At 69.9% G+C, this 54,464-nt stretch carries 56 protein-coding genes and 1 tRNA gene (2 of these 57 cut by a window edge); 38 read left to right on the top strand and 19 right to left on the bottom strand.

What is annotated here, in order from left to right:
- Positions 1-1,005: the 3' portion of a serine hydrolase domain-containing protein gene (locus EAT51_RS17515; RefSeq protein ID WP_165421958.1), read on the top strand. 465 nt of this gene lie to the left of the window's left edge; the window shows 1,005 of its 1,470 coding nt (coding positions 466-1,470); its start codon lies beyond the left edge, outside the window; it ends in the stop codon at positions 1,003-1,005.
- A gap of 98 nt (positions 1,006-1,103) precedes the next feature.
- Here EAT51_RS17515 and EAT51_RS17510 read toward each other — a convergent pair whose 3' ends face one another.
- Positions 1,104-2,000: a TIGR01777 family oxidoreductase gene (locus EAT51_RS17510; protein ID WP_130516296.1), complete on the bottom strand. Its 897-nt coding sequence runs from the start codon at positions 1,998-2,000 to the stop codon at positions 1,104-1,106.
- 177 nt (positions 2,001-2,177) lie between these two features.
- Between EAT51_RS17510 and EAT51_RS17505 the strand changes: the two genes are divergently transcribed.
- The 4 genes from EAT51_RS17505 to EAT51_RS17490 all read left to right on the top strand — a co-directional run bounded on the left by EAT51_RS17505 (position 2,178) and on the right by EAT51_RS17490 (position 5,536).
- A complete protein-coding gene (locus EAT51_RS17505; protein WP_228257985.1) occupies positions 2,178-2,900 on the top strand; it encodes a DUF2242 domain-containing protein in 723 nt (240 codons plus the stop codon).
- Between the two features lie 233 nt (positions 2,901-3,133).
- Positions 3,134-3,337 carry a hypothetical protein gene (locus tag EAT51_RS17500; protein WP_130516298.1) on the top strand — a complete coding sequence of 68 codons (204 nt, stop codon included), beginning with the start codon at positions 3,134-3,136 and terminating at the stop codon, positions 3,335-3,337.
- Between the two features lie 213 nt (positions 3,338-3,550).
- Entirely contained in the window at positions 3,551-4,561 is a 1,011-nt protein-coding gene (gene gnd / locus EAT51_RS17495; RefSeq protein ID WP_425478229.1) for a phosphogluconate dehydrogenase (NAD(+)-dependent, decarboxylating), read from the top strand.
- Positions 4,562-4,726: 165 nt separating this feature from the next.
- On the top strand, positions 4,727-5,536 hold the full coding sequence (locus EAT51_RS17490) for a lytic transglycosylase domain-containing protein (RefSeq protein WP_130516302.1): 810 nt from the start codon (positions 4,727-4,729) through the stop codon (positions 5,534-5,536).
- On the opposite strand, the gene EAT51_RS17485 is transcribed toward EAT51_RS17490, so the two are convergent.
- Positions 5,520-6,665 (bottom strand): PQQ-dependent sugar dehydrogenase, encoded by a 1,146-nt coding sequence (locus EAT51_RS17485; RefSeq protein ID WP_130516304.1) that lies wholly within the window; start codon positions 6,663-6,665, stop codon positions 5,520-5,522. The genes EAT51_RS17490 and EAT51_RS17485 overlap by 17 nt on opposite strands.
- A gap of 207 nt (positions 6,666-6,872) precedes the next feature.
- On the opposite strand from EAT51_RS17485, the gene EAT51_RS17480 reads away from it, so the two are divergent.
- From EAT51_RS17480 to EAT51_RS17415, 14 genes are all read left to right on the top strand, one after another.
- Positions 6,873-7,412 (top strand): CcdC protein domain-containing protein, encoded by a 540-nt coding sequence (locus EAT51_RS17480; RefSeq protein ID WP_130516306.1) that lies wholly within the window; start codon positions 6,873-6,875, stop codon positions 7,410-7,412.
- 10 nt (positions 7,413-7,422) lie between these two features.
- Complete coding sequence (locus tag EAT51_RS17475; protein ID WP_130516308.1) at positions 7,423-7,611, top strand: CPXCG motif-containing cysteine-rich protein; 189 nt, start codon at positions 7,423-7,425, stop codon at positions 7,609-7,611.
- 54 nt (positions 7,612-7,665) lie between these two features.
- Complete coding sequence (locus EAT51_RS17470) at positions 7,666-8,037, top strand: hypothetical protein (protein ID WP_130516310.1); 372 nt, start codon at positions 7,666-7,668, stop codon at positions 8,035-8,037.
- Between the two features lie 228 nt (positions 8,038-8,265).
- Positions 8,266-8,598, top strand: coding sequence for an EF-hand domain-containing protein (locus EAT51_RS17465; protein WP_130516312.1), 333 nt, complete (start codon positions 8,266-8,268; stop codon positions 8,596-8,598).
- 199 nt (positions 8,599-8,797) lie between these two features.
- A complete protein-coding gene (locus tag EAT51_RS17460) occupies positions 8,798-9,058 on the top strand; it encodes a hypothetical protein (RefSeq protein ID WP_130516314.1) in 261 nt (86 codons plus the stop codon).
- A gap of 132 nt (positions 9,059-9,190) precedes the next feature.
- Positions 9,191-9,916, top strand: coding sequence for an HAD family hydrolase (locus EAT51_RS17455; RefSeq protein ID WP_130516316.1), 726 nt, complete (start codon positions 9,191-9,193; stop codon positions 9,914-9,916).
- Positions 9,913-10,374, top strand: a complete 462-nt coding sequence (locus EAT51_RS17450; protein ID WP_130516318.1) for a hypothetical protein — start codon at positions 9,913-9,915, stop codon at positions 10,372-10,374. Before EAT51_RS17455 ends, EAT51_RS17450 begins: the two co-directional genes overlap by 4 nt.
- 92 nt (positions 10,375-10,466) lie before the next feature.
- Positions 10,467-10,748, top strand: coding sequence for a type II toxin-antitoxin system RelE/ParE family toxin (locus EAT51_RS17445; protein WP_130516320.1), 282 nt, complete (start codon positions 10,467-10,469; stop codon positions 10,746-10,748).
- 11 nt (positions 10,749-10,759) lie between these two features.
- A complete protein-coding gene (locus tag EAT51_RS17440) occupies positions 10,760-11,056 on the top strand; it encodes a HigA family addiction module antitoxin (protein ID WP_130516322.1) in 297 nt (98 codons plus the stop codon).
- Positions 11,057-11,231: 175 nt separating this feature from the next.
- Complete coding sequence (gene dusA, locus EAT51_RS17435; RefSeq protein WP_130561856.1) at positions 11,232-12,239, top strand: tRNA dihydrouridine(20/20a) synthase DusA; 1,008 nt, start codon at positions 11,232-11,234, stop codon at positions 12,237-12,239.
- Between the two features lie 13 nt (positions 12,240-12,252).
- Positions 12,253-13,164, top strand: coding sequence for an arginine deiminase-related protein (locus EAT51_RS17430; protein WP_130516326.1), 912 nt, complete (start codon positions 12,253-12,255; stop codon positions 13,162-13,164).
- Positions 13,165-13,311: 147 nt separating this feature from the next.
- Complete coding sequence (locus EAT51_RS17425; protein ID WP_130516328.1) at positions 13,312-13,683, top strand: PepSY domain-containing protein; 372 nt, start codon at positions 13,312-13,314, stop codon at positions 13,681-13,683.
- 75 nt (positions 13,684-13,758) lie between these two features.
- Positions 13,759-14,442 (top strand): response regulator transcription factor, encoded by a 684-nt coding sequence (locus EAT51_RS17420; protein ID WP_130516330.1) that lies wholly within the window; start codon positions 13,759-13,761, stop codon positions 14,440-14,442.
- Positions 14,442-15,902, top strand: coding sequence for an ATP-binding protein (locus tag EAT51_RS17415; protein WP_130516332.1), 1,461 nt, complete (start codon positions 14,442-14,444; stop codon positions 15,900-15,902). Before EAT51_RS17420 ends, EAT51_RS17415 begins: the two co-directional genes overlap by 1 nt.
- Before the next feature lie 405 nt (positions 15,903-16,307).
- Here the strand turns inward: EAT51_RS17415 and EAT51_RS17410 are convergent, their stop codons facing one another.
- A complete protein-coding gene (locus tag EAT51_RS17410) occupies positions 16,308-17,093 on the bottom strand; it encodes a M90 family metallopeptidase (RefSeq protein ID WP_205953497.1) in 786 nt (261 codons plus the stop codon).
- The gene (locus EAT51_RS17405; protein WP_130516336.1) at positions 17,060-17,341 is read right to left on the bottom strand and encodes a hypothetical protein; all 282 of its coding nucleotides are present in this window, start codon (positions 17,339-17,341) and stop codon (positions 17,060-17,062) included. Before EAT51_RS17405 ends, EAT51_RS17410 begins: the two co-directional genes overlap by 34 nt.
- Positions 17,342-17,449: 108 nt before the next feature.
- On the opposite strand from EAT51_RS17405, the gene birA reads away from it, so the two are divergent.
- The 9 genes from birA to EAT51_RS17360 all read left to right on the top strand — a co-directional run bounded on the left by birA (position 17,450) and on the right by EAT51_RS17360 (position 23,766).
- Positions 17,450-18,451, top strand: coding sequence for a bifunctional biotin--[acetyl-CoA-carboxylase] ligase/biotin operon repressor BirA (birA, locus tag EAT51_RS17400; RefSeq protein WP_130516338.1), 1,002 nt, complete (start codon positions 17,450-17,452; stop codon positions 18,449-18,451).
- A gap of 11 nt (positions 18,452-18,462) precedes the next feature.
- A complete protein-coding gene (locus tag EAT51_RS17395) occupies positions 18,463-19,212 on the top strand; it encodes a type III pantothenate kinase (RefSeq protein ID WP_130517580.1) in 750 nt (249 codons plus the stop codon).
- Between the two features lie 11 nt (positions 19,213-19,223).
- Positions 19,224-20,021 (top strand): SPOR domain-containing protein, encoded by a 798-nt coding sequence (locus tag EAT51_RS17390; protein ID WP_130516340.1) that lies wholly within the window; start codon positions 19,224-19,226, stop codon positions 20,019-20,021.
- A gap of 21 nt (positions 20,022-20,042) precedes the next feature.
- A tRNA-Thr gene (locus tag EAT51_RS17385) sits at positions 20,043-20,118 on the top strand.
- Between the two features lie 147 nt (positions 20,119-20,265).
- Positions 20,266-20,421, top strand: a complete 156-nt coding sequence (locus EAT51_RS17380) for an entericidin A/B family lipoprotein (protein WP_130516342.1) — start codon at positions 20,266-20,268, stop codon at positions 20,419-20,421.
- Between the two features lie 197 nt (positions 20,422-20,618).
- Positions 20,619-20,828 (top strand): CsbD family protein, encoded by a 210-nt coding sequence (locus EAT51_RS17375; protein WP_130516345.1) that lies wholly within the window; start codon positions 20,619-20,621, stop codon positions 20,826-20,828.
- Positions 20,829-20,987: 159 nt separating this feature from the next.
- Complete coding sequence (locus tag EAT51_RS17370) at positions 20,988-22,286, top strand: tryptophan--tRNA ligase (protein ID WP_130516347.1); 1,299 nt, start codon at positions 20,988-20,990, stop codon at positions 22,284-22,286.
- Between the two features lie 96 nt (positions 22,287-22,382).
- Positions 22,383-23,324, top strand: coding sequence for an MBL fold metallo-hydrolase (locus tag EAT51_RS17365; RefSeq protein WP_130516349.1), 942 nt, complete (start codon positions 22,383-22,385; stop codon positions 23,322-23,324).
- Between the two features lie 85 nt (positions 23,325-23,409).
- Entirely contained in the window at positions 23,410-23,766 is a 357-nt protein-coding gene (locus EAT51_RS17360; protein WP_130516351.1) for a hypothetical protein, read from the top strand.
- A gap of 10 nt (positions 23,767-23,776) precedes the next feature.
- Here the strand turns inward: EAT51_RS17360 and EAT51_RS17355 are convergent, their stop codons facing one another.
- The gene (locus tag EAT51_RS17355; RefSeq protein ID WP_130554030.1) at positions 23,777-24,535 is read right to left on the bottom strand and encodes an SDR family NAD(P)-dependent oxidoreductase; all 759 of its coding nucleotides are present in this window, start codon (positions 24,533-24,535) and stop codon (positions 23,777-23,779) included.
- A gap of 135 nt (positions 24,536-24,670) precedes the next feature.
- On the opposite strand from EAT51_RS17355, the gene EAT51_RS17350 reads away from it, so the two are divergent.
- A complete protein-coding gene (locus tag EAT51_RS17350) occupies positions 24,671-25,015 on the top strand; it encodes a DUF6172 family protein (protein WP_130517582.1) in 345 nt (114 codons plus the stop codon).
- A 321-nt stretch (positions 25,016-25,336) separates the two neighbouring features.
- Here the strand turns inward: EAT51_RS17350 and EAT51_RS17345 are convergent, their stop codons facing one another.
- From EAT51_RS17345 to EAT51_RS17315, 7 genes are all read right to left on the bottom strand, one after another.
- Complete coding sequence (locus EAT51_RS17345) at positions 25,337-25,933, bottom strand: hypothetical protein (RefSeq protein WP_130516355.1); 597 nt, start codon at positions 25,931-25,933, stop codon at positions 25,337-25,339.
- 258 nt (positions 25,934-26,191) lie between these two features.
- Positions 26,192-26,632 (bottom strand): hypothetical protein, encoded by a 441-nt coding sequence (locus EAT51_RS17340; protein ID WP_130516357.1) that lies wholly within the window; start codon positions 26,630-26,632, stop codon positions 26,192-26,194.
- A gap of 180 nt (positions 26,633-26,812) precedes the next feature.
- Positions 26,813-28,216: a dihydrolipoamide acetyltransferase family protein gene (locus EAT51_RS17335; protein WP_130516359.1), complete on the bottom strand. Its 1,404-nt coding sequence runs from the start codon at positions 28,214-28,216 to the stop codon at positions 26,813-26,815.
- Between the two features lie 2 nt (positions 28,217-28,218).
- Complete coding sequence (locus EAT51_RS17330) at positions 28,219-28,566, bottom strand: SH3 domain-containing protein (RefSeq protein WP_130516361.1); 348 nt, start codon at positions 28,564-28,566, stop codon at positions 28,219-28,221.
- Between the two features lies 1 nt (position 28,567).
- The gene (locus tag EAT51_RS17325) at positions 28,568-29,572 is read right to left on the bottom strand and encodes an alpha-ketoacid dehydrogenase subunit beta (protein ID WP_130517586.1); all 1,005 of its coding nucleotides are present in this window, start codon (positions 29,570-29,572) and stop codon (positions 28,568-28,570) included.
- A gap of 46 nt (positions 29,573-29,618) precedes the next feature.
- On the bottom strand, positions 29,619-30,698 hold the full coding sequence (gene pdhA, locus EAT51_RS17320; protein ID WP_130517584.1) for a pyruvate dehydrogenase (acetyl-transferring) E1 component subunit alpha: 1,080 nt from the start codon (positions 30,696-30,698) through the stop codon (positions 29,619-29,621).
- Between the two features lie 176 nt (positions 30,699-30,874).
- The gene (locus tag EAT51_RS17315) at positions 30,875-34,411 is read right to left on the bottom strand and encodes a Calx-beta domain-containing protein (RefSeq protein WP_130516363.1); all 3,537 of its coding nucleotides are present in this window, start codon (positions 34,409-34,411) and stop codon (positions 30,875-30,877) included.
- Between the two features lie 179 nt (positions 34,412-34,590).
- On the opposite strand from EAT51_RS17315, the gene EAT51_RS17310 reads away from it, so the two are divergent.
- Positions 34,591-35,460: a tryptophan 2,3-dioxygenase gene (locus EAT51_RS17310; protein ID WP_130517588.1), complete on the top strand. Its 870-nt coding sequence runs from the start codon at positions 34,591-34,593 to the stop codon at positions 35,458-35,460.
- 113 nt (positions 35,461-35,573) lie between these two features.
- Positions 35,574-37,094 carry a peptide MFS transporter gene (locus EAT51_RS17305; RefSeq protein ID WP_130516365.1) on the top strand — a complete coding sequence of 507 codons (1,521 nt, stop codon included), beginning with the start codon at positions 35,574-35,576 and terminating at the stop codon, positions 37,092-37,094.
- 66 nt (positions 37,095-37,160) lie between these two features.
- Here EAT51_RS17305 and EAT51_RS17300 read toward each other — a convergent pair whose 3' ends face one another.
- Entirely contained in the window at positions 37,161-38,000 is an 840-nt protein-coding gene (locus tag EAT51_RS17300; RefSeq protein ID WP_130516367.1) for a helix-turn-helix domain-containing protein, read from the bottom strand.
- A gap of 120 nt (positions 38,001-38,120) precedes the next feature.
- Here EAT51_RS17300 and EAT51_RS17295 point away from each other — a divergent pair, with 120 nt between their 5' ends.
- Positions 38,121-38,552: a DUF6265 family protein gene (locus tag EAT51_RS17295; RefSeq protein ID WP_228257984.1), complete on the top strand. Its 432-nt coding sequence runs from the start codon at positions 38,121-38,123 to the stop codon at positions 38,550-38,552.
- Positions 38,553-38,646: 94 nt separating this feature from the next.
- Here EAT51_RS17295 and EAT51_RS17290 read toward each other — a convergent pair whose 3' ends face one another.
- Positions 38,647-39,186: a MarR family winged helix-turn-helix transcriptional regulator gene (locus tag EAT51_RS17290; RefSeq protein ID WP_130516372.1), complete on the bottom strand. Its 540-nt coding sequence runs from the start codon at positions 39,184-39,186 to the stop codon at positions 38,647-38,649.
- A 78-nt stretch (positions 39,187-39,264) separates the two neighbouring features.
- On the opposite strand from EAT51_RS17290, the gene hppD reads away from it, so the two are divergent.
- The 4 genes from hppD (at position 39,265) to EAT51_RS17265 (ending at position 43,574) form a co-directional block, all read left to right on the top strand.
- Positions 39,265-40,374: a 4-hydroxyphenylpyruvate dioxygenase gene (gene hppD, locus EAT51_RS17285; protein WP_130517590.1), complete on the top strand. Its 1,110-nt coding sequence runs from the start codon at positions 39,265-39,267 to the stop codon at positions 40,372-40,374.
- A 114-nt stretch (positions 40,375-40,488) separates the two neighbouring features.
- Positions 40,489-40,911 (top strand): endonuclease domain-containing protein, encoded by a 423-nt coding sequence (locus EAT51_RS17280; protein WP_205953498.1) that lies wholly within the window; start codon positions 40,489-40,491, stop codon positions 40,909-40,911.
- A 33-nt stretch (positions 40,912-40,944) separates the two neighbouring features.
- Positions 40,945-42,243 (top strand): homogentisate 1,2-dioxygenase, encoded by a 1,299-nt coding sequence (gene hmgA, locus EAT51_RS17275; protein ID WP_130516374.1) that lies wholly within the window; start codon positions 40,945-40,947, stop codon positions 42,241-42,243.
- A 719-nt stretch (positions 42,244-42,962) separates the two neighbouring features.
- Complete coding sequence (locus EAT51_RS17265; protein ID WP_130516376.1) at positions 42,963-43,574, top strand: lectin; 612 nt, start codon at positions 42,963-42,965, stop codon at positions 43,572-43,574.
- A gap of 199 nt (positions 43,575-43,773) precedes the next feature.
- On the opposite strand, the gene EAT51_RS17260 is transcribed toward EAT51_RS17265, so the two are convergent.
- From EAT51_RS17260 to EAT51_RS17240, 5 genes are all read right to left on the bottom strand, one after another.
- On the bottom strand, positions 43,774-45,072 hold the full coding sequence (locus tag EAT51_RS17260) for an APC family permease (RefSeq protein WP_130516377.1): 1,299 nt from the start codon (positions 45,070-45,072) through the stop codon (positions 43,774-43,776).
- Positions 45,069-45,851: a L,D-transpeptidase family protein gene (locus EAT51_RS17255; protein ID WP_130516379.1), complete on the bottom strand. Its 783-nt coding sequence runs from the start codon at positions 45,849-45,851 to the stop codon at positions 45,069-45,071. Before EAT51_RS17255 ends, EAT51_RS17260 begins: the two co-directional genes overlap by 4 nt.
- Before the next feature lie 21 nt (positions 45,852-45,872).
- Positions 45,873-46,724, bottom strand: a complete 852-nt coding sequence (locus tag EAT51_RS17250; protein ID WP_130516381.1) for a MurR/RpiR family transcriptional regulator — start codon at positions 46,722-46,724, stop codon at positions 45,873-45,875.
- Between the two features lie 859 nt (positions 46,725-47,583).
- A complete protein-coding gene (locus tag EAT51_RS17245; protein ID WP_130516383.1) occupies positions 47,584-48,681 on the bottom strand; it encodes a dipeptide epimerase in 1,098 nt (365 codons plus the stop codon).
- Entirely contained in the window at positions 48,678-50,120 is a 1,443-nt protein-coding gene (locus EAT51_RS17240) for a C40 family peptidase (RefSeq protein ID WP_130516385.1), read from the bottom strand. The genes EAT51_RS17245 and EAT51_RS17240 overlap by 4 nt, the downstream gene beginning before the upstream one ends.
- A gap of 251 nt (positions 50,121-50,371) precedes the next feature.
- On the opposite strand from EAT51_RS17240, the gene EAT51_RS17235 reads away from it, so the two are divergent.
- Both EAT51_RS17235 and EAT51_RS17230 read left to right on the top strand, forming a co-directional pair.
- Positions 50,372-51,751 carry a transglutaminase-like domain-containing protein gene (locus tag EAT51_RS17235; RefSeq protein ID WP_130517592.1) on the top strand — a complete coding sequence of 460 codons (1,380 nt, stop codon included), beginning with the start codon at positions 50,372-50,374 and terminating at the stop codon, positions 51,749-51,751.
- 45 nt (positions 51,752-51,796) lie between these two features.
- Positions 51,797-54,464 carry the 5' portion of a TonB-dependent receptor gene (locus EAT51_RS17230; RefSeq protein WP_130516387.1) on the top strand. It continues 326 nt past the right edge of the window, so 2,668 of the gene's 2,994 nt are visible here — the first part of the coding sequence; its start codon is at positions 51,797-51,799; its stop codon lies off the right edge, out of view.

Here is a 54,464-nt window from a genome sequence, read left to right as displayed (position 1 = left end):
ACGGCCGGGCTTGGAGTCCATGGATTCGGATCCGACTACCTGCCCGGTACGACGCCACTGCCCACCCCCGTCCAGATCCTGGACGGCGTGCCGCCCAGCCACAACGCGCCGGTGCGCAGCGTGTTGCCGGCGGGCGCGCAGTTCGAATACTCGGGCGGCGGCTATGTGGTGACGCAAGTCGCGCTTGCCGACGTGAGTGGCATCTCCTTCGCCGACCTCGCGCAACGTGAGGTGCTGGGGCCGCTCGGCATGACCCGCAGCGCCTTCGCGATGCCGCCGTCGAAGGCGATCCTGACCGACATGGCATTCGGCCATGTCAATGGCAAGCCGATTCCTGGCAACTACGTGGTTTACCCCGAGCTCGCACCCGCGGGCCTGTGGACGAGCGCCAGCGATCTGGCGCGTGTGTTGATCGACCTGCAAGCCTCGATCGCGGGCAAAAAGGGCCGCCGTCTCTCGCCCGGGATGGCGCGCGACATGATGAAGCCCGTGAAAGATAACTGGGGGCTTGGCTTTGCCTTGTACACGAACGGGGCCCCCCGTTTTGGCCACGACGGCCTGAATCAAGGATTTGAATCCTTCATGGTGGCTTACGAAGGCAAGGGCGACGGCATCGTGGCGCTGACCAACGGGGGCGATGGACGTCGGTTGATGGCGGACGTGGTCCGGGCCATCGCAACCGACTACGGTTGGCCCGACCTCGCGGTGCCGGCGAGCGAGGAGAAGAAGCTGTCGCCCGAAGAGCTCTCCAAGGCCGCCGGTCGCTATGTGGGGGGCGGGCTCGACGTCGTGCTCGAGGCGCGCCCGGAGGGCTTGTTCGCCAACGCAGGCGCTCCGGTCGCCGAGCGATTGATCACGTTGTCTCCGACCCGCTTCCGCTCCGAATCCATGGGGATCACGGTCGAGTTCGCGCCCGATTTCGCGAGCGGCACCATGATCGAGGGAGGTCCTCCGATGAGGTTGGTGCGCGTTGAAAACCCCTCCTCGCCTGCGAGTACGCACTGAGCGATCGCTCGGGCGTTGACCGCAGGTGTTGGCTTGAATCCCGCCGATGTCGAAGCTCGGCGTTGCGGGGGCGGCGATACAGGCGACCGGGATCGGCCTCAGGCCTCGTGTTCCAGACTCCGCGCCAAGGCGTCGTCCAGGGTGGGATAGAGGAACTGGAAGCCCTGACCCTGAGCGCGGGCCGGGATCACGCGCTGACCGTCGATCAGCATCTGGCCCATTTCGCCGAACGCCGCCTTCAGTGCGAAGCCGGGGGTCGGCAGCAGGGTGGGACGGTGCAGGGCGCGGCCCAGTGCGGCGGCGAAGTCGCGCTGCCGCACCGGTTCGGGCGAGGTGCCGTTGACCGGGCCCTCCAGCGTGTCCTGTTCGATCAGCCATACGATCAGGCGCACCAGGTCCTCGCGCTGGATCCAGCTGAACCATTGCTCGCCGCTGCCGATCGGCCCGCCCAGGCCCAGCCGGTACGGCGTCAGCAGCTGCTGCAGCGCGCCGCCGCCGCCGTCCAGGACCACGCCGGTGCGCAGGCAGACCGTGCGCACGCCGAGCTGCTGGGCCGGCCAGGCCGCCGCCTCCCAGTCGGCCGCCAGGTGCGCGCCGAAATCCTCGCCGGGCGGGTCGGTTTCGGTCAGCGGGGTGTCGTCGCGCGGCCCGTAGTAACCGATGGCCGAGCCGGAGACCAGCACCGCCGGGCGCACGGTCAGGCCCTGCATCCAGGCCAGCAGCGCCTCGGTGGTGCGCAGGCGCGATTCGCGCAGCTGCTGCTTGTAGCGCTCGGTCCAGCGCTGCCCGGCCAGCGGCGCGCCGGCCAGGTTGATCACCGCGTTGGCGCCGCCGGCGCCTTCGATGTCGGCCAGCAGGCGCACGCCCTGCGGCAGCACCTCGGCCGCCGCCTGCAGGTCGCGCGAGACCACGCTGACATGCCAGCCGCGGGCCAGCAACACCGGGCACAGGGCCTGGCCGATGAAGCCGCTGCCGCCGGTGATCAGCACCTGCATGGGGGATGCCTCCTGTCCAGATTTCCCGGCAGGGTAGGTGGCGTCTCGTGATGGCACCGTGCGACGCAAGCGCCCGGGCCGAACGCCGACTGAGCGGGTCGCAGGGACGGATGAAACCGATTTCGCGCGTCGGGGTTATCCTTCAAGGGTTTCCATCAGCACGTCCGGCCGGTCCCCATGCCCAATCGCCTGTTCTCCCTCTTCCCTCTGACCGCTGTCCTGCTGCTGGCCGGCTGCGGCCATATGCCGTTCGAGAAGAAGGGCGAGATGCTGGCCAAGGAGAACTTCGATTCGGACGGTACCTACTCGCGCACCTTCGACCGCTCGCCCGAGCAGGTCTGCGAGGCCTCGCGCCGCGCGCTGCTGAGCCAGGGTTACGTGGTCAGCCGCTCGGACGCCTCCACGGTGGAGGCCAACAAGAACTTCCAGCCCGAGCCGGAAGTGCACGAACAGGTCGCCATCCGCGTCTCGTGCGTGGCCCAGGCCTCGGGCGAGTCGTGGGTGTTCGCCAGCGCCACCCAGGACCGCTACAACCTGCGCAAGTCCAATACCTCGGCCAGCGTGGGCACCGCGCTGGGCTCGCTGTCGCTGCCCTTCGGCAGCACCGACGACTCGCTGGTGCGCGTGGCCAGCCTGACCGTGCAGCAGCCCACCTTCTACCGCTCGTTCTTCGCCCTGGTCGAGCGCTACCTGCCGCCCCCGCCGCCGAAGAAGCCCAAGACCGATGCCGCGGCCAAGCCGGCCGAGACCCCGCCGCCGGCCCCGCAGCCGCTGCAGCCGCAGCCGGTAGGCGAGTCCATCCCGGTCCCGGCCAGCGAGGCCAAGCCGGCCGACGGCACCCTGGTGCCGCAGTCGACGGCGCCGGCCACGACGCCCTCGCAGGCGCCCGACACGCTCTGACCGCGCCGGCTGCGCGGGTCGACCGGCCAGGCCGCCTTCGGGCGGCCTTTGTCGTTTCAGGCCGGGTCCTGTGGCGTCCGATTGGGGGAAGACGCTGAGTCGTCACGAGATTGTGGGCTTGGCGTCCCGGTTGCCCGGATCTCACTGCGCCGCACCTGGGTCATGCAGCCGATCTTCATCCGGGCGGGCCTAGGCTCGTGCCTCACATCGACAGCCTCGGGAGGGACGACACGATGGACACCCGCTATTTCGTCACGCAGGACAGCACCGGCGAGCGCCGCCGCGTGCGCATTCTCCCTGCGCCAGCCGGCGGCACCGACGCCGGCCATCCGCACGACCGTTACGCACTGGACGACGGCTCGCCGGTGCGGCGCGTGGACAACGAGACCTTCCAGGTCATCGGCAGCGGCGCCTACGTCACGCTGGTGCGCGACTGACATCAGGTCCGGGCGCTACCGAGGCTCCTCCCCTTTCGCGAAGCGAAGGGGGAGGTTGGGAGGGGGTGCTTTTGCCTTCCCCGCGAAGAGCGACCCCTCCCCCTCAGTCGCTAGCCGCGACTTCGAGCTCCCCTTGGCCTGCGGCCAAAGGGAGGGGGAAGAAGCGATGCCGCACACGCCACCCGACGCCACCTTCCGCCCGCCACTGCAACGATGCGGTGCGGGCCCTGCCATCGTCCGCATACCCGCCGCTCACGGAGGCGACCTATCCTTGTCGTCTTCGCGCATACGCGCCTGGCATCGAAAGAGGACACGCTGATGGAACTGGGTATGGTCGGACTGGGCAGGATGGGGGCCAACATGGCGCAGCGGCTGGCGCAGGGCGGCCATACGGTCAGCGGCTTCGATCCATCGCCCGAGGCGCGTCAGCGCGTCGCGGCCCAGGGCATCACCCCGGCTGACTCGCTGCAGGCCCTGGTCGCCGGTCTGTCCGCGCCGCGCGTGGTCTGGCTGATGGTGCCGGCCGGCAAGATCGTCGACGACACCCTGGACACGCTGCTGCCGCTGCTGGCCAAGGGCGACATCGTCATCGACGGCGGCAACTCGTTCTACCAGGACACCTTGCGCCGCGCCCAGCGCCTGCAGGAGGCCGGCCTGCACTACGTCGACTGCGGCACCAGCGGCGGCGTGTGGGGCCTGACCGAGGGCTACAGCATGATGGTCGGCGGCGCCGACGACGCGCTGGCCCTGCTCAAGCCGATCTTCGAAACCCTGGCGCCGTCGCCGACCACCGGCTGGGGCCATGTCGGCCCGACCGGCGCCGGCCACTTCACCAAGATGGTCCACAACGGCGTCGAGTACGGAATGATGCAGGCCTATGCCGAGGGCTTCGCCATCCTCGAGCGCAAGGCCGATTTCAAGCTCGATCTGCACCAGGTTGCGCAGATCTGGCAGACCGGCTCGGTGGTGCGCTCCTGGCTACTGGACCTGACCGCCGATGCGCTGAAGCAGAACCCGACCATGGCCGGCATCGCGCCCTACGTGGAGGACTCCGGCGAGGGCCGCTGGACCGCCAAGGAGGCGCTGGACCTGGACGTGTCCGCGCCGGTGATCACCCTGTCCCTACTCGAGCGCCTGCGCTCGCGCGAGAAGGACTCCTTCGCCGACAAGCTGCTGGCGGCGATGCGCAACGGCTTCGGCGGGCATCGCATCACCAAGGAGTAAGCGCGGTTCAAGCCCGGGGTTCCCGCTTTCCGCGGGAGCCTGGATGTGTCCCGAGAGAAGCCCCCCAAAGCGCTGCGTTCCCGCGCTCGCGGGAACGACGGCTGGGGCGGGCCGACGCTTCGGCCAACACGCACCGCTGACGCGCACTGGCCATACTCGCGCGCCATGCGCGCGCTCGCCCTGCTCCTGCTGTGCCTGATCGTTTCGCCGCCGGCGCTGGCGCGCACGGTCTATCGCTGCGTGCGCGAGGGCACGCTGAGCCTGTCCACCGCACCCGAGCCAGGCTCCAGGTGCGAGGCGGTGCAACTGGACGACAACGCCGTGCAGACGCCCGACCTGTGGGGACGCATGGGCGTCTTCAGCGGCACCCTGTACGAGCGCGAGCAGGACGGGGTCAAGGTCTACGGCACGCGCAAGCTGCCCGGTGCGGTGCCGTACCTGCGCTTCACCGTGGCCACGCCGCCGGGCGAGCCGGCGCACGCCGGCCTTGGCCAGGTCGGCACGCCCAGGCTGGATGCCTGGCCCAAGCTGTTCGCCGCCGCGGCCAGGCGCAATCAGGTCGAGGACGCGCTGCTGCGCGCCATCGCCCATGCCGAAAGCGGCTTCGATGCCGCCGCGGTGTCGCCCAAGGGCGCGCAGGGCGTGATGCAGCTGCTGCCGGGCACCCAGCGCGATTACGGCGTGGCCGATCCGTTCTCGCCCGCGCAGTCCATCGCCGCCGGCGCGCGCCACCTGCGCTGGCTGCTGCGCCGCTACGACGGCGACCGCACGCGCGCGCTGGCCGCCTACAACGCCGGCGTCGGCGCGGTGGAACGCTACGACGGCGTGCCGCCTTACGCGGAGACGCGCGCCTATGTCGACAAGGTCGAGGCGCTGCTGGCGCGTTACCGGCAGGCGCTGGGCACCGCGCCGCTGCGCCCGGCCGACGCGGTGCCGCGGCCCGCGCCTGCCACGGGGCTCACGCCTTCGGGGTGAGCTTGATCAGGTGTCCGGCGCCGGCGTCCTCGCCGTCTTCCAGCAGGTACAGGGCGCCGTCCGGCCCCTGCTCGATCTCACGGAGGCGCTGGCCCATGTCATAGCGCTCGGCCTCATGGGCCTGCGTGCCGTTGAATTCCACCCGCACCAGCGCCTGCGAGGAGAGCCCGCCGATGAAGCCGTCGCCCTTCCAGTCCGGGAACAGGCTGCCCGAATAGATCACGAAGCCCGCCGGCGAGATCACCGGCGTCCAGGTGATCTTGGGCGCGGCGAACTCCGGGCGCGTGGCATGGTCCGGGATCGGGCGCCCATCGTAGTGGTCGCCGTTGGAGACGATCGGATAGCCGTAGTTGGCGCCGCGCTCGACCAGGTTGAGCTCGTCGCCGCCCTTGGGGCCCATCTCATGTTCCCACAGCCGGCCCTGCGCGTCGAAGGCCAGACCCAGGATGTTGCGGTGGCCCAGCGACCAGACCTGCGCGGCCACGCCGCCCTGGGCGGCGAAGGGATTGTCCGGCGGCACGCTGCCGTCGTCGTTGAGCCGGATGATCTTGCCCAGGTTGCTGGCCATGTCCTGGGCCGGGTCGAACTTCTGCCGTTCGCTGGAGCTGATCCACAGCTTGCCGTCGCGGTCGAACGCCAGCCGATGCCCGTAATGCCCCTGGCCGCTGACCTTGGGCACCTGGCGCCAGATCACCTGCAGGTCCTGCAGCGCACCGCCGCCGGCCGCGTCCAGCACCAGCTTGGCGCGCGCGACCGCGCCGCCGCGGGTGTCGCCTTCGCCGGCCTCCGCATAACTCAGATACACCCAGTGGTTCTGCGCGAACTGCGGGTGCGGCAGCACGTCGCCGAACCCGCCCTGGCCGCCATAGGCGACCTCGGGCACGCCGGAAATCCGGGTGGCCTTGCCGGTCTTGAAGTCGAACAGCTGCAGCTGGCCGCGCTTCTCGGTCACCAGCAGGCGCCCATCCGGCAGGAAGGCCATCGCCCAGGGCTCGTCGAAGCGGTGCACCGGCGTAGCGGTGAAGGGCAGGGCGCCAGAGGCCGCCTCGGGCGCCACCGCGCCGCTGCAGGCGGCCACCGCCAGCAGGGTGGACAGCAGGGCCAGGCGCAGACGATGGGGAAGCGGCATGGCGCGAAGCTCTCGAAGTGCGCTGAGGCGCGGAATCGCGGTTGTAACCGCTGGCCGGCGCGCAGTTGTTCAGGCCGCGTCAGGCTGACCGGTTCGTCACCGGCGCCGTCGCGCCAGCCGCCCACGCGCAAGAAGTGACACTTGGCATCTTGCGCGGCAGGTCCCCGGGTTCCACGCTGCGTCCTGCCCTCGCCAGGAATCTCGCCCATGCCCGCCCACGCCGTGTCGCCGCTGACGCCGTACCTGCCCATGGTGGCGATCGCCTTCCTGTACTACCGGCGCATGCGCCGCAGCTTCGGGCGCCAGCCCTGGCGACCGGTGCGCGCGGGGATCCGCCTGGGGATGCTGGCGCTGGTCACGGTGCTGCTGATCGTGCTGGGTTTCCTGATTCCGCACGTGGCGCCGGGGCTGGTGCTGGGCGCCCTGGCCGGCGCCGGGCTGGGCCTGCTGGCGCTGCGGCATACGCACAGCGAATGGCGCGACGGGCAGGGCTGGTACACGCCCAACCCCTGGATCGGCGCGCTGCTGATGGTCCTGCTGCTGGGGCGGCTGGCGTTTCGCTGGGCCAGCGGCGCCTTCGCCGGCGGTGCCGCCATGGCCGGCTCGCAGGCCAGTCCGTTGACGCTGGGCATGGCCGCGGCGCTGGTGATGTACTCGCTGGTGCACGTGGGCGGGCTGTGGCTGCGCATGCGCACGCTGCGTGAGCATGCGCCGGTCGCCCCACCGCCGCCGCCCACCGTGTCCTGAGCCACGCCAGATGCTCGACTTCCAGCTGATCCACTGCCCGTACTGCGGCGAGCCCTTGGAGATCGCCGTGGACGCCTCGGCCGGCGATGCCGACTACATCGAGGACTGCCAGGTGTGCTGCCGCCCGATCGCCATCGCCCTGCGCCTGGACGAAGAAGGCGAGGCACAGATCGCCGCGCGCGCGGAGAACGACGCCTGACCGGCGGCCTGGCGCTGCTACAGTGACTCCAGTCCCGTATCGCGTCCCCACCCCATGAATCTGCCGCTGCATTTTGGCCTGCTTGGCGCCCTGGAAGCCGGTGCCATCGCCGTCGTCATCGGCCTGCTGGTGTACGCGGTCTGGCATGCCATCGCCGCGCGCACCGGGCTGCATCATTCTCACGCCATCGGCTGGAGCTGCGTGATCGCCGTGGCGATCGGCGCGGGCATCGACGCCTGGCATCTGTTCTCGCTGGGCGTGGTCAAGCTGGAATCCCCGGTGTACGCGCGCTTGGCCCTGCAGCGCATCCACGATCCCGACGCGCTGGGGACGCGTGTGGCCCTGGAGGCCATCGGGGCGGTGGTCGGCGTGGTGCTGTCGCGCCTGGGATTCAGCGCGCGTTCCTCGGCGCGCAACGCCGCTTGAGCCGCGTCGAGGCGCACAGCGCGCGGACTCGGTCACGCGATCAACGCCAGCCTGACGTTCTGCCCACGCGTCGCTAACGACGGGCCTAACGCTGATCGCGGTGTGGCGGGTTAACGGCGCGTTGGTCGTGGGTTCGTCGCACCGGTGGAGTTCATGCCGTCCCGCGCAGGGTGTGCGCCATGTGCCGTGCTACGGCGCATGTCTCCGATGCAAAAGAGGTGCCCATGCATGAAGCGTCTTCGATTCCACGCGTTCCCGCTGGTGCTGCTGTCCAGCAGCGTCCTGGTCGCGCCTGCATTGGCGCAGTCGCAGCAGCCCACACCGGCGCCGGCCGCCGCCGCATCTGCGGCACCCGACCAGCGCCAGCAGCGTTGGGACGATCTGGATGCCAACCACGATGGCTCCATCAGCAAGGCCGAGGCGGCTGGCAACGCCGGACTGTCGCAGGTGTTCGACCAGGTCGACGCCAATGCCGACGGCGCCGTGTCGCTGGACGAGTACAAGGCCTTCGTGACCCAGCACTACGGGCCCGGCGCCGGCGAACCGGCTCCCGGCCGATAAGCGGACCCATCGTCCAGGTTCTGCCGGGCGAGAATCCGCACGCCGTCGCGTTTTCCGCTTGACCGCGGCGTGAAGACGGCGTTTCATGCGCGAGAGGCGCCGCCTTCACGGGTGCCTGGTCGCACCTTACCTGTTCTGCCCACCCCCTCGCGTCCGCGCGGCATCCGCGCACGGCGTCCCGCACCCAAGGAGTTTTCTGATGAAGATCCGCAACACGCTGCTGGCCTCGGCCGCCCTGGCCGCCACCCTCGCCCTGACCGCCTGCGGCCCGAAGGCCGACGAAACCGCCCCGGCGGCCTCGACTCCGGTCGAATCCACCGCCCCGGCCGAGACCACCACCCCGCCGGTCGAGTCGACCGCCCCGGCCGAGACTTCGGCTCCGGCCGAGACCACCATGCCCGCCGAGACCACCGCCCCGGCCGAGACGACCACGCCGCCGGAGAGCAAGCCGGCTGCCTGATCCCAGGCGACCGCAAGTCCGGCCGGCATCTCGTCGGCCGGGCCCAGGCGAACAGAACGGGCGACCCTTGCGGGTCGCCCGTTTTGCTTGGGCATCGCTATCCTGTACAGCTCACGTCTCACAGGAGTGGCCATGCCACGGATCGACTGGGTCGGCTTCGACGGCGACGACACGCTGTGGAAGAGCGAGGACTACTACCGCGCGGCCGAGGCCGCGTTCGAGCAGATCATCGGCCACTACATCGACCTGGGCGACCGCCGTACCCAGCAGCATCTGCTGGCGGTCGAGCGGCGCAATCTGCGCGTGTTCGGCTACGGCGTCAAAGGCATGACCCTGTCGATGATCGAGGCGGCCATCGAGCTGACCGCACAGCGCATCAGCACCCAGCACGTGCAGGACATCATCGCCATCGGTCGGGCTACGCTGGATCATCCGGTGGAACTGATCGACGGCATCCGCCCGGCCGTGGAAGCCATCGCCGCGCGCCACCGCATCGTGCTGATCACCAAGGGCGACCTGTTCCATCAGGAAGCCAAGATCGTCAAGTGCGGGCTGTCGGATCTGTTCCACCGCATCGAGGTGGTGTCGGAGAAGGACACGCCCACCTACCAGCGCGTGCTCGACGAACTGGACGTGCGGCCCGAGCGTTTCGCCATGATCGGCAACTCGCTGCGCTCGGATATCGCGCCGGTGGTGGGCCTGGGCGGTTGGGGCATCCACATGCCGTATCACGTGACCTGGGCGCACGAGGCCGAGCACGACCTGGCCGAGAACACCCCGCGCCTGCTCCAGGTGCAGGACGCGCGCGAACTGCCCGGCGCGCTGGCCCGGATCGAGTCCGGCCTCGAAGCGCCATGAACTGGCGCGCGCTGGTCTGCGCGGCGGCCCTGCTGGCGGTGCCGGCCATGCCTGCGATCGCGCAGCAGGCCGCGCCCCCGTCGACGCCGGCCTACGCTCCGGACACCGGCGATGCCTGGATCGATGCGCGGCTGCGCGATCTGGGGGCCTACGCCCCGCGCTATCCCGACGCCTTCGTCGACGAGATCGCGCGCTACCTGGATGTACCGCGCGCCTACGTCGTCGCACTGGGGCAGCAGCCCAACTGGGCGCCCGGCGACGTGTACTACGCCTGCGCCCTGGCCAAGGCGCTGGCCCAGCCCTGCCGCACCGTGGTGCGCGCCCGCACCCAGGACGACAGCGACGGCTGGCAGGGCGTCGCCCAGCGCCTGACCGGCAAGGGCAAGCCGATCCCCTATCGCAGCGTGCGCACCCTGCTGCGCACCAGCTACGCCCACTGGGCCCGGCCGCTGGACTGAGCGAACACGACGGCTTGGCAACTGGCCATCCTCGTAGCCTCGGCCACGGAGTAACGACTTGCGTTAGTAACGAGTTTCGTTACTATAGCGATGTGGCCATCCAGTCCTTCGCCGACAAGCACACCCAGCACCTTTTCGAAGGCCGGCGTGTGCGGCGCTGGATCAACGTTGAAGCGGTCGCGATGCGCAAGCTGGCAATGCTCAACGCGGCAGCGGTGCTGGATGACCTGCGTATTCCTCCCGCCAACCGGCTGGAGGCGTTACAGGGCGATCGTCGCGGCCAGCACAGCATCCGCATCAACGACCAGTACCGGGTGTGCTTCGTCTGGACCCCGACCGGTCCGGCGAACGTCGAAATCGTCGACTATCACTAAAAGGAGGCGCCATGCGTACCATCGCTTATCCCAAGCCGGGCGAGATCCTGCTACACGAGTTTCTCGAGCCCATGGGCATCACCCAGTACCGTTTGGCCAAGGCCATCGGCGTGCCGCAGCGGCGCATCGGCGAGATCGTGGGCGGCAATCGCGGCGTGACCGCCGACACCGCCCTGCGCCTGTCGCGCTACTTCGGCACCTCTGTCGGATTCTGGCTGGGCCTACAGATGGACCACGACGCGGCCGTGGCGCGCGACGCGTTGGCCGAGACGCTGGAAAAAATCGAACCGTACCGGCCAGCAGCGTAAAATCGGAGCGCCGTGACGCAGCGCAAGCGCTCATGCGTCGCTCGGTTTAGACATCCTTGCCGCCTGGCGTCAGAGCGAATGCAGCTTGGCCGCGCAGCGTCGGACATGCACCAGGGAACAGCGGCGCGGGGAACCGAGTCAGAACGCTGTAGCAGAGGGAATCGAAGTGGTCGACATGTCCGATGAAGCACTAAAAAATCAGAAGCCGCGGGATCCGCGCTTGTCCGTAGCGCCCATGATGGACTGGACAGACCGCCATTGCCGGGCGTTCCATCGGGTGCTGGCGCCGGGCGCCTTGCTCTATACCGAGATGGTCCATGCCAATGCGGTGCTGCAGGGCGATCGGGAGCGGCTGCTCGGCTATGACGCCTCCGAGCATCCTGTGGCGCTGCAGCTGGGCGGCAGCGAGCCCGAGCGTCTGGCCGCGGCCGCGCGCATCGGGCAGGACTACGGCTACGACGAGGTCAACCTCAATGTCGGCTGTCCCTCCGACCGGGTGCAGGCCGGGCGCTTCGGTGCCTGCCTGATGAAGGAGCCGGCGCTGGTGGCCGAGTGCATCGCCGCCATGCGCGCGGCGGTGTCCATCCCGGTCACGGTCAAGTGCCGCCTGGGCGTAGACGAGCTGGAGGACTACGCGCACTTCGCCGGCTTCATCGACACGGTCGCCGCGACCGGCTGCGACAACTTCATCGTCCACGCGCGCAAGGCCTGGCTCGATGGCCTGTCGCCCAAGGAGAACCGCGAGATCCCGCCGCTGCGCTACGAGTGGGCCTACCGGCTCAAGCGCGAGCGTCCGCAGCTGACGATCTCGCTCAATGGCGGCATCGCCGACCTGGAGGCGATTGCCACGCACCTGACGCAGGTCGATGCGGTGATGCTGGGCCGCGCGGCCTATCACGATCCCTACCTGCTGCATCGCGCCGATGCGCAGCTGGCCGGCACGCAGGTGCGCCCGCGCGAGGAACTGCTGCGCGCGCTGCGCCCTTACGTCGAGGCGGCGCTGGCGCGCGGTGTCGCGCTCAAGCACATCACCCGCCACGTGCTGGGCCTGTATGCCGGCCAGCCGGGCGGGCGCCAGTTCCGCCAGATCCTGAGCGAAGGTGCGCATCGCCCCGGCGCCGACTGGTCGCTGGTCGAACGCGCGCTGGCCGCCACCGGCGCCCCGCTGACCGCCGCCGCCTGAGGCCGGTGCGCCGGTGATCACGCGCGATCCGCAGGCCTTCCTCGCCCTGGCGCGCACGCTCGCGCCGGACTGGGGCGCCGCCACGGCGCGGGGCGTTTTCCTGGTGTCGCCCGATGGCTTTGCCCGTGCGGAGGAATCGGCCCGCGACAATGTCTACATGGCGAGCGAGGGCTTCGACGCGGCCGCGGCACTGGCCGAGCACCGCGCCCTGCATCAGGCGCTGTCGGCGCAGCTGCCGGTGATCGCCTTCGCCGGCGATGCGGCTACGCCCGACGCGCTGTTTCCCAACAACGTCTTCGCCACCGTGCCGGGCCGCGCGATCGTCGGGCGCATGCGTCATCCGGTGCGCCAGCGCGAGGCCGCGCGCGGCGATATCCGGGCCTTCTTCACCGACGTGCTCGGTTATGCGCTGGAGGACCTCTCGACCCAGCTGCATCCGTGCGAGCTGACCGGGTCGCTGGTGATCGACCGCGCGCGCGGCCTGGCCATCTGCGGGCTGTCCGAACGCTGCGACGCACAGGGCGCGGCGCTGATGCACGCCGCCTTCGGCCTGCGCGCCACGCTGCTGGTCGACCTGGCGCCGGGCGAGTACCACACCAACGTGGTCCTGGCGCTGCTGGCCGGCCGCGCCGCGCTGGTCAGCCCCGCCGGCTTCGCCAACCCGACACCGCTGCTGGCGGTGCTGCAGGCGCTGTACGGTCCGCACGTGATCGGGCTGGACGCGGCCGAGCAGCAGGCCTTCGCCGGCAATGCGATCAGCCTGAGGCCCGATTCGGTGTGGATGAGCCGCACCGCGCACCGGGCGCTGCGCCCGTCGACGCTGGCGGCGCTGGAGGCCGCCGGCCTGGAAGTGCAGTCCGTGCCGCTCCCCGCCATCGAGGCCGCTGGCGGCTCGCTAAGGTGCTGTGTGGGCGAGCTTTTCTGATCCGGCCCGGCGCCTGAACGAGTCCGCATCCCCGTTCAGAAAATTCAGAACGGATTCACCGCGGCGCCCCAAGACTGGCCCCTTCCTCGCCACCGGAGTGTCGGTCGCGGTTCATCCCACCGCGCGAATAGCCGTTACGATTCCGTTATGACCAGCTCACGCGCTCTAGATGCCCTTTTAACCGCCGCGCTCCTGCTCGGCGTGACGTCTGCGGCGTGGGCGCAGGTCGATCCCGGCATCGCCCCGGTCCTGCAGCGCGGCCCGGGTGGTCGCCTGGACGCGGCCGACGCGGTGCGCCGTGCCCAGGCCGAGAGCGGCGGGCGTGTGCTGGGCGCCGAGCGCGTGCAGTTCGACGGCCGCGACATCATGCGGGTCAAGGTGATGGATCAGGACGGGCGCGTGCGCTACATGGACAGCGATTCGATGAGCCGGCGCGAGACGCGTCGCGGCGATCCGGGCCCGGGACGGGGCGACTTCCCGCCGATGCGTCCACGCGGGCCTAACCCCCCTCGCCCGTAAGCTGAACGGCATGGCGAGCCGTTCAGCTTGCCACCCGATACTCAGCAACGTCCCCATTTCAGTTAGGAAGACTCCATGCGCATTCTGCTGGTCGAAGACGAAGCTCCGCTGCGTGAAACCCTGGCCGCTCGCCTGAAGCGCGAAGGCTTTGCCGTCGATGCCGCGCAGGACGGCGAGGAAGGCCTCTACATGGGCCGCGAGGTGCCGTTCGACGTGGGCATCATCGACCTGGGCCTGCCCAAGATGTCGGGCATGGAGTTGATCAAGGCGCTGCGCGACGAGGGCAAGAAGTTCCCGGTGCTGATCCTGACCGCGCGTTCGAGCTGGCAGGACAAGGTCGAGGGCCTCAAGCAGGGCGCCGACGACTACCTGGTCAAGCCCTTCCACGTCGAGGAGCTGCTCGCCCGCGTCAACGCGCTGCTGCGCCGCGCCGCCGGCTGGAGCAAGCCCACGCTGGAGTGCGGTCCGGTCGCGTTGGACCTGGCCGCGCAAACGGTCAGCGTCAACGGCAGCAATGTCGATCTGACCAGCTACGAGTACAAGGTCCTGGAGTATCTGATGATGCACGCCGGCGAGCTGGTCTCGAAGGCCGACCTGACCGAGCACATCTACCAGCAAGACTTCGACCGCGACTCCAACGTGCTGGAGGTCTTCATCGGCCGCCTGCGCAAGAAGCTCGATCCCGACGGCGCGCTCAAGCCGATCGAAACCGTGCGCGGCCGCGGCTACCGCTTCGCCATCCCGCGCAACGAGGGCTGATGCCCGGGGCCGCGCCTTCCGCGCAGGCCCCGGCGGCAGGGCGCGAACGCATCGTCCGGTGGCGCCCGCGCTCGCTGCGGGCGCGCCAGCTGCTGGCCGCCAGCGTGGGCCTGGTGGCCTTCCTCGCGCTGGCCGGCGTGGCGCTGGACCGCGCCTTCGTCACCACGGCCGAGGACAACCTGCAGCGGCGGCTGGAAGGCTATGCGTATTCGTTCGCCAACAAGGTGGACTTCGCCCGCGACGGGTCGCTGATTAATCCATCGGACGCGGCGACGGTGATCGATCCGCGCTTCGGCCAGCCCGGCAGCGGGCTGTATGCGCAGATCGTGCTGCCCAATCCGGAGGCCGGCTGGGGGTCGGATTCGACCCTGGGCCCGTATCTGCCGCAGGGCAAGATGCTCAAGCCCAACGACAAGGTCTTCGAAGGCCCGCTGGACATGGTCCAGCTGGACGGGCGCGACGGCGCGATCTATCGCTTCGGCCTGGGCACGGTGTGGGCCGCGCGCGGGCCCAAGAGCGAGTTTTCCTATTCGATCTACGTGCTCGAAGACACGCAGGTGCTCGACTCGCAGCTGCAGACCTTCCGCCATGCGCTGTGGGTCTATCTGGGCAGCGCGGGTGTGGTGCTGCTGCTGCTGCAGGGGCTGATCCTCAACTGGAGCCTGCGCCCGCTGCAGCGCGTGATCAACGAGCTCAAGCGGGTCCAGCGCGGTGAAGCCAAGGGCATGACCGAGCACCATCCGCGCGAGCTGGAGCCGCTGACCGAGAGCATCAACGCCTTCATCGATTCCGAGCGCGAGAACCTGGATCGCCAGCGCAACACGCTGGCCGACCTGGCGCACAGCCTGAAGACGCCGCTGGCGGTGCTGCGCGCGCAGCTCGACGACGGCGTGCACGCCAATGCGCTGCGCGAGGAGCTCAACGTCCAGCTCAAGCGCATGAACGACCTGGTGTCCTACCAGCTGGCGCGCGCGGCCTCCACCGGCCACAAGTTGTTCTCGGCGCCGGTGGACATCGAGCCGCACGCCGACCAGATCGTGCGCGGGCTGGAGAAGGTCTACGCGGCCAAGGGCGTGATCTGCGAGTTCGAGATCGATCCGTCCGCGCGCTTCCACGGCGAGGTGGGCGACCTGCAGGAGCTGATGGGCAACCTGCTGGAGAACGCGTTCAAGTGGGCGCGCTCGCGCGTGCTGCTGACCGTCGCGCCGATCAATTCGGCCGGCAATCGTCGCGCCGGTCTGCTGCTGGCGGTGGACGACGATGGCCCGGGCATCGCCGAGGACAACGTGGCCAACATCCTGCAGCGCGGCGTGCGCGGCGACGAGCGCGTGCAGGGCCACGGCATCGGCCTGTCGATCGTGCAGGACCTGGTGCGCGGCTATCGCGGCGAACTGACCGTCAGCCGTTCGCAGGAGCTCGGCGGCGCGCGGTTCGAGGTGAAGCTGCCTGAGGGGCTGTGAGTCGGCCCAGGCGCGCAGGCAGCTTGGGAAGTCACGGCTGTCTTCCACTTCGACCCTCCTTGTTCGCCGCCGAGCGGGCGACGGAGTTGGACATCACCAGCCGCGGGCGACTCCCTACCGTCGTTCCCGCGAAAGCGGGAACCCATGGACCTTGCGCGACCTGGACGGACGTCCATGGATCCCCGCGTTCGCGGGGATGACGGGTTTGTGCTGATGACGGCTTGTTGTTATTGCCGTGCTACCACCCTCGACGCAGCAAGCTTCCTAAGCGAGGTCTGAGCCCGCAAGCTCCTGATCGATTCCCGATTCCCGATTCCCGATTCCCGATTCCCGATTCCCGAATCCCGAATCCCGAATCCCGAATCCCGAATCCCGAATCCCGAATCCCGCCGCCGCGCCGCGGCGTTAGAACAGCGCCGGCGGCGCGCCGTACAGCCTGACCAAGTGCTCGGCGACTTCCGGCATCGCCTCGCGCAGCACCTGCGGGGCGGAGAAGTGGTATTCGCTGACCACGGCGAAGAATTCCTCCGGCGACTCGGCCGCATAGCCGTCGATGCGGGTGCGCTTGCCGGCGTCCACGCGCAGGCACAGGGCGTCGTAGTGCTGCTGGAAGTCCTTGGCCCAGGCGCGCTGCCAGCTGCCGGGCAGGGGCGGGCTGCCGTCGAGCACGCCGTTGAGGCCGTCGAGCTTGTGCGCCATCTCGTGCACGGCCACGCAGTAGCCGGCGGCCGGGTCTTCGATATCGGCCTGGACGTCGGCCCAGGACAGGATCAGCGGGCCGCTGTCCCAGGATTCGCCGGCCAGTTCGTCCTCCCACTCGTGCAGCACGCCGGCCGCATCGACGTGGCTGCGCTGCACGCGGAACGCCTCGGGGTACACGATCAGCTGCGACCAGCCGCGCAGCCCGCCGATGCCGAACTCCAGCAGCGGCAGGCAGCACAGCGCGGCCAGCTGCACGCGTGCATGCTCGTCCAGCTCCAGGCCGCCCAGCGCCGTGATCGTCTTCTGATGGAGGAAGCGCGCCGCCAGGGCGCGCAGCGTCTCGCGCTGGGACGGCTGCAGGCCACGGACCCACGGCAGGCCGTCGCTGGCCTGCTGCCAGAGGGCGTCATCGAGGGAGGGCGGCTGGCCGCGCAGCCAGCGCAACAGCGGCTGGATCAGCGGAACATCCCGGGCAGGAAGCTGTTCCACTTGGGCGCGCGCAGTCGCAGCACGCCTTCGTCGTCGCCACCGCCGCCCTGGCTGGTCGCCGGTGCGGCGGCGTGGCCATAGCCGGACGCCGGACTGCTCTTGTCCGCCGTCGCGCCGGTGGTGGACTCGCCGGCGCGATTGCCCGACGCTGCCGGTGCGGTCGCGGCCACGGCAGTGCGCCCGTTCTGGGCCAGCACGGGCGAGGCAACGCAGGACAGCAGCACAACGGCAAGGCAGGCGCGAAGCATCGGAAGACTCCGGGGCGGGCACACAGCGGCGAAACCCGATCATAACGCGCTTTTGACTTCCTGTACGCCATGACAGCATCCGCCGGGCCTCCCCATAATGGCGGCCTGATGACCGCCCTCCCTGTTCAGTCTCCCGCGTCCGCCGAGCGCGAGCGCCAGCTCCTGTCGCGCCTGATGCAGGGGCCGGTGTCCGGCGACCTGCTGGCGCAGGAGACCGGGCTGACCCGGACCGCGATCTGGAAGCGGGTCCAGGCCCTGCGCGAGGCCGGCATCGCCATCGCCGGCAGCGCCGGTCAGGGCTACGCGCTGCAGGGCCCGCTCGAACTGCTGGACGCCGACGCCCTGCGCGCGAAGCTGCCGGCCCAGGCGCTCGCCCTGGTCGCGCAGCTGGAGGTGGCCTGGAGCCTGGATTCCACCAACAGCGAGCTCCTGCGCCGCACCAGCCCGGACCACGGCTGCGCCGTGCTGCTGGCCGAGCGCCAGACCGGCGGTCGCGGCCGCCGCGGACGCAGTTGGGCCTCGCCCTTGGCCGCGCATATCTATCTGTCGGTGGCCCGGCGCTACAGCGGCGGCCTGGCCCGGCTGGGCGGGCTGAGCCTGGTGGCCGGCGTGGCGGTGGCCGAGGCGCTGCGCGCGCTGGGCCTGGCCCAGGTGGGCCTGAAATGGCCGAACGATCTGGTGGTCGACGGGCGCAAGCTCGGCGGCCTGCTGGTCGAGGGCGGCGGGGAGGCCGGTGGCCCGGTCCGCGCGGTGGTCGGCATCGGGCTCAACGTACGCATGCCGCAGGCGCAGGGCGAGGCGATCGACCAGCCCTGGATCGACCTGGCCGGTGCGCTGCCGACGCCGCCTGCGCGCCAGGCGGTGGTGGTGGCGGTGCTGGCGCAGCTGCTGCCGGCGCTGGCGCTGTTCGACAGCGAGGGGCTGGCACCGTTCCTGCCGCGCTATGCCGCGCTGGATGCGCTGCGCGGACGCGCGGTGACGGTGAAGCTGGACGAGGGCGATGTGGCCGGCACCGCCGAGGGCATCGCCGAGGACGGCGCGCTGCGCGTGGCGACCGCGCAGGGCCTGCGCGTCTTCCACGCCGGCGAAGTCAGCGTGCGCCCGGCATGAGTCGGGAGGCGATGCCGCAGCGCTGGCTGCTCGATCTGGGCAACACCCGGCTCAAGGCCGCGCCGCTGCAGGCCGACGGCCGGATCGGCGCGGTGGTCGCGCTGGATCACGGACGCGGCGCCCTGCTGGACCAGCTGCGCGCGCAGCTGCCTGCGTATGGCGCGTCGGCCTGCCTGGCCAGCGTCGCCGCGCCGGCCCTGACCGCCGGCGTGCTGGAGGTCCTGCAGGAACGCTTTCGGCTTGTCTCGCTGGCACGCACCCAGGCGCAGCTGGCCGGTCTGCGCGTGGCCTATGCCGAACCGGCGCGGCTGGGCGTGGATCGGTTCCTGGCGATGCTCGGCGCGCGGGCGCGCGGCGCCGGGCCATGGCTGGTGGCCGGCGTGGGCACAGCGGTGACGATCGATCTGGTCGCCGCCGACGGGGCGCATCTGGGCGGGCGCATCGCGCCTTCGCCGCAGCTGATGCGGCAGGCCCTGCACCGGGCCGCCGCGCAGCTGCCGGCCGAGGGCGGGGTGTTCGACGAGTTCGCCAGCGAGACGGTCGACGCGCTGACCTCCGGTTGCGACGGCGCGGCCGTGGCCCTGATCGAACGCAGCCTGGCGCAGGGGGCGCAGCGCCTGGGCCAGACGCCGTCGCTGCTGCTGCATGGCGGCGGCAGCGCCCCGTTGGCGGCGCTGCTGCCGCAGGCGCAGCGCATCGACAGCCTGGTGCTGGAGGGCCTGGCCGTGTGGGCCGGGATCTCCGCCGTGCCGGACCGATAGAATCCTGCGCCATGCTGATTCGTGCCCTGATCCTGTTGCTGGTCGTCCTCAACCTTGGCGTCGCCGCGTGGTGGCTGATGGCGCCGTCGTCGCCGGCGCCGGTGCCGACCGCGCAGGTCGATGGCCTGCCCTTGCTGAAGACGCCCACCCCGCAGCAGCTGGCCCAGGCGCGTCGCGCCGCGGCCAGCCGCCCGGCGGTCGAGGCGCCGCCGTCGCCGCAGCTGGTCGAGGCCAAGCCGAGCACGGCCGTGCCCGCGACGCCGGCGCCGCAGGCCAAGCCGGTCGCGCCGCCCAAGCCGGCGCCCGTCGCCGCGCCCGCGCCTGCTCCTGCGCCGGAACCGCCGCCCAAGCCGGCGCCGCTGGCCTGCACGGCGCTGGGTCCGTTCGACAGCGAGGCCGAGGCGCGCGCCGCCCAGGGCCGGCTCAAGCCGGCGCCCGCGTCGGCCAGGCTGCGCAGCCAGAACCAGCCGGCCCGCGCCTACTCGGTGATGGCGCCGTTCGCCGATCGCGCCGCGGCCGAGGACATGGCCCGGCGGATCACGGCCGCCGGCTTCGACGACCTGATGGTGATCTCCAACGGGCCGTCCTCGGGCGTGGCGCTGGGCCGCTACAGCACGCGCGAGGCCGCCCAGCGTCGCCAGCGCGACCTGGAGGCGGCCGGCTTCGATGCGCGCATGGAGGCGGTCGGTCCCGAGGGCCCGGTGCAGTGGTGGCTCGACGTACGCGCCAGCGCGCCGGCGACCGCGCTGCAGGGCCAGGCCGGGGCCGCGCGCGCCGTGGCGCAGGACTGCGCACGCGCCAGCGGCTAGAATGCGCCGCGACGCGTCATCGCCGCTTTAGCTCAGCAGGTAGAGCAACCGCCTTGTAAGCGGTAGGTCGTCCGTTCGATTCGGACAAGCGGCACCATCTCCCGCAAGGCCGAACGGGCGCCTTGTGCAACCGAAGCTGACCGCTGTTCAGCGTGTTCACGCAGTTTCGACGAGGCGCTCGGCAGCCTTCACATCAAGGTTTTCCAAAGGGGAAAGCCGGGAAACCAACTTCGGAGAATTCCCAATGAAGCGCACGATCTGCCTGCTGGTGCTGTCCGTTTTCTTCGCCGGTTCGCTGGCTGCCTGCAACACCGTCAAGGGCGCCGGCAAGGACGTCCAGAAGGTCGGCAGCAAGATGGAAGATTCCGCCGACAAGACCGGCGGCACCGGGACCAAGTAATCCCGCTGCAGCGTTCAAACGATTCAACGAAGAAGCCGGCGCAAGCCGGCTTCTTTGTTTGTGCGCGCCGGTGACAGGTGCGACAGGCGCGGTGGGCTAACGACCCCTCCACGCGCGGCTCATGCGCGCGCAACACGCGGCCGGGCAGGCTGCCCGCACGGCATCGATCCGCCGTGTTGAAACCATGAGGTGAACGCATGAACAAGGACATCATCGCCGGCAACTGGAAGCAGCTCAAAGGCAAGGCCCAGGCCAAGTGGGGCGACCTGACCGACGACGTGTTCGACGTGGCCGAGGGCAACGCCGAGTACCTGGCCGGCAAGCTGCAGGAGCGCTACGGCTGGGACCGCGACCGCGCGCAGAAGGAAGTGAACGCCTTCGAGCGTTCGCTGGACGAGCGCCACTGATCTTTCGCAGGCGCAGCGTGATCAGGCAACGGGCCCCTCGCGGGCCCGTTGTCGTTTGCGGCCGTGTTGGCACGTGCGACGGGCAGGCCGCCGCTTGGGCCGGGCAGTGGCCGCGGGCGGGTAAACTGGACGGCCCGCTTGCCACCGCATCGCCTTCGCATGAGCACCCGCGTCCTGACCGGCATCACCACTTCCGGCACGCCCCACCTGGGCAACTACGTGGGCGCGGTCCGCCCGGCCATCGCCGCCAGCCGCGCCGCCGACACGGAGAGCTTCTACTTCCTGGCCGACCTGCACAGCCTGATCAAGGCGCAGGACCCGGCGCGCACGCAGCGCTCGACGCTGGAGATCGCCGCGACCTGGCTGGCCGCCGGGCTGGAGCCGGACAAGGTGTGGTTCTACCGGCAGAGCGACATCCCCGAGATCTCCGAGCTGACCTGGTTCCTGACCTGCGTGGCCGGCAAGGGCATCCTCAACCGCGCCCATGCCTACAAGGCGGCGGTGGACAAGAACGTGGCCGACGGCGAGGACCCGGATGCGGGCGTGACCGCGGGCCTGTTCATGTACCCGGTGCTGATGGCCGCCGACATCCTGCTGTTCAACGCGCACCAGGTGCCGGTGGGGCGCGACCAGATCCAGCACATCGAGATGGCGCGCGATTTCGGCCAGCGCTTCAACCACGTCTATGGCCGCGAGTACTTCACCCTGCCCGAGGCGCTGATCGATTACCACGTGGCCACCTTGCCCGGCCTGGATGGACGCAAGATGAGCAAGAGCTACGGCAACACGATCCCGCTGTTCGCGCCGCCGGCGGAGCTGAAGAAGCTGATCTTCTCCATCCTCACCGACTCGCGCGCGCCGGGCGAGGCCAAGGACACCGAGGGCTCGCCGCTGTTCCAGCTCTACCAGGCCTTCGCCTCGGCCGAGGAAACGGCCGATTTCGCCCAGGCCTATGCCGAGGGGATCGGCTGGGGCGATGCCAAGCAGCGCCTGTTCGAGCGCGTCGAGCGCGAGGTCGCGCCGCTGCGCGAGCGCTACGAGACGCTGATCGCCAAGCCGGCGCGCATCGAGGAGGTCCTGCGCGACGGCGCGCAGCGGCTGCGGGCGAAGTACGCCACGCCGTTCCTGGGCGAACTGCGCGATGCGATCGGGCTGCGCGACCTGTCCTCGGTGAGCACGGTGCAGGCGCAGGCGGCGCCGAAGGCGTCCTTGCCGGTGTTCAAGCAGTACCGCGAGGCCGACGGCAAGTTCTACTTCAAGCTCTCCGATGCGCAGGGCCAGGTCCTTGTGCAGAGCCGCGGCTTCGACGCGCCGCGCGATGCGGGGCTGCGCGTGGCGGCGATGAAGGAGGCGAGCTCCGCCGATGCGCTGCCGGCGGCCGATGTCGAGCTGCGCGTTCCCGCCGACGAAGTACTGGCCGCGCTGGCCGCGCTGCGCGAGGCCGCGGCGCAGGCCTAGCGCGCGCTTTCTGGGACCTTGCGACCAAGGCCGCATCGTGCGTGCACGGGGCGCTGCCTAGAATCGCCGCATCCTTCTCGATACGGCGCGCACGCCATGAGCCAGCACGGCATCCACACGGTCGACACTGCCTTCCAGCGCGACCACTTCGACGCGTGCTATCTCATCGTCGAACACGGGCGCGGCGCGTTCGTCGATTGCGGCACCAACCATTCGGTGCCGCTGCTGCTGCAGGCGATCGCGCGGGCCGGGCTGACGCCGGCCGACATCGACTGGCTGCTGGTCACGCACATCCATCTGGACCACGCCGGCGGCGCCGGCCTGCTGCTGCAGCATCTGCCCAACGCCCGGGTCGTCGCGCATCCGCGCGCGGCGCCGCACCTGATCGATCCCTCGCGCATCATCGCCGGCGCCACCGCGGTGTACGGCGTCGAGGAGATCGAGCGCAGCTACGGCCAGGTGCAGCCGGTGCCGGAGACGCGTGTGGTGGTGGCCGAAGACGGCCATGTGGTCGACCACAACGGCCGCCCGCTGCTGTGCCTGGATACGCCGGGTCACGCCCGGCATCACTACTGCGTCTGGGACGCGCGCAGTGCGTGCTGGTTCACCGGCGACACCTTCGGCCTGTCCTATCGCGAGCTGGACGGCCCGCAGGGGCCCTTCATCCTGCCGACCAGTTCGCCGGTGCAGTTCGAGCCCGAAGCGCTCAAGCAGTCGATCGCGCGGATGCTCGCCTATGAGCCGCAGGGCATGTATCTGACCCACTACGACCGCGTCGGCTCCAGCTACGCCGAGGTCGAGAAGCTGGCGCAGGATCTGTACGAGCAGATCAATGCGATGGAGGCCCTGGGCCGCGACGCCGATGGCAAGCCGGACCGCCACGCGAAGCTGCTCGAGGCCCTGTCGACGCTGTACCTGCAGCGCGCCCGCGCGGCGCAGGTGCCGCTCGAGGATGCGCAGATCGAACGCGCGCTGGCGATGGACATCGAGCTCAATGCGCAGGGGCTGGCCTGCTGGTTGGATCGGGAGCGGCGGTGAGTGTTGCAATCCGTGGTGGCAGTGACACCTGGCGGCGACTTCATGTGGGCAGGATCGAGCCTTGTCGGATCAAGGGAACTCAAGGATGGCCAAGCGCAGGCAGATGACAGGTTGGCGCGCGCGGTGGGGTCTGGCGCGCGGTTCCGATGTGGCGGCCTTCTGGATGGCCATCGCGGTGGTCGGGACATTGATGGTGCTGGGCATATTGGGCGTACGGACCACCGGCGCGCTGCAGGCCGCTGCGCTGGCGTGCTTCGCCGCGTCGCTTTGGATCGAGCGCCCACTAGATCGACGGCGGGGGCTGTTGAACAAGCGCCTGGGGCAGATTCATGAAGCCTTCGCACAGGGCCTGGTGCCGCGCATGCCCTTGGCCTCGCGACTGTTGTCGATCACAGGCGCGGGACTGTTGCTGATCGCGGTCGTCCGCGCGATCGAAGGATAAGTACGCGTAGCTAAGCGCCGAGCGACTGGCCGCCATCGACGGACAAGATCTGGCCTGTGATCCAGCGCGCCGCGGGCGAGGCCAGGAAGACGGCGGCGTTGGCGATGTCCTCCACCGCACCGAATTCGCCGAACGGGATGCGCTCGCGGATGCGCGCGTATAGCGCCGGATCCTGGGTGCGGCGCTGCTCCCACAGGCCGCCGGGGAATTCGATGGAGCCCGGCGCGATGGCGTTGACGCGGATCTTTTCGCGCGCCAGTTCGGTGGCCAGGGTCAGCGTGTAGTAGTTCAGCGCCGCCTTGGCGGTGGAGTAGGCGGCCGCACGCGGCGTGGGCACCTGGCCGTTGATCGAGGAGATGTTGAGGATGCTCGGGGAGGCGCTGCGGCGCAGATGCGGCAGGGCCAGTCGCGTGCTGCGCACGGCGGACATCAAGTCGACGTCGAAGCCGGCCTGCCAGCTGGCGTCGTCGCTGCCGTGGCCGTAGCCGGAGGCGTTGTTGATCAACACGTCGATGCCGCCGAGCGCGCCGGCCGCGGCCTCGATCCAGGCCGCGATCTGCGCGGGATCGGACAGGTCGCAGGGCAGGGCGTGCACGGCCAGGTCATGCCGGGAGAGATCGGCCACCGCGGCCTGCAGCGGCGCCTGGCCGCGCGCGCAGATCGACAGCTGGGCGCCGGCCGCGGCGCAGCCCTGCGCGATGGCCAGGCCGATGCCGCGGCTGCCGCCGGCCACCAGCACGCGCAGACCCTGCAGGCTTGAAGTGTTCATCGCCTCGTGCTCCTGTTCGAAAACGCCCATGATGCGCCTGTGCCGGTGAGCGCCGGGGCGGTGGCGATGAAGCGCGGCATTCGCGCAATGGCCCATGGTGGCCTCACAATGCCCGGCCCTCCCGTGGACCACGCCATGCGCAAGACCTACCACCTGGATATCGAAGGCCGGCATCCCGAGCGCCTGCTGGAGGCGGCCAAGCACGACATCCGCAAGTACCTCAAGCGCGAGCGCCGCAAGCCCTTGCCGGCCGGCGCGGACATCTGGGACTTCGATGCGCGCTTCGGCCAGGACGAGGCGGGCGCGCAGCCGCTGCCGCTGACCGAACTCATCCGCGCCATCGACCAGCATGTCGCTGCCGGCGCCGTGCAGTTCTATGTCGAACTGCTGCGCAAGCCGGGCAACCGCAATGCACGGCCGCGTGGGCGCGATGGTGCGGCTGCCGCGGATGCGGGTGAGGATCTGTACGACGGCGACTGAGGTCGCCTGACGGCGAGCGCTGGTTGCGGGGAGAGGCTGCGAGGCGCGGTGAGCGCTGTGGCGCATGCTGCTTGGGTGCCTCGCACCTGGAGTCGATCGTTACGCGCCTACCGGCGCTCTCCGCGAGAGCTGGAGCCCAGCGGATTTGATGCGAAGTGCTAACGTCCATGGGTTCCCGCTTTCGCGGGAACGACGGGTTCTTGGGGCCTGTGCCCTTTGCCTTTGGGTCTTAACACGCGCCAAGCGGTCCGGCCGACGGTTGCGGCAGGCGCACAGGTGAGTTTCAGCCCACGGCTGCCGCTTGCATCTGTACGAAGAAGATCAGGGCAGACGCTTGCGCAGCGCCTGTTCGCGTGCGGCGTTTTCCGCCCGCAGCTGGGCCAGCGGGGCGATGCCGGCGGCCGCGCGCTCCTGGTCGCTGACCGCGCCCTCGCGCACCGCCAGCGTGCAGGTGGGCGGCGTTGCGCGCGCATCGCAGACGGGCTGGGTGCCGTACCACTGCTCGGACTGCCGCGAGAGCAGCCAGCGATCGGTCGTGGCCGCGGCCAGCCAGCGCAGCTGCGCATCGTCCGGCGCCAGAGTGCTGCCCAGCATCGCCAGCGCGTGCGCCAGGGCGTAGTCCTCGCCGGTCAGGCCGTGCTGGAAGATGGTGGCGGCCATGCGGTAGTCGTCGACGCTGCGCAGCGCGCCGGCCCGGATCATCGCGCGCACTTGTTCGCGGCGTTGTGCGTCGTGCTCGGCCATCGCCTTGGCGGCGGATTTCAGCGCGACTGGATCGGTCAGGGTCCGCACTTGGCCGCGTTCGGCCTGGTCGGCCTGGTACAGCGCGGCCAGCGAAGTGTCGGCCTGGGACTGGGCCGCGGCGCCGCCGCAGGCCAGGGCGCCGCAGGCGATGAGCAGGAGTGCGCGAAGCTGCATGGGATCTTCCGTGAGAGGCAGGGGGCGAGTCTGACCGGGCCAGGCGCGCGCGTGCAACGCCATCCCCGGCCCCCGACCGGGGCCAAGGCCGCCAGCGCGCATTGTTGGATGGGCGATGCGGCGAAGGTCACGGACTTGCGGCCGCATCTCTGTGGGCGATCGCATCCGCGCGCGATGGGTCCCTCTCAGCGTTCGCCAGCGTCGCAGCAGGCCATCGGTGGATGTATCCCGCCTGCGCCTGCACGTTTCGTGATCAGCTCACGCCGGTTTGAGCACCGAATCCAGCTGCGCCACGCACGAGAAATGCACGCTCTTCTGCTCGCCGAGCTCCACTTTCTGGAAAGCCAGGTTGATCGGCGCCCAGATGGCCTGGTTCGGGAAGCGCAGCACGATGAAAGGGAAGAACGACAGCGAGGATTCGGGCACGAAGCGCGCCGGATCGACCCAGGCGGCAGGATGCTCGCGTAGGGCGACTTCGCCGATGTAGCAGCCGAAGCGGAACAGCGTGGAGGGAATGCGGTCGGCGGGCAGGCCGTCGTCGTGCATCCGCTGCAGGATGCGGTCTACGTGGTGCAAGGAGTCCAGGCTGTAATCCAGGACGGTCCCGTCCACGTCCTTGGTGGCAGCGACGATGTTGGCGGCGTGCCGTTCGGCGAATTCCGGCGTCGGAGGGAATTCCAGCTTGAGCTTCATGTTCACGATGGGGCGTCCTGAGGGGCGGATGGAACAGGACGGGCCTGATGACATCCGGCGTCATTGCACGTGGTCGGTGGCGGCATTCTGAGGCGCCACCGCCGCCATCGTCCATCCGCTGAGGTGCATGCGCGCCCAGGCCAGGACGCCCGTCGCGGCCTGGGCGATATCGCCTGGCGCCGCGGATCAGTCCGCCAGCGCCAGATCGTCGATCAGCGCGCGCAGGAAGCGTGCGGCTTCGCCACCGGTGCAGGCGCGGTGGTCGAAGGTCACCGACAGCGGGATGACCTTGTGCGATTCGAAGCCGCCCATCACCGGCGTCATCTGGAAGCGCGCGCGCCCGGCCGCGACGATGGCCACGCACGGCGGCACCACGATCGGGGTGGCGTAGCGGCCGGCGAACATGCCGAAGTTGGACAGCGAGATGGTGTAGCCGGTCAGTTCGCTGGCCGGGATCGAGCGCTCCTGCACCTGGGTACGCAGGCGGTTGACGCCTTCGCGCACGCCGCGCGCGTCCAGGATGTCGGCATTGCGCAGGGCGGGCACGAACAGGCCATCGTCGGTGTCCACCGCGATGCCCACGTCCACGTGCGGATGCAGGGTCCGGGTCAGCGCCTCGCCGTCGAACCAGGCGTTCATCGCCGGCACCGCGCGGCAGGCGGCGACCAGGCCGCGCACCAGGCGCGCGGTGACGTCCTGGCCCGGCGCCCAGGCCTGGATGTCGGCGTCGTCGTTGAGCGTGGTCGCCACGACCTTGGCGTGCGCGTCGGCCATGACCCGGGCCATGTTGCGACGCACGCCCTTGAGCGGCTCGGGCTGGCCGCTGGCGCCGCTGCCCGGGGGCGAGGTGCGCATCGGCTTGCCGCTGGCCGACAGCGCGGTGCGCGCACGGTCCGAGCCCTGCTCGCCCTGGGGAGCGGATTCGGGACGTGCAGCGCCCTCTCTGGCTGCCGCACTCGCCCCTCCAGTGCCTCTGGCGGTGGGAGCGGAAAGCAACAGCGAAGGATCGGCGGCGGCCTGCTTGACGTCGGCCATGGTGACCACGCCCTCGGCGCCGGTGGCGCGCACGCGCGCCAGGTCCACGCCCAGCTTGCGTGCCATCGCGCGCACGGCCGGCATCGCCTTGACGCCACCCACGGCGACCGCGGCCTCGGCCTGCACCGCGTCGGAGGACTGCATCGCGCCGACCACCGTGCCGGCATCGTCGCGCTCATGATCGAAGCTCTCCACCGCGGGCGTCGGCGTGGGGGCCGGCGCGGGCCCGACGGCCGCGGCAGGCGCGGCGGGCTTGGGCGGGCCGTGGTGATGGCCGGTGTCCTGGCCTTCGGCGCGCTGGGGCAGGTTGGGATCGGGTTCGAACTGGGCCAGCATCGCGCCGGTCACCACCACCTCGCCGGCGGCGCCGGCCAGCTTGAGCACCTTGCCCGACACCGGCGAAGGCACCTCGACCACGGCCTTGGCCGTCTCCATCGACACCAGCGGTTCGTCCAGGCGCACCACGTCGCCCTCCTTGACGAACCATTCCACGATGGTCGCATCGGGCAGGCCCTCGCCCAGGTCGGGGAGGTGGAAGGTCTTGCTCTCGGTCATGGTCAACTCTCTTGAATCAATTCGATGGCGCGGTCTGGGATCCAGCCGCTGCGTCCCTGTGCATCGTGCGCCCACCACCAGCCGGCGTGTTGGCGTTCCAGCGTGATCACATCGCCTGGATCGGCGTCGAGTTCGCGCGTGTCGTAGTCCTGCTGGGCCGTGGCGCCGGCCTCGTCGATGCGGAACACGTCGGCCGGCATCCAGCCGCCCAGGCCCTGGGCCAGGGTGGCCCAGACGAAGTCGGGCCACTCGTGGTCGTGCTCGCCCAGCATCGCGCGCTCGCCCCGGGCCACGCGCACCGGCACGCGGTCGGGCGCGCGGTGGCGGGTCAGCACGCGCGCGCGCCGCATGTCAGCCGCGTGCCAGCGTGCGCTTGGCCGCCTCGACCACGCGCTGGGCGCTGGGCATGTACTTCATCTCCAGGCGGAACAGCGGCATGTGCGTGTCCGGCCCGGTGACGCGTTCGACCGGGGCCAGCAGGTCGTACATGCACTCCTCGGCCAGGCGCGCGGCGATCTCCGCGCCGAAGCCCGCCGTGCGCGGCGCCTCGTGCACGATCACGCAGCGCCCGGTCTTGGCCACCGACTCGGCGATGGTGTCGAAGTCCAGCGGGGTCAGCGTGGCCACGTCGATCACCTCGGCGCTGATGCCCTCGGCGGCGAGCTGGTCGGCCGCCTCCAGCGCTTCCTTGACCTGCGCGCCCCAGCTCACCAGCGTCACATCCGAGCCGTCGCGCAGCACGAAGCACACGTCCAGCGGCAGCGCCTCGCCGTCGTCGGGCACGCGCTCCTTGTACTGGCGGTAGATGCGCTTGGGCTCCATGTAGATCACCGGATCCGGGTCGCGGATCGCCGCCAGCAGCAGGCCGTAGGCGCGCTGCGGCGAGGACGGCATGACCACGCGCAGGCCGGGCACGTTGGTGAAGATCGATTCGTTGGCCTCGGAGTGGTGCTCGGGCGCGCGGATGCCGCCGCCCCACGGCACGCGCAGCACCATCGGGCAGTGCAGGCGCCCACGCGTGCGGTAGCGCAGGCGTGCGGCGTGGCAGACCAGGTGGTCGACCATCGGGTAGACGAAGCCGTCGAACTGCGCCTCGGCCACCGGCTTGAGACCCTGCGCAGCCATGCCCACGCTCAGGCCGGCGATGGTGGTCTCGTCCAGCGGCGTGTCCAGGATGCGCTGGGCGCCGAAGCGCTTCTGCAGGCCGGCGGTGGCGCGGAACACGCCGCCGTTGACGCCCACGTCCTCGCCCAGCACCACCACGGTGGGATCGTGGGTGATTTCCCAGGCCAGGGCCTGGGTGATGGCTTCGATCAGGGTGATCGGCGTGGCCGCCGGGGTCTCGACGGTCGGCATCGCGTGGGTCTCGCTGGTCGCTTCGTGCGCGGGCATCGGCTTGTGCTCATCCATGGCGCTGCTCCCGAGCAATGGCGTCGGCGCGCTGCTTCAACAGTTCCGGCGGCGGATCGGCGTAGAGGTAGTCGAACATCGCCTCCACCGGTTGCACCGGGGTGGCCAGATACGCGTTGACCTCTTCGTCCACGCGCTGCCCGCACTGCGCCTTCCAGGCGCTTTCCTGTTCCTCGTCCCACAGGCCCTGCGCGGTCAGCCAGGCGCGCATGCGTGGAATCGGGTCGCGTTCCCAGGCGGCCTTGACCTCGGCCTCGTCGCGGTAGCGGCGCGCATCGTCGGCGGTGGTGTGGTCGGACAGGCGATAGGTGACGAACTCCAGCACCGTGCCGCCCTGGCCGCTGCGCGCGCGCTGCATGGCCTGGTCCATCGCATCGAGCACGGCGATCAGGTCGTTGCCGTCCACCTGCAGGCAGAACAGGCCGCCGGCCAGGCCCTTCTGCGCCAGAGTTTCGGCACCGGTCTGCGCCGAGCGCGGGACCGAGATGGCCCAGCCGTTGTTGACCACGCCCAGCACCAGCGGCAGCTGGTAGGCGCCGGCCGAATTGAGCGCGGCGTAGAAATCGGTCTTGGACGAGCCGCCGTCGCCGCAGGTGCTCACCGCCACGCGGTCTTCGCCGCGCAGCTTGAACGCCAGCGCCGCGCCGGCCGCGTGCAGGCACTGGGTGGAGATCGGCACCGACCAGGAGAAATCCTGGCGCGGGACTTCGAAATCGTTGCCGCGCTCGTCGCCGCCCCAGTACAGCAGCACCTCGCGCGGCTTGACCCCGCGCATGAACTGCGCGCCGTACTCGCGATAGCTGGGCGCGAACACGTCCTGCGGGCGCATGGACGCGCCGATGCCCACGTGTGTGGCCTCGTGGCCCAGGCACGAGGCATAGGTGCCCAGCTTGCCAGTGCGCTGCAGCGCGATGGACTTGGTGTCGAACACGCGTACGAACAGCATCTGCTTGAACAGCTCGACCAGCCGGCCGGTGTCCTTGGCCAGTTCGGGCAGGGGGCGCCCGTTGGATGTGCCGTCGGGGTTGAGGTACTGCAGGAATTCGATCTGGAAACTGGCTGCCAGGGACATGGCATCGTCGGTCTTGCGGAATGAGGACTTCATCATAGCCGCGCCATGGTAATGACCCGGTGCGGCTTTTCCTTCATGCAGCGCAGCAGCAACCGGTTCCCGTTCACCCCGTTTCACGCAAAAAAACGCGGCCCATCAAGGGCCGCGTGGGTTTTTGCCGGGATGTGTCGTCCCGCTTACCTGACCGCGGTGGAAAACCGTGTGCCGTTGTTGGACGTGTCGCGCTCGGTCGAGGTGGTGGACACCCGCGCGTCGACCTGGACCGTGGATCCGCGCCGCGCCGTGCCCGTGGTCACCCACAGCGGGAACGCCGCCTGCGCGCCATCGGCCAGCGGCGTGCGCGTGACGCAGCGCAGCTGGGTATTGCGCAGCGAGCCCTCGCGCCGGCAGCTCCAGCCGCGCGGCGGATCGATCAGCGTCAGCACGTTCAGCGTATTGCCTTCGATCAGCACCTGGGCATTGGCCGCCGGCTGGCCGGCGTTGGCCACATGCACCACATAGCGCGTGTAGAACTGCGGGGCGCGGATGCTGGCCGGGCCTTCGACGGACACCGACACATCGGCGGTCGGCGGCGCGGTCACCTGCACCTGGGCCACGGCCTGGTTGTTGCTGCTGTCCGGGTCGAAGGTCTGCGAGGTCGCGGCCACGGCCAGGGTGACGCCGGTACCGGACTGGCTGGCCACCGAGGTCGCGCTGACGCTGAAATCTGCCGTTGCGGCGTTGTCCAGCGTGGCGCTGTTGCAGGCCACCGAGGTCATGCCGTCGGCCACCTGCGCCGCATCGCAGCTCCAGCCACTCGGCGCGACGACCGTCATGTCCGGCAGCGCGCCGGCCAGCGAGAAGCCCACGCCCGGGGCGTTGGCGCCTTCGGGCCCGTTGTTGCGCACGTTCACCGTGTAGTGCAGTGGCTGGCCGGCGACGACGCTGGCCGCATCGGCCGTGGCGGCGATCGCCAGGTCGGCCTTGGGCGCCAGTTCGAAGTAGGCCACCACCGGATCGTGGTCGGACAGGCGGGCCGGCGAGGTCGCATCGTTGCGCGCCACTTCCGGGAAATCGGCATTGATGCGCGCGTGGTCCATGCCGAAGGCGGTGGTGGCCAGCACCAGCGCGTCGTTGACCAGCACATGGTCCAGCGTCTGCGCGCTGCCGCCGAAGGTGTATGAGTAGTTCTGGCCGGCGGCGAGCAGTTCGCCCAGGTTGGTCAGGTCCGGATTGACCAGGTCGGCGCCGTCGCCGGGCACCAGGGTCTGCGCATCGGGGGTGGGCAGTCCGGTGATGGTGCCCAGCGCATCGACGTAGCCGTCGTTGAACTGGAAGGCGTTGAAATCGCCCAGCACGGTGATGCGACGCTCCGGGTTGTCGGTCTGCAGACCCTGGATCAGATCGGCCAGGAATACCGCCTGCGCCTGGCGCTTGGCGCGCACGCGCTCACCGGCGGCGTCGAGCGTGTCGGCGCCGTTGAGCGAGCGCTGATGCACGGCGATCACGGTGATCGGGAAGCTGCGGCCGTCGGCCCAGTGCACCACCGCATCCAGCGCCAGCGGCGGGCGGTCGTTGAGCAGGCTGGTGGCGCCGGAGGGCTCGGTCCAGGTGGTGTCCTTGCCGTACTGGGTCACGCCGGAGACCTCCACGCGCGCCACGCTGGCGCCGACCGTGGCGGTCTTCACCAGGAAGCCCACGTCGATGCCGCCTACATCGTTGCCTTCCTTCAGGTAGGGCACGTACTGCGGATCGGCCAGGCCCTGCGCCACCGCGTCGGCGTTGACCTTGTCGGCCACCTTCTGCAGCGTGGCCAGGTTCTCCATCTCCACCACCGCCAGGATGTCGGGCAGGCGCAGATAGTCGCGGATGGCGACCGAGGCCTTGGACAGGCGGTTGGCGAAGGCCGAGGGCGTCAGCGTCGGCGCGCCGTTGCCGTCGGCGGTGGTGTCGAAGAAACGCTCCATGTTGTAGCCGGCCACGGTGAACTCGTTGGCGTTGGGCGCACGCGCCGGCGTCGGGCCCGGGCCGGCGACGGTGTCCACCGCCACGCTCGGGTCGCGCACGATCACGTAGTGGCGATAGCTGTAGTCCAGCGGGCCGGTCAGGCCACTGACCACCGCGCCGGCGGCCAGGTCCAGCGCGGTGCTGGCGCCGCCCAGCGTGTCGCTGTCGATGGTCAGGATTTCCGGATTGCCGTCCCACTGCGGGATGGCGCCGGAGACCGGCGTGGGCGCCTCGATGCCCGGCTCGCGGAACGGACGGGCGGTTTCGCCGATGACCGCGTAGAACTGGCCGTCGGTGGTGCCGGTGGCGTTGACTTCGTTGGTGAAGCCGCCGGTCGGGCCGACCACGCGCAGCTGCGGCACGGTCACGCGCATGCCTTCGAAGCGCTCCAGCTGGTCCAGGCCGCCGCCGGCGGTGAGCATCGAGGCATTCAGCGCGATCGGCGCCGGCAGCGCCTGGCCGCTGGCCAGCAGCGTGGCGGTGACGCCGCCGCTAAGTTCGGTCAGCGGGCGCTGGTAGGGATCGGCGCTGGGCACGTATTCCTGCACGGTGCCGGACACGCGCACCAGGTTGCCGACCACGGCCGCGGCCGGGCGCGTGCTGCCGGTGTAGACGTACAGGCCCTCGGAGGTGGCCGGGTCGCTGTCGACCTCGGCGTCGGGCGTCTGGATCCAGAAGCCGACGTTCTTGACCGCGGTGACGATGCCGGTGGTGTAGACCAGCGCGCCCTTGCGCGGCGATTCGATGCCCGCGCCCTGGATGTCGTGGATGGCGGTCAGCGACAGATCGTCGTTGACGATGGTGCCGGTGGCCTTGGCCGTGCCCAGCAACGCCGCGCCGGACAGGTTGGACAGGGTGAGGCTGAAGGTCTCGTCGGCCTCGGTGACGCTGTCGTCGATGAGGGCGATGGAGACCGTGGCGCTGGTCTGGCCCGCGGCGAGGGTGACGCGGCCGCTGCTGGCGACGTAGTCGCTGCCGGCCGTGGCGGTGCCGTCGGCCGTGGCGTAGTCCACCGCGATGCCGCCGGACGGCGCCGGCTGGCTCAGGGTCAGGGTGAACACCAGCGGGCCGGCCCCCTCATCGCCCGAGGCGTCGGCGATGGACAGCACCGGCGTGCCGGCCGCGCCGCAGATCACCGCGGCGCTGGCGCGGTTGCGCGGAGTGGGCGCGCCGGTGGCGAAATCGGTGGCGTTGTCGTTGCCGTCGGTGCAGCCGTCGCCGGCGCGCAGCACCGCCAGGGTGTTGCTCGGCGCCGGGGTGGGGCCGCTGCCCTCGTAGCAGCTGGCCGTGCCGCCGAAGCCGACCAGATCCACCGCCCCGCTCGGGCAGGCGCCGCTGAGCGCGGTGGCGCTGGCCACCAGGGCGACCTTGCCGGCGGTGCCGGACATGGCGATGTTGCCGCTGGCATCCGGCGTGGGCAGGGCGGTGCTGCCGCCGCTGCCCTTGGCCTCCTGCACCAGGTAGTAGCCGCCGGCGGGCAGGCTTCCGCTCAGCGCGGTGACCGCCCAGCTGGTGCCGCTGGCGCTGGCGTACTGCACGCTGTAGCCGGACAGGTCCACCGCGGCGGTGCCGGTGTTGTGCAGTTCGATGAAGTCGTTGGTGTAGGTGGCGCCGCTGTTGCCGCCGCCGCCGTAGACCTGGCTGATCACCACCTGCGCCTGCGCGCACTGCGCGCCGCCCAGGCCCAACATCGCAAGCGCCAGCAGGCGCGACCAACGCGTCGTCATCGACGGCTTCTCCATGGCAAGGCTTCGGGGGATGGGGCCCGGTTCCGCCGGCCCGCGTCCGGACTATGAACGAAGCCTGAGTAAATTGCATGACAGCCATCGGCCGCGACAGCGCGACATCCGGCGATGCCGGGCGGCGCGGGCGCTACCATGCCGCTCCCCTCGGGATGGCCGAACGCATGCAGATCCAGGACAACCAGCGGCCGCTGGAAGACGGCATCCACACCGACCTGGCCGGTCGCACCACATATGGCGGCTATCTGCGCCTGGACCAACTGCTGGCCGCGCAGCAGCCGCTGTCGGCGCCGCCGCACCACGACGAGATGCTGTTCATCGTCCAGCACCAGGTTTCCGAGCTGTGGATGAAGCTGATGATCCACGAGCTGAGCGCGGCCATCGGCCACCTGCGGCGCGACGAGGTCTGGCAGACGCGCAAGGTGCTGGCGCGCGCCAAGCAGGTGCTGCGCCAGCTGACCGAGCAGTGGTCGGTGCTGGAGACGCTGACGCCCTCGGAATACATGGGCTTCCGCGATGTGCTCGGCCCGTCCTCGGGCTTCCAGTCGCTGCAGTACCGGCAGCTGGAATTCATGCTGGGCAACAAGAACGCGGCGATGCTCAAGGTGTTCTCGCACGATCCGGCCGGCCAGCGCGCGCTGGCCGCCGCGCTGGAGGCGCCGAGCCTGTACGAGGAGTTCCTGCGCTACCTGGCGCGCTTCGGCCACGCGGTGCCGGCCCAGCACCTGGAGCGCGACTTCAGCCACGCGCACGTGCGCGACGAGGCGCTGCTGCCGATGTTCGAGCGCATCTATGCCGATACCGACCGCTACTGGCGCGAGTATTCGCTGGCCGAGGACTTCGTCGATCTGGAGACGCAGTTCCAGCTGTGGCGCTTCCGCCACATGCGCACGGTGATGCGCGTGATCGGCTTCAAGCGCGGCACCGGCGGCTCCTCGGGCGTGGGGTTTCTGAAGCAGGCGCTGGAGCTGGAGTTCTTCCCCGAGCTGTTCCAGGTGCGCACGGTGGTGGGGCTGACAGGCCCGTCAGCCTGAATCCGGCGCGATTGGTTTCATTTGACGCAATGACCCGCCTGCGGCCATCCTGCGCCGTCCCCCGCGCGGGGCGTTTTTTTGTCTACGCACGATTCAAGAGGGGAATCTGACGCATGACCGCCCAGTCCAACTGGTCCACGCTCGAGCCCGCGCCGCCGGCCAATGGCGATCCGCCGAAGTTCGACAACCTGATGGGGCATCCGCGACCGCTGTGGATGCTGTTCATGACCGAGTTCTGGGAGCGCTTTGCCTTCTATGGCATCCGCTGGGCCCTGGTCCTGTACATCGTGGCGCAGTTCTATGGCGGCGATGCGTCCGGGCAGGCCGATGCCAGCCGCACCTACGGCGCCTACCTGGCGCTGGTCTACGCGGCGGCGATCTTCGGCGGCTACATCGCCGACCGGGTGATCGGCTATCAGCGCTCGATCCTGCTCGGCGCGGTGGTGATGGCCGCGGGCCTGTTCCTGATCTCGGTGCCCAACCACCAGGTGTTCCAGCTGGGCCTGTCGACCATCATCGTCGGCAACGGCCTGTTCAAGCCCAACATCTCGACCATGGTCGGCAAGCTCTACGGGCTGAAGGACGAGCGCCGCGATTCGGGCTTCACCATCTTCTACATGGGCATCAACATCGGCGCGATGATCGCCCCGGTGCTGACCCAGTACCTGGCCGAGCAGGTCTTCGGTACCCAGGCCATGCCGTCCTACAAGATGGTGTTCATCGCCTCGGGCGTGGGCATGCTGGTGTCGCTGGTGTGGTTCTACATCGGCCGCCGCGGCCTGGGCGGCATCGGCACGCCGCCGGCCAACGCGCAGGGCATGGGGCGCACCTGGCTGGTGGCGGTGGGCTGCGTGCTCGCCGTGCCGGTGGTGTACTTCCTGCTGGCCATGGGCGCCAACGCGCTGGCCTGGGTGCTGGGCGTGATGTTCATCGTGCTGTCGGTACTGCTGCTGGTCGAAGGCGTCCGCGAGGGCCGGGTCCAGCGCGACCGCGTGATCGCGATGCTGATCATCTTCCTGTTCAACGTGCTGTTCTGGTGCTTCTTCGAACAGGCCGGCAGCAGCTTCACCTTCCTGGCCGATGAGATCGTCAACCGCCAGTTCGGCGACTGGACCTTCCCGACCGCGTGGTTCCAGTCGGTCAACTCCATCGCCATCATCACCCTGGCGCCGCTGATCGCCTGGCTGTGGGTGCGCATGGGGCGCTTCAACCCTTCCATCCCGCGCAAGTTCGGCCTTGGCCTGCTGTTCAACGGCTCGGCCTTCCTGCTGTTGATGTTCGCCCTGTCCACCCTGGTCAGCGACGCCGGCAAGATCCCGTTCTGGACCTTGTTCATGGTCTACGTGCTGCAGTCGGTAGGCGAGCTGTGCCTGTCGCCGATCGGCCTGTCGATGGTGACCAAGCTGGCGCCGGTGCGCCTGGTCGGCTTCGGGATGGGCGGCTGGTTCCTGTCCACCGGCATCGGCAACAACCTCTCGGGCATCTTCGCCGGGCTGGTCAGCGGCAAGGGCGGCATGACCGTGGCCTCGGCGCAGCACGCCTACACGATGGGGTTCTGGATCCTCACCGGCTTCGGCGTGGCGCTGTTCCTGATCGCCCCGCTGGTCAACAAGCTAATGCACGGGGTGAAGTAAGCCACGGTCCGCACGGCGCCGCGGCGGCTCAGCTCGCCGCGGCGTGTCTGGGTGGAGGCGGGTGCTTCAGGCGCCCGCGTGCCCGCGCACGAAGGCGGCCGCCAGCCGTATGGCATCGGCGCCATCGCGGTCGCCGCGCAACGCACGCACCAGCCGCGCCGGCGTCATGCCGGTGAATCGGGTCAGGTCGTGGGTGGCATGCGCCTGGTCGCTGTAGCCGTGCTGCGCCGCGGCCTCGGCGATGGGCGAGGCCGCGCCATCCAGCGTCCGTAGCAGCCCCTGCAGGCGCCGCACCCGCGCGTACTCCTTCGGCGTCAGGCCGACCGCCGTGAGGAAGCGCGCCTGCAGCGTGCGCAGGGACACGCCCAGCCGGTCGGCCAGCGCGGTCATGCGCAGATCGCCCTCGGCGGTGTCCAGCAGCGCGGCGGCCTGTTCGGCCAGTGGGTCCAGCGCGAAGCCGGCGCAGTGGACCTGCAGCAGATCCCACAGCGGCTGGTGCGTCCCGGCGCTGACGCTGGCCTGGGTCGCCTGCGCGAACCGCTGCGCGAATGCAGGGTCCAGGGTGTAGAGGTCCGGGGCCTGTTCGCGCAGGGTCGGCAAGCGCCCGCCGGCGACCAGCCCACTGGCGGCCGCGGTCAGGCGCACGCCGATGCAATGCACCGGGCCGGCGGCTTGCAGCCGGATGGGGCCGCGTTGCTGCGCGGCGAAGCAGAACGCCTGATCCGCCCGCAGCTGTCCGTCGGCCCCGTGGAAGCGCAGGGGCACGCCCAGCTCGGCCAGCAGTTCGCAGCGCCCGTCCGGGTACACGGTCTGGATGGCCGCGTCGGGCGTGGCGTCGCGCAGCTCCCACAGACAGTCCACGTAGCGGCGCAGCGCCGGCGGCGGCGTGTGTTCGGCGTAGTCCATGGCTGGGCATCGAACCGCCGCGCGCGTGTTTTTACAAGCCTTGCCCGCCGTGGCGTCGCTAAGGTCGCCTCATCTTCTGGACGGGGGTGCGAAATGCGGATGGCAGCGACGATGATGGTGATGGGGTTGGGACTGTGGTCGGGCGCTGCGCAGGCCGCTGCGCCCGACCTGGCGTGGCTGTCGGGCCGCTGGTGCGGGAGCGAGGCCGGGCGGGTCATCGAGGAAGCGTGGCTGGCGCCTGTCGGAGGCGAGCTGATCGGGATGTCGCGGACCGTCAAGGGCGAGGCGACGCAGTCCTTCGAGTTCATGCGCATCGTGCGCGAGGGCGAAGGCCTGGCGATGCGCGTCCAGCCCAATGGCGAGACGGCGACGGTGTTCCCCATGGTGGCCAGCGGCCCGGGCTGGATCAGGTTCGGCAACCCCGCGCACGATTTCCCCAACACGATCGAGTATCGGCGCCAGGGCGAGCGCCTGAACGCCTGGATCGCAGGCCCGGGCCAGGATGGAAAGCCCCTGCGCATCGACTTCGACTACACCCGCTGCGCGCCGTGAGCGCGCGATCAGGCCCCAGGGGCGCACGCGGCGCCCTCTGAAACAAAAACGCCGCGGGAGACCGCGGCGTTTTCTTCTCGGCGTTGCCGCGCGCTCAGCCCAGCGGCGGGTTGCGGTCGGCCGAGGACACCGGGCTGACCGGGGCGTCCTTCAGCCCGGCCAGCAGGTTGTCCATGCCGCTGCCGGCCAGGCGCTGCATCAGCGTGTGCAGCTGGGCGACCTCGGCCTCGTCGAGGACCGAGAGCAGGCGGCGTTCGCACTCGAGCACCAGCGGGGCCACGGTGTCGTGCAGGTCGCGGCCCTTCTCCGACAGCGCCAGCACCGAGCGGCGGCGGTCGTCGCCATGGATGTCGCGGCTGACCAGGCCGCGTTCGAGCAGGCGCGCCACCGCGCGGCTGACCGCCACCTTGTCCATCGCGGTCTGCTCGGCCACCTCGCCGGCGGACAGGCCGGGATAGCGGCCGAGCACGCACATCGTGCGCCACTCGGTCATCACCAGGCCGAAGCGGCGGTAGTACTCGGCGGAAATGGCCTGGCTGACGCGGTTGGACAGCACGCTCAGCTGGTAGGGGACGAAGGTTTCCAGCTGCAGGGTCAGCGGCTGGGCCGGTGGCAATGGGTCGGGCTGCTTCATGGTGCGGTGCGGCTTGTCAGCTTGTTTCAGATGAAACTATGCTGTCGCCAAGTCCTTTGCAAGGTGGGAGAAATGTCCGTGAGCGCCCAGCCCTCCATCCAGGCCCCGCAGACCAAGCCGCAGGTTGCCACGTTCGACAACCCAATGGGCATCGACGGCTTCGAATTCGTCGAATTCGCCGCCCCCGCCGGCCAGGGCGGCCAGCTGCACGACTACTTCCGCAAGCTCTGCTTCACCCAGGTGGCGCGGCACAAGACCCGGGCCATCAGCACCTATCGGCAGAACGACTGCACCTTCCTGATCAACGAGGACCCGGATTCCTTCGCCGCCGACTTCGCCGCCGAGCACGGACCGAGCGCCTGCGGCTTCGCCATCCGGGTCAACAAGCTGGCCGAATGGGCGCGCGTGCAGGCGCTGAAGAACGGCGCCGAGCAGATCGGCCCGCGCGAGCTGACCAAGGCCGTGGCCGCGCCGGTGATCAAGGGCATCGGCGGCTGCATGCTCTACATCGTCGACCGCTACGACAGCAGCGGCACCATCCACGACCCAGACTACGAGTGGCTGCCGGACGCCGAGCGCATGCCGAAGGGATTTGGCTTGACCTTCATCGACCATCTGACCCATAACCTCTACCCGGGCAACATGGCGCAGTGGGCGGACTACTACGAGCGGCTGTTCAACTTCCGCGAGATCCGCTACTTCGACATCAAGGGCGCTAAGACCTGCCTGTTGTCCAAGGCGATGACCGCACCGGACGGCATGGTGCGCATCCCGCTCAACGAATCGTCCGATCCCAAGTCGCAGATCAACGAATACCTGGATGCCTACAAGGGCGAGGGCATCCAGCACATCGCCTGCTTCACCGACGACATCTACGCCACGGTCGAGCAGATGCGCGCGGCGGGCGTGGACTTCCTGGATACGCCGGAGACGTATTTCGAGGTGATCGATCAGCGTATTCCGGACCACGGCGAGGACGTCGAGCGCCTGGCGCGCAACAAGATCCTGATCGACGCCGATCCGGAGACCGGCAAGCGCAAGCTGCTGCAGATCTTCACCCAGAACGCGATCGGCCCGATCTTCTTCGAGATCATCCAGCGCAAGGGCAACGACGGCTTCGGCGAAGGCAACTTCAAGGCGCTGTTCGAGAGCATCGAGCGCGACCAGATGCGGCGCGGCGTGCTGTAAGGCGTGTCTTGAGCCCCTCTCCCTTTGGGAGAGGGGTTGGGGTGAGGGTCCGGCGAAGTCCAGATGGCGAACGACGCTATGCTTCCAGCAAGCTTCCAGACAGGACGTCTGCCCATGCCAGGACGCATCAAGCCACCGCTGCCGACGCGGACGCTGCGCTACGCGCGCGTCTTACGTCGCGAGATGACCGATGCCGAGCGGCTGCTCTGGAAGCAGCTGCGCGGTGGTCAGCTGGAAGGACTGAAGTTCCGGCGGCAGCATCCGATTCCGCCTTATCTCGCGGACTTCTGCTGTATCGAGCGCAGGATGATCGTCGAGCTGGATGGCGGCCAGCATTCGCAAGGTCGCGATGCGGCACGCACGGCGTTTCTTGAATCGCAGGGGTGGCGCGTGCTGCGCTTCTGGGACAACGAGGTGTTGTTGGAGGTTGAGGCGGTGGTCGAGGCGATCTGGCATTTCGCCTACGGACGTACCCTCACCCCAACCCCTCTCTCCCACAGGGACTTCCTCCGGTCGCCGGGGGGAGAGGGGCTTTAGTGAGCCGCGAGACGTAGACAGGTGGGTGGGTCCATGAATTCGACGCAGTACATGACCGGCTTCGGCAACGCGTTCGCCAGCGAGGCGATCGCCGGGGCGCTGCCGGTGGGGCGCAATTCGCCGCAGCTGGTGGCCTTCGGGCTGTATGCCGAGCAGCTGTCGGGCACGGCGTTCACTGCGCCGCGCGGGCAGAACCGGCGCAGCTGGCTGTACCGGATCCGGCCGGCGGCGATGCATGGCGGCTTCGCGCTGTTCGAGCAGGCGCCCGACTTCCACAACGGCTTCGGCCAGGGGCCGGTGAGCCCGGACCAGCTGCGCTGGTCGCCGCTGCCGCTGCCTGAGGCGCCGACCGACTTCGTCGAAGGCCTGCTGACCATGGCCGGCAACGGCGCGGCCGAGGCGCAGCACGGCGTGGGCATCCATCTGTACGCGGCCAACCGCGATATGGCGGGGCGCTGGTTCTACGATGCCGATGCCGAGCTGCTGATCGTGCCGCAGCTGGGCCGGCTGCGGCTGGCCACCGAGTTCGGCGTGATCGAGCTGGAGCCGCAGCAGGTCGCGGTGATCCCGCGCGGCGTGCGCTTTGCGGTGACGCTGCCCGACGGCCAGGCGCGCGGCTACGTCTGCGAGAACTTCGGCGCGCCGCTGCGCCTGCCCGAGCTGGGGCCGATCGGGTCCAACGGCCTGGCCAATCCGCGCGATTTCGAGACGCCGGTGGCCGCCTACGAGGACATCGAGGGCGACTTCGAGCTGATCGCCAAGTTCCAGGGCCATCTGTGGCGCGCGCCCATCGGCCACAGCCCGCTGGATGTGGTCGCCTGGCATGGTAACGGGGCGCCGTACCGCTACGACCTGCGTCGCTTCAATGCGATCGGCTCGATCAGCTTCGATCATCCCGATCCGTCGATCTTCACCGTGCTGACCTCGCCCAGCGACACGCCTGGCACGGCCAATCTGGATTTCGTGATCTTCCCGCCGCGCTGGCTGGTGGCGCAGGACACGTTCCGCCCGCCGTGGTTCCACCGCAACGTGGCCAGCGAGTTCATGGGCCTGGTGCACGGCGCCTACGACGCCAAGGCGGAAGGCTTCGCGCCGGGCGGGGCCTCGCTGCACAACGGCATGACCGGACACGGGCCGGATGCGGCCACGTTCGAGAAGGCCTCGCATGCGGACCTGTCCAAGCCGGACGTGATCACCGACACGATGGCCTTCATGTTCGAGACGCGGGCGGTGCTGCGACCCACGCGTCAGGCGATGGAGGCCGCGCACCGCCAGCGTGACTACCAGCAGTGCTGGGCAGGCCTGAAGCGCAACTTCCAGCCGCCGGGCTGAGGCCTGTCGGGGCGGCAGGCGTCGGCGTCTCCAGCGCGTGCAGCTGGTCCTCGGGCAGCACCTCGCGCAGGCGGTCGGCGATGCGCTGCACGTAGCCGCTGGAGGTCAGGGCCGGCAGCAGCTCCAGCGCTTCGCGCATGGTCTGGACCGCCAGGTCATCGTCGGCGGCGCGCTGCAGCTGGGCGTGCAGGCGCAGGGCGTCGGGATGGCGCTGCAGTTCGAGCATGCCGAGCAGGTACAGACGCGCGGCCACCATCGAGCGTCGGTGCGCCGCAGGCGCGGGCGTGGCGATGGGCGCGGGCGTAGTGGGTGCCGCCGGCGCGTATGCAGGCCGCGGCTGCGGGGCGGGCTCTTCGGCCAGGTCCAGGTAGCCGGCGCGGATCAGCGCGGCCACCTGCAGCGCCGTGTCGGGGCCCAGCATCGCGGTCAGCGCCTCCAGGCTGCGCTGGCCGTCGGCCAGGATCAGCACGCGCCGCTGGCGCATGTCCAGGCCCGCGCGATGGGTCTGCAGGGCGGCGTGGGCCTGGTCGGTCTTGCGCGGGCGCATGCGAAGGCGGATCGGAGGGAGGCGCGTGCAGCCTCCGTGGTGTCGATGAAGCGGCGGTGACACCGGTGGCGTGCATGTGCGCAAGTGCGGGCCCGGTCCGGATTTGCGTGAGATTCACCGGCGCCCGCTAGGCTGGGGCGGACCGATATCCGCCTTCGAGGAGCCCGCCTGCATGAAATCCCTGCTGCCCCTGACTGCCGCGCTGGCCCTCACCCTGGCCGCGTGCAAGCCGGCCGACACGCCGCAGCCCAGCACGCCGGCCGCCTCCGAGCCGGCCGCTTCCACGCCGGCGCAGGCCTCGCCGCCGCCCGCGACCGGCGAAGCGGACCCGCAGGCCAACGTGCCGGCCACCTGGCAGGGCTATGGCGATCTGAAGCTGGGCAGCACCGCCGACGCCGCGCGCCAGGCCTGGGGCGGCGAGCTCAACAGCAGCACGCCCTCGGAGGGCGGCGCCTGCTATCAGCTCACGCCCAAGTGGGCCACCGACAAGGCCGACGTGGCCTTCATGATCGAGGGCGATCACTTCGTCCGCTACGACGTGACCACGTCCAAGGAAGTCGCGCCCGGCGGCGGCAAGGTCGGCATGGACGAGGCCGCGCTGCGCGCGCTGTACGGCGACAAGCTGCAGTCGATGCCGCACAAGTACGTCGAAGGCGGCAAGTACCTGAGCGTGGACGGGCAGGGCGGCGCGAAGCTGGTCTTCGAGACCGGCGCCGACGGCGTGGTCACCAACTGGCGCGTGGGCCTGCCGCCGCAGATCGACTACGTCGAGGGCTGCGCGTAACGCGGAGTGTGGGTGGGTGTGTCTGTAAGGCCATTGTCTCTCCTGCTCGGGGCGCGCCCACCTTGTAGAGCGGAGCTTGCTCCGCTGCCTTTCGACCGGGTCATCGGGAACGCCCGGCGGAGCGAGCCCCGCTGCCTTTCGACCCGGTCATCGGGAAAGCTTCAGCGGAGCAAGCTCCGCTCTACAGGTGGGGTTCCCCTCAGGCCTTGCGCGGGAACAGGTAGATCAAGGTCCCCACCACCATCGCCGCGCCGACCGCCAGCAGGTTGGCCAGGCTGGCGCTGCACAGCAGGCCCAGGGTGAGCAGCAGCGCCAGCACCGGGATCAGCGGGCCACCGGGCAGGCGCAGGGCGTTGGGGTTATCGCGATGCCTGCGCGCCAGCACCAGCACCGCCGCCGCGGTGCCGATGTAGGCCAGCAGGCGGGTCACCATCGACAGCAGGGCGAGCTTCTCGAACGAGCCCGACAGCGCCAGCGCCACCGACAGCACGCCCTGCACGATGATCGCCGCGGCCGGCGTGCGGAAGCGCGGATGCACGCCCGCCAGGAACTTCGGCCCGAAGCCGTCCTGCGCCAGCGCGAACAGGAAGCGCGGCCCCAGCATCACCGTGTTGCTGGTGGTGCCCAGGATCGAGATCACCGCGCCCACGGTCAGCACCAGCGCCAGGCCCTCGCCGCCGAAGCGCGCGGCCGCATCGGCCAGCGGCGTGGCCGACTCGGCCAGGCCGGGCAGGGTACCCATCGCCACCACCTGCACCGCGGCGTAGATCAGCGTCACCAGCGCGATCATGGTGATCAGGGCGAAGGGCACGTCGCGGCGCGGGTTGCGGAATTCGCCGGCGGCGGCCGGGATGTTCTCGAAGCCGGCGTAGGCGAACAGCAGCAGCAAGGCCGCCTGGCCCAGGTTGGGCAGGTCGCGCAGGTCCGGCGCGGTGCCGGCGAAGGCCAGCGACCAGTCCATGTAGAACAGGCCGACGACCACGAACAGCAGCAGCGGCACCAGCTTTCCGATCACCAGCGCCACGCCGGTGCGCGCGGCCGAGCGCACGCCGATCACGTTGATCGCGGTCAGCAGGCCCAGCGAGCCGATCACCACCACCAGGCGCCCGGCGCCGCTGGCGGCCCCCGGCCAGAAGCGCGAGACCGCATCGGCCAGGCCGTTGCCCAGCGCCGCGGCCGAGCTGATGCGCGTGAGCCAGATCATCCAGCCGACCTGGAAACCCGCGTAGCGGCCGAAGGCCTCGCGGGCGTAGAGATAGCTGCCGCCCGGCTGGTCGAAATAGCTCGCCGCCTGCGCGTAGCACAGCACCAGCAGCGCCACCGCCACGCCGGCCAGCAGCACCGCCCACAGGCTCAACGGCCCCATCAGCGCAACCGTCGCCGCGGGCAGCAGGTAGATGCCGCTGCCGATGACGTCGTTGATCGACAGCCCGACGATCTGCCAGCGGCTGACCGCGCGGACCAGCGTGCCCTGCGCGGGCGTCGGCGCGGCGCTCACGGCTGCGTGGCCGCGGGCAGCGGCGGCAGCGACCAGGCGCGTTGCAGACGCTGGTACTCGGGCCGGGGCAGCAGCACGAACAGCGGCCGGCGCGCCGGATCCAGCCACGCCTGCAGCGCCTCCATGCTGGCCGGCGCCATGGCCGTGCAGCCGGCGGTCGCCTCGCCGGGCTTGCGCCACAGGTGGGCGAAGATGCAGCTGCCCAAGCCCGGCGTGGCCTTGGCGTTGTGTTCGATCACGAAGCCGCGGGCGTAGCGCGGATCGCCGTCGTTGTGCAGATCCAGCCGCATGTGCTCGCTGGCGCCCTTGACGGCCTGCGCGCCGACCTGGCGTTCGTCGACGATCCGGTTGTAGAGCGGCGAGTCCGGCACGTCCACGCACCAGCTCGAGGCCTGCATCTGCTGGTAGGCGAGTCTGGTGTCGACCGAGGGCGCATAGCCGAAGGCCTCGCCGATGCCGTAGATTCCGGCCGGGCTGCGGCCATCGCCCTCGCGCTTGCGCGGACCTTCGTGCTGGGCGGGGAACAGGCCTTCGCCCCAGGCGCTGCCCTGCTTGCCGATCGCCACGGCGAAGGCCGGCGCCGCCGGTTTCCAGCCCGTTCCATCGCGTTCGAAGGTCTGCAGCCGGCCCTGGGTGTCGTCCCAGCCGCCGGTGGTGACCACCACCAGCTGTTGCGCCTGGGACATCGCGGGCGGGGCGGTAGTGCCTTTGGCCAGGGCCGGCTGCGTGGTCAGGACCAGCAGCGTGCACAGCAGGAAGTGGGGCAAGCGCAGGGACATGGACGCTCCGCGGGGCAGGGGTCAGGCGTCGAGCAGGTGCTGGACGCGCTCCAGGTTGACCGCCAGCTGGCGCTCGCGGTCGGGGTTGGTCTGGCACAGCAGCACGAACACGAAGTCCAGAAGGGACTGCAGCGAACAACGGTACAGCAGCTGGGCGATGTGCGGGGCCGGATCGTGCGCGGACACCACCAGCGCCGCATCGGCGTGCGCGCGCAGCGGGTTGGCGGTGTGCCGGGTGATGGACACCACCGCGCCGCCGGCGTCCTGGAACTGGCGCGAGATCTGCGACAGCTGCGGCACCTGGCCGAACTCGGACAGCAGGATCAGCACGTCGCCCGGCCGCGCCGCCGAGACGTTGGTCATCATCAGGATCGCATCGGCGTGATGCACGGTCAGCACGCCCAGCAGCGACAGGCGCATGGCGAATTCGCGCGCGAACAGCCCGTCGTCGCCCAGGCCGCATACGAACACCTTCTGCGCCCGGTCGATGCGCGCGACGATCTGCTCGATGCGCGCGCGCGGGTTGAGCAGGCGGGTCTCCTCCTCGGCCGCGGCCTTGCTGCGGCGCAGGCTGTCTTCCAGCCGGGTGTAGGCATCGCCGCCGTCTTCGGACGCGGTCGGATCCGCCGGCTGGCCGCCATTGCCGCGTGCGATGGCCTGGCCGACCGAGTACTTCAGGTCCGGATAGCCGCGGAAGCCGAGCTTCTGGCTGAACTTCACCACCGAGGACTGGCTGATGCCCAGCGCGCTGGCTAGCTGCTGGGAGGAGTAGTCGCGCAGCAGGTGGGCGTTGTCGAGGATGTAGTCGGCGATGCGCCGCTCGATGGCGGACATGCGCTCGCGTTCGGCGCGGATCTTGAGCAGGGGGGGCATCAGCCGGTGCTCCTGCGCGAGTTGTTGCCGTTGCCGTTGCTTGTGCTGTTGCCGTTGCTGTTGTGCTCTTTCCGCCCCCCTCCGCAGCGGCGATGCCGACGGGTCAAACCCCGCAGGGGCGCCGCGCATGGATGCGCGGCGTTTCCGGTCGGGGCAGGATGCCCCGTCCGGAAATTCCCGTCGGCAGCGCGGACCCGGCGCGCCGCAGGCGCGGCGGGCGCGAGGACCGGGGTGTGCTTTCTTTGGCCTACCTTTCTTTGCACAAGCAAAGAAAGGTAGGTCGTGCCCCGGAGGGGCGCGAAAGCCTTTGCTGTTACATGCTGCTCTGTGTTGGAGGAGTGCCGCGTTGAGTCAAGGAGAACGCGAACGCGTTTGAGGGTTGCGTGGTTCGCTTTCCTCCGATCGAGAGAGCGAGCGCGCTGGTGTTGCAGCTTCTGTTCAAAGCAGGGGCAACGGCCAAAGCGTTTCTCGCCCTGTCGGGCGCGAGTCACTTTTCTTTGCTTGTGCAAAGAAAAGTAACCAAAAGAAAGCACACCCCGTCCTCGCGCCCGTCGCGCTACGCGCGCCGGGTCCGCGTGACCGGCGGGGATTCGCGGAAGGGGCATCCTGCCCCTGCCGCGAACGCCGCGCATCCATGCGCGGCGCCCTTCGGGTGTTTCCCCGCCGGTCCCGCCGCTGCGGAGGGGGCCCGGAAAAGCACAAGCAACGGCAACGGCAGAAGCAGAAGCGCCTCCCGTCTTCCCCGCGAACGCGGGGACCCAGTGACTTACGTGCAGGAGAGGCAAAGGCGCTGGATCCCCGCCTTCGCGGGGATGACGGCCGCAAGGACGCGCGGCGTTCCGGAGAAGGCGCATGTGCCTCACGGCGCGAGCAGCTCCAGCCCCTGGATCTCGCGGATGCCCAGCCCCGGCGCATCCGGGATGCTGATCTCCGACTCGTCGAACAGCACCCCGCCGACCACCGGATTGAACTGGCCTAGCGAGGGCCCGTCCAGATCGATCTTGGTGATCACATTGGCCTTGGCCACCGCCAGATGCACCGCCGCGGCCACGCTGATCGAGGACTCGATCATGCAGCCGATCATGCAGTCCACGCCGTACAGCGCGGCGATATCCGCGATGCGGATGGCGTTGGACAGCCCGCCGGTCTTCATCAGCTTGATGTTGATGATGTCGGCGGCGCGGCGTTGGATGAGGTCGAACACCTGCTGCGGGGCGAACACGCTCTCGTCGGCCATCACCGGCGTGTTGACCCGCTCGGTGACGTACTTGAGGCCGTCGATGTCGGCGGCCTTGACCGGCTGTTCGAGCAGTTCGAGTACTACGCCGGCGTCCTCGAGCTTGCCCATGGCATAGACCGCCTGCTTGGCGGTCCAGCCCTGGTTGGCGTCCAGGCGCAGCAGGGCGCGGCCCTCGACCGCGGCGTGGATCGCCTTGACCCGCTCGATGTCCAGGCCGATGTCCTTGCCGACCTTGATCTTCAGCGACTCGAAGCCGCGCTCCAGCGCGGACAGCGAGTCGGCCACCATCTTGTCGATGTAGTCCACGCTGATGGTGATGTCGGTGGTGATCACCGGATCGCCGCCGCCCAGCAGCTGGTACAGCGGCGCGCCGTAGCGCTGCGCCCACAGGTCGTAGAGGGCGATCTCCACCGCGGCCTTGGCGCTGGTGTTGCGCTCCATCGCGGACTGCACCAAGGCGGTCAGATGATTGAGGTTGGCGATGTCCTGGCCGATCAGGCGCGGGGCGATGAAATGGCGGATGGCCTCGATGATCGAGCCATGCGTGTCGCCGGTGATCACCGCCGTGGCGGCTGCCTCGCCGTGGCCGGTGTGGCCGCTGTCGGTGCGGATCAGCACGATCACGTCCTCGACCGTGTCCACGGTGCGCAGCGCGGTCTTGAACGGGGTCTTCAACGGCACGCGCAGCATGCCCAACTCGATGTGGGTGATCTTCATTCTTGGGCTTTCGGGCGGATGCGCTGGATGTTGGTGATGCGGTCGACATAGCTGGCGGTGTCGCTGGCCAGCATCGGTTCGAGCGGGGTGACCGACACGCCGTTGAGGTGGCCGGCCACGCGCTTGCCGTCGGCGCCGGCCCAGCCGCCGCCGGCGGTGTCGTGGATGACGTAGGTCAGGCCGTTGGCGTGGCCCAGCACCACCATGACGTGCCCCGGGATGTAGACCAGGTCGCCGAGCGCGAGTTGCCCGACCGCGGTCAGGCGCTTGGCATCGGGGTCGTCGGGGGCGAAGGCGATGCGATCCAGCGCCGGGCTGACCGCCTGCTGCGAGGTATTGCGCGGCAGCAGCACGCCGAAGCTGCGGTAGACCTCGGAGGTGAAGCCGCTGCAGTCGCGCGCGTCGTAGGAATGGCCCCAGCCGTAGCGCTCGCCCAGGAACTTGAAGGCCTGGGTGATGAAGTGGCCCGGGGTCAGCGGCAGGTAGTCGGCCGCCGTGTCGGCCGTGCGCGGCAGCAGCGCCGGCACCAGCGCCAGCGAGCCGTCGGCGTTGCGGATCGGCAGCTGGATCACCCAGGCGGTGTAGGGCAGCTGGCCGTTGACCGGCTGGGTCGGCGCCCAGTCGGCCAGCACCGGCACGCGCACGCCCATGTCCAGCTGCAGCTGCGAGACCTGCGGTTGCTCGGGCGTGAACACCGTGGTGGCGGTGGCACCGGTGACCACGCGGTACGGGCCGCGCGCGCCGTAGTCGAACACCTGCTGCGCGCTGCCCAGGCCGACGAAGCGCTTCTCGATCCAGGCGCTGTAGCGCTCGGAGGTCACGAACAGCCACTGCCCGTCGCGGCTCTCGTGCAGCACGGCCACCGCATCGCCGGGGAACAGCGCGCTTTCCTGGAAGCGGTCGATGTCGTGGTCGTCCACGCTGCTGAAGACGCGCCTCGCGGTCGGGAAGGTACGCAGGTCGGCGCGATGGGTGACCAGGCCGTAGCGCAGCGGCGTGGCGGCGGGCACGGCGTCCAGCGCCAGGCTGGCCTGCAGCGCGTCCAGGGCGGCGGCATCCAGCGCCTGGCCGTCAAGGCCGTAGAGCGCGCGCGTGGGCCGCACCGACAGCGCCTGGATCGCCTCGACCACCTGCGCCCTGGGCAGCTGCGCGGGCAGGGCGCGCAGGTCGTGGATGGCCGGGTCGTCGCGGCGCATGCGCGCGTTCTGCGCGGCGATGCCGGCGCGGTCCAGCAGCACGCGGTCGGGCTGTCGCTGCCTGGCGATCCAGTAGGCGGCGGTGAGCTTGGGCGGATCGACGCCGACCACGCCGGTCACCGGGTCGATGGCGACCTGCGGCACCGGCACGCGCGCGGCCAGCGAGCCGATGGCCAGCAGCGACAGCAGGGCGCAGCAGGCGGCCGTGCGCAGGGCGTGGGCCGGGGAAGGCGGGCGCGTCATGGGGTGTCGCTCCGGAATCGATGAAGAAAAATAATTATTCCTCGTGATCTGAAATGCAAGAATAAATTATTGACCAGGCGCAGCCTGCGTGCTAATCGTGTCGTCCTCCGCCGCTGCCCGACGACCGCCTCGACGTGGACGCCTCGACCTGCCCCGGTTCTTCCTCCGCCGCCCGCCTGGCGCGCAGCGCCCTGCTGTGCCTGGTCCTGGCGACCGCGCCGCTGGGCGCGCGCCCGGCCGCGCCCCCTGCGATGGTGCCCGAAGTGATCGCGCAGGTGGACCGCGGCCAGTTCCGGCAGGCGCAGGCCGGCATCGATCAGGCCCTGGCCGATGCCACGCTGGACGCGTCCACGCGCCAGGCCCTGCTCGACCAGCGCGAGCGGATGCGCCGCATCCGCCTGGATTTCAGCCTGGACCGCGCCGCGGCCTTCGCCAGGGTGCAGCAGGCGATCCCCGACCTGCGCCAGGACGAGTTCGACGCCTGGGACGCGCAGGGCCTGATCGAGCACATGGACATCGACGGGCAGCGCTGGTGGTTCAAGCGCGCCCCGTCCAACCTGTTCCTGCTGAGCAGCCAGGCCGTGGCGCGCCGCGCGCAGCCGCGCGCGCCCTCCGATGGCCCCAACGAGCGCCTCAACGACCATCACCGCGAAGTGCTGCGCGAGGCCAAGGCCAGCGGCCGCACCAGCGTGGCGCCGCGCCGCATCGAGGTGACCCAGTCCCTGACCGTCAAGGCCGATGCGGTGCCCGATGGCGAAACCATCCGCGCGTGGATTCCCTATCCGCGCGCCATCCCCGGCCAGCAGGAAGACATCGTGTTCCTGGACAGCACGCCGGCCGGCGCGCGCGTGGCCGGGACCGAGGCGCCGCAGCGCACCGCCTACCTGGAGGCCACCGCGCGCAAGGGCCAGCCCACGCGCTTTGCCGTGCATTACGCGGTGACCGTGTATGCGCGCCACTTCGCCATCGACCCGGCCAAGGTGGTGGCCACCCCAAGCGACCCGGCGCTGAAGCCGTTCCTGGCCGAGCGTCCGCCGCATGTGGTGTTCACCCCGCAGCTGCGCGCCTTCTCCCGGCAGGTGGTGGGCGATGAGACCAACCCGTACCGCATCGCGCGCAAGCTGTTCGCCGCAGTGGACAAGATCCCGTGGGCCGGGGCGCGCGAGTACTCGACCATCAGCAACATCTCCGACTACGCCCTGCACGCCGGTCACGCCGACTGCGGCCAGCAGACCCTGCTGCTGATCGCGCTGCTGCGCATGAACGGCATCCCCGCGCGCTGGCAGAGCGGCTGGGTGTTCTCCGACGATGCGGTGGGCTACGACAACATCCACGACTGGGGCTGGCTGTACCTGGCGCCCTATGGCTGGGTGCCGATGGACGTGACCACCGGGGCGCTGGACAGCGCCGACCCGGCCGAGCGCGACTTCTACTTCGGCGGGCTCGACGCCTACCGCATGGCCTTCAACGACGACTGGTCGGTGGGCTTCGCCCAGCCCAAGGCGACGTGGCGCTCGGACGATGTGGACTCGCAGCGCGGCGAGGCCGAGTGGCGCGGCGGCAACCTCTACTACGACCAGTGGAGCTACGACTTCAAGTGGCATGTGGCGCCGCTCACGCAGGCGCCCTGAGCCCTTTCGATCTTCCCCACCATTTCACCTGAAGGAGAGAGCAGGATGAAAGCCAAGCAGTACAAGCGCGTCGCGTTGTGTGTGGCCCTGGGCGCGTGCCTGGGCGCGATGGCGCCGGCCATGGCGCAGAGCACGACCGGCGCCATCGCCGGCCGCGCCGCCGTCGGCGACACGATCACGCTCACGCACCAGGCCACCGGCCTGACGCGCACGGTCACCGTCGGCAGCGATGGCCAGTACCGCCTGGCGCAGCTGCCGGTGGGCGAGTACCGCCTGGTGGTCGAACACGCCGGTGGCGGCGCCGGCGCGCCGCTGGAGGTCAGCGTGCCGCTGGGCGGCACCACCACGGTCAACCTGGGCGACGCCGGCGCGGTCACGCTCGATGGCGTGCGCGTGGTCGGCGCCAAGGTGATCAACCAGGTCGATGTCCATTCCACCGAGACCTCGTTCAACATCAGCCGTCAGGAGCTCTCGCGCCTGCCGGTGGACCAGAACCTCAGCGCGGTGGCGTTGCTGGCGCCGGGCGTGGTGTCCTCGGGCGCGACCTTCGGCGGGCTGACCTTCGGCGGTTCGTCGGTGGCCGAGAACGCGGTCTACATCAACGGCCTGGACGTGACCGATCCGTATCGGCGCCAGGGCTTCTCCTCGGTGCCGTTCGGCTTCTTCCAGGAAGTGCAGGTCAAGACCGGCGGCTACTCGGCCGAGTTCGGCCGCAGCACCGGCGGCGTCATCAATGCGGTGACCCGCTCGGGCGACAACACCTTCCGCGCCGGCGTGGAGTTCACCGCCGAGCCCTCGGCCTGGGCCGCGTCCAAGAAGGACCACTTCCACCACGACGGCACCCTGGACGAACGCGACCGCACCAGCCGCGACGCCAGCTCGTTCTACAAGACCAATGTCTGGGCCTCCGGCCCGCTGATCCGCGACAAGCTGTTCTTCTTCGGCATGTACGAGATCCGCGACAGCCAGCCGCGCGACATCGACACCACCCAGGCCTTCTACACCAAGGGCGACAACGACTTCTGGGGCGGCAAGCTGGACTGGCACATCACCGATGACCACCTGCTGGAACTGCTGGCCTTCTCCGACAAGGCCGACACGGTCACCGACGCCTATGGCTACGACTGGGACAGCGGCACGCGCGGGGCCTGGGTGGGCAGCAGCAATGCGGCCACCGGCGGCAACAACTGGTCGCTGACCTATACCGGCCACTTCGGCGACAACTTCGTGGCCAAGGCCCTGTACGGGGTGAACAAGCGCAGCGAGGACAGCGGCAGCCCGCTGGATGCGGCGTGCAGCATCGTCACGCGTTCGGGCAGCTATACCGCGTCCTTCGGGCCCAGGACCATGCAGGAAGGCTGCCACCCGAGCAATTCCAGCATCAACAGCCGCGAGGACGAGCGCAAGGCCGCGCGCCTGGACTTCGAGTGGACGCTGGGCGATCACCTGCTGCGCTTCGGCGCCGACCAGGAAATCATGGATTCCACCAGCGCCCGGGTCTATCCGGGCGACGGCCGCAGCTATCAGGTGCAGGCGACCACGCCGGGCAGCGTGCTGCCGGGCGGCGGGGTGGTGCCGGCCGGCGTCAACGCCATCGTCGATGCGCGCTACTACGTCACCGGCGCGCCGGTGCGGGCCAAGGCGCAGGCCATCTACGTGGAGGACAACTGGAACGTCACGCCCAACATCCTGCTCAATCTGGGCGTGCGCGCGGACAAGTTCGAGAACACGCTGCTGGCCTCGGGCGCGACCTTCGCCAAGGCCGACTTCTCCGACATGGTGTCCCCGCGCGTGGGCTTCAGCTGGGACATGCGTGGCGACGGCACGACCAAGCTGTTCGGCAACGCGGGCCGCTATTACATCCCGCTGACCAACAAGCTCACCGACTACTTCGGCGGCGGCACCACCGACGAACACACCTACTACGCGCTCAACGGCTGGTCCGAGCAGCGCCACCCGGTCACCGGCGCTCCCTACCTGCTGCCCAACCTCGGCGCGCAGATCGGCCCGGTCAATACCGACGGCAACGCGCCGGCGCCCAGCGACCTGCGCACCACGGTGGCCAAAAACATCAAGCAGGTCTACCAGGACGAATACATCCTGGGCTTCCAGCAGGCCATCAGCGAGGCCTGGTCCTATGGCGTCAACCTGACCTATCGCAAGATGACCCGCGCGGTCGAGGACGCGCGCATCAACCATGTCGAGGGCTGCCCCTGGTATTCGGGCGACTGGCCGATCATCAACCCGGGCGAGAAGACCACGCTGTGGTGCCCGACCACCGAGGACTGGGTGACTTTCGACTCGTCGAAGGACGGCTACAAGGCCGGCGGCAGCGGCGCGATCATGGGCTACAAGAAGCCGCGGCGCACCTACAAGGCGGCCGAGTTCCAGATCGATCGCGCCTGGGACGACAAGTGGTTCTTCAACGCCAGCTACATCTATGCGCGCAGCGAGGGCAACATCGAGGGTCCGGTGAACTCGGACACCGGCTACAACGACACCAACCTGGTGCAGTACTACGACCATCCGGCGGTCAACGAGCGCTACGGCGTGCTGTTCAACGACTACCGCCACCAGATCAAGCTGCGCGGCGGCTTCAAGCTCAACGACATGTGGAGCTTCGGCGCGACGCTGGCGGCGCACTCGGGTGGGCCGATCACCGCCTTCGGCGTGGTCTGGCCCAACGACAGCCGCGCGGCCGGTGGCCCCGGCG

The organism is Pseudoxanthomonas winnipegensis (genome assembly GCF_004283755.1).
Taxonomy (GTDB): Bacteria; Pseudomonadota; Gammaproteobacteria; order Xanthomonadales; family Xanthomonadaceae; genus Pseudoxanthomonas_A; species Pseudoxanthomonas_A winnipegensis.
Note: the sequence above shows the minus strand (reverse complement) of the source record. Positions and strands in the feature narration are given on the sequence as shown.

Excerpts from the sequence above, each read along its gene's own strand:
- EAT51_RS17440 (WP_130516322.1), top strand. The coding sequence starts at position 10,760 with ATGCGTACCATCGCTTATCCCAAGCCGGGCGAGATCCTGCTACACGAG.
- EAT51_RS17265 (WP_130516376.1), top strand. The coding sequence starts at position 42,963 with ATGAAATCCCTGCTGCCCCTGACTGCCGCGCTGGCCCTCACCCTGGCC.
- EAT51_RS17330 (WP_130516361.1), bottom strand. The coding sequence starts at position 28,566 with ATGCGGCGCGCGCGCGTGCTGACCCGCCACCGCGCGCCCGACCGCGTG.
- EAT51_RS17300 (WP_130516367.1), bottom strand. The coding sequence starts at position 38,000 with ATGGACTACGCCGAACACACGCCGCCGCCGGCGCTGCGCCGCTACGTG.
- EAT51_RS17425 (WP_130516328.1), top strand. The coding sequence starts at position 13,312 with ATGACCAGCTCACGCGCTCTAGATGCCCTTTTAACCGCCGCGCTCCTG.
- EAT51_RS17460 (WP_130516314.1), top strand. The coding sequence starts at position 8,798 with ATGAAGATCCGCAACACGCTGCTGGCCTCGGCCGCCCTGGCCGCCACC.
- birA (WP_130516338.1), top strand. The coding sequence starts at position 17,450 with ATGACCGCCCTCCCTGTTCAGTCTCCCGCGTCCGCCGAGCGCGAGCGC.
- EAT51_RS17420 (WP_130516330.1), top strand. The coding sequence starts at position 13,759 with ATGCGCATTCTGCTGGTCGAAGACGAAGCTCCGCTGCGTGAAACCCTG.
- EAT51_RS17510 (WP_130516296.1), bottom strand. The coding sequence starts at position 2,000 with ATGCAGGTGCTGATCACCGGCGGCAGCGGCTTCATCGGCCAGGCCCTG.
- EAT51_RS17505 (WP_228257985.1), top strand. The coding sequence starts at position 2,178 with ATGCCCAATCGCCTGTTCTCCCTCTTCCCTCTGACCGCTGTCCTGCTG.
- EAT51_RS17280 (WP_205953498.1), top strand. The coding sequence starts at position 40,489 with ATGCCAGGACGCATCAAGCCACCGCTGCCGACGCGGACGCTGCGCTAC.
- EAT51_RS17335 (WP_130516359.1), bottom strand. The coding sequence starts at position 28,216 with ATGACCGAGAGCAAGACCTTCCACCTCCCCGACCTGGGCGAGGGCCTG.
- EAT51_RS17370 (WP_130516347.1), top strand. The coding sequence starts at position 20,988 with ATGAGCACCCGCGTCCTGACCGGCATCACCACTTCCGGCACGCCCCAC.
- EAT51_RS17245 (WP_130516383.1), bottom strand. The coding sequence starts at position 48,681 with ATGAAGATCACCCACATCGAGTTGGGCATGCTGCGCGTGCCGTTGAAG.
- gnd (WP_425478229.1), top strand. The coding sequence starts at position 3,551 with ATGCGGTGCGGGCCCTGCCATCGTCCGCATACCCGCCGCTCACGGAGG.
- EAT51_RS17345 (WP_130516355.1), bottom strand. The coding sequence starts at position 25,933 with ATGCAGCTTCGCGCACTCCTGCTCATCGCCTGCGGCGCCCTGGCCTGC.
- EAT51_RS17310 (WP_130517588.1), top strand. The coding sequence starts at position 34,591 with ATGCAGATCCAGGACAACCAGCGGCCGCTGGAAGACGGCATCCACACC.
- EAT51_RS17470 (WP_130516310.1), top strand. The coding sequence starts at position 7,666 with ATGAATCTGCCGCTGCATTTTGGCCTGCTTGGCGCCCTGGAAGCCGGT.
- pdhA (WP_130517584.1), bottom strand. The coding sequence starts at position 30,698 with ATGTCCCTGGCAGCCAGTTTCCAGATCGAATTCCTGCAGTACCTCAAC.
- EAT51_RS17450 (WP_130516318.1), top strand. The coding sequence starts at position 9,913 with ATGAACTGGCGCGCGCTGGTCTGCGCGGCGGCCCTGCTGGCGGTGCCG.
- EAT51_RS17475 (WP_130516308.1), top strand. The coding sequence starts at position 7,423 with ATGCTCGACTTCCAGCTGATCCACTGCCCGTACTGCGGCGAGCCCTTG.
- EAT51_RS17405 (WP_130516336.1), bottom strand. The coding sequence starts at position 17,341 with ATGCTTCGCGCCTGCCTTGCCGTTGTGCTGCTGTCCTGCGTTGCCTCG.
- EAT51_RS17350 (WP_130517582.1), top strand. The coding sequence starts at position 24,671 with ATGCGCAAGACCTACCACCTGGATATCGAAGGCCGGCATCCCGAGCGC.
- EAT51_RS17490 (WP_130516302.1), top strand. The coding sequence starts at position 4,727 with ATGCGCGCGCTCGCCCTGCTCCTGCTGTGCCTGATCGTTTCGCCGCCG.
- EAT51_RS17250 (WP_130516381.1), bottom strand. The coding sequence starts at position 46,724 with ATGCCCCCCCTGCTCAAGATCCGCGCCGAACGCGAGCGCATGTCCGCC.
- EAT51_RS17365 (WP_130516349.1), top strand. The coding sequence starts at position 22,383 with ATGAGCCAGCACGGCATCCACACGGTCGACACTGCCTTCCAGCGCGAC.
- EAT51_RS17375 (WP_130516345.1), top strand. The coding sequence starts at position 20,619 with ATGAACAAGGACATCATCGCCGGCAACTGGAAGCAGCTCAAAGGCAAG.
- hmgA (WP_130516374.1), top strand. The coding sequence starts at position 40,945 with ATGAATTCGACGCAGTACATGACCGGCTTCGGCAACGCGTTCGCCAGC.
- EAT51_RS17415 (WP_130516332.1), top strand. The coding sequence starts at position 14,442 with ATGCCCGGGGCCGCGCCTTCCGCGCAGGCCCCGGCGGCAGGGCGCGAA.
- EAT51_RS17480 (WP_130516306.1), top strand. The coding sequence starts at position 6,873 with ATGCCCGCCCACGCCGTGTCGCCGCTGACGCCGTACCTGCCCATGGTG.
- EAT51_RS17235 (WP_130517592.1), top strand. The coding sequence starts at position 50,372 with ATGGTGCCCGAAGTGATCGCGCAGGTGGACCGCGGCCAGTTCCGGCAG.
- EAT51_RS17390 (WP_130516340.1), top strand. The coding sequence starts at position 19,224 with ATGCTGATTCGTGCCCTGATCCTGTTGCTGGTCGTCCTCAACCTTGGC.
- EAT51_RS17290 (WP_130516372.1), bottom strand. The coding sequence starts at position 39,186 with ATGAAGCAGCCCGACCCATTGCCACCGGCCCAGCCGCTGACCCTGCAG.
- EAT51_RS17380 (WP_130516342.1), top strand. The coding sequence starts at position 20,266 with ATGAAGCGCACGATCTGCCTGCTGGTGCTGTCCGTTTTCTTCGCCGGT.
- EAT51_RS17295 (WP_228257984.1), top strand. The coding sequence starts at position 38,121 with ATGGGGTTGGGACTGTGGTCGGGCGCTGCGCAGGCCGCTGCGCCCGAC.
- EAT51_RS17485 (WP_130516304.1), bottom strand. The coding sequence starts at position 6,665 with ATGCCGCTTCCCCATCGTCTGCGCCTGGCCCTGCTGTCCACCCTGCTG.
- EAT51_RS17465 (WP_130516312.1), top strand. The coding sequence starts at position 8,266 with ATGAAGCGTCTTCGATTCCACGCGTTCCCGCTGGTGCTGCTGTCCAGC.
- EAT51_RS17325 (WP_130517586.1), bottom strand. The coding sequence starts at position 29,572 with ATGCCGACCGTCGAGACCCCGGCGGCCACGCCGATCACCCTGATCGAA.
- EAT51_RS17455 (WP_130516316.1), top strand. The coding sequence starts at position 9,191 with ATGCCACGGATCGACTGGGTCGGCTTCGACGGCGACGACACGCTGTGG.
- EAT51_RS17305 (WP_130516365.1), top strand. The coding sequence starts at position 35,574 with ATGACCGCCCAGTCCAACTGGTCCACGCTCGAGCCCGCGCCGCCGGCC.
- EAT51_RS17395 (WP_130517580.1), top strand. The coding sequence starts at position 18,463 with ATGCCGCAGCGCTGGCTGCTCGATCTGGGCAACACCCGGCTCAAGGCC.
- EAT51_RS17500 (WP_130516298.1), top strand. The coding sequence starts at position 3,134 with ATGGACACCCGCTATTTCGTCACGCAGGACAGCACCGGCGAGCGCCGC.
- EAT51_RS17360 (WP_130516351.1), top strand. The coding sequence starts at position 23,410 with ATGGCCAAGCGCAGGCAGATGACAGGTTGGCGCGCGCGGTGGGGTCTG.
- EAT51_RS17315 (WP_130516363.1), bottom strand. The coding sequence starts at position 34,411 with ATGACGACGCGTTGGTCGCGCCTGCTGGCGCTTGCGATGTTGGGCCTG.
- EAT51_RS17240 (WP_130516385.1), bottom strand. The coding sequence starts at position 50,120 with ATGACGCGCCCGCCTTCCCCGGCCCACGCCCTGCGCACGGCCGCCTGC.
- EAT51_RS17355 (WP_130554030.1), bottom strand. The coding sequence starts at position 24,535 with ATGAACACTTCAAGCCTGCAGGGTCTGCGCGTGCTGGTGGCCGGCGGC.
- EAT51_RS17255 (WP_130516379.1), bottom strand. The coding sequence starts at position 45,851 with ATGTCCCTGCGCTTGCCCCACTTCCTGCTGTGCACGCTGCTGGTCCTG.
- dusA (WP_130561856.1), top strand. The coding sequence starts at position 11,232 with ATGTCCGATGAAGCACTAAAAAATCAGAAGCCGCGGGATCCGCGCTTG.